The organism is Aliivibrio fischeri (assembly GCF_009727955.1).
Lineage (GTDB): Bacteria > Pseudomonadota > Gammaproteobacteria > Enterobacterales > Vibrionaceae > Aliivibrio > Aliivibrio fischeri_A.
In genome coordinates, this window is sequence record NZ_WOBR01000004.1 from 381,258 (window position 1) to 435,701 (window position 54,444).

Below are 54,444 nucleotides of genomic sequence, written 5' to 3' on the forward strand. Positions count from 1 at the left end.
TTTGGATAATAATCAAAAGAATTTCTATAAAGAAGCAGATAGACAGTCAGCACTGCTTTCAATGTTAATAGAGAAAGATATTGATTTTATAGGTGCAGGGGCAAACTTCTATCAAGTGGGAAGTAAAAAGGATTGGTCCCAATTCCCTTTATTTGCAGATTCATTACTCCATCGTTCTAATAGTCTTATTTCACTTCAATGGATGGAGAAAGTGAAAGAAAAAGATATTAATGAGCATTTTAAACAAATACATAAAAATTATCCCTTAGCTCAATTATATACAGTCCCAAAAGATCAACCTAAAACCTATGGCTATGTGATGAAAAATCATGAGCCCATTTATATCGCAACCGATATTTATCCAAGAGATGAGAAAAACACACCTTTAATTGGATTTTATTCATCAAGAGAGCGCTTTAATCTCGTCGTTGAAGAGTTTTTAACAACGGGTCGTCCGAGTGTTTCAGATAAAATTCGCTTACTGCAAGATAGTCTTGATCAGAGCGCTCAAAAAACAGGCATGTTAGTTTATCACCCAGTATTTACTTCAGATAAAACATCGTTAAAAGGGGTAATGGTTGGAGTGGTTAGGATCACAAGCTACTTTGATCGCTTAGTTAATTCTACTTCTTTAGGTGAGGAACTGGTTGTTCGTATTATTGATACGGGATTTGATGCAGGTGATGACCCTATTATGTACGAAAGTAGTACATGGAATAATTTCGAAGGGGTTGATTATACAACTAGCGTAAAAATCGAAAATCGACTCTGGAAAATTGAATATAAAGCGGACAATAAATTAACTGAATATCAAAGACTCACGTTGATCTGGTTGTTTTTTGGTATTTTAACGATTTCAATGTTGATTGCGGCACTAACTTCTGTTGTTACTCGAGATAAACAACGAATTGAAAATTTACTTGAAATTAGAACCAAAGAATTACGCTATATGGCAATGCATGATGATCTTACTGGCTTATTAAATCGTCGTGCTATACGTGATGTGATTAGTCGTTATATTGAAACAAAAAAATCATTTGCTTTGTTGTGTTTTGATATCGATAAATTTAAACAAATCAATGATACATATGGTCATCCTGAAGGGGATGCAGTTTTGCGACATATTGGTCACTTAATGTCTGAAGCATTAGGGGATAATGCCTATGTCTCACGCCTTGGAGGTGATGAGTTTTCTATTGTGATGAAGCTGAGTAATATCGATGAATTAACGTTAATTTCAGAACAAATTCATGATCTTGTTGCCACATCTCCAACCGTGTTTAATGATTTCGAGATTGCTCAAACTATCAGTCTTGGTGCCGTACTTTGGAAAGGTGAGACTCTTGAAGGGTTATTGAAGGCTGCTGACCAAGCGTTATATCAAAGTAAAGCGATGGGGCGTAACCAAGTTACCATTCGAGGCTGAATTTTCAGCAATCAACTTTCATAGTGTCGCGCTTAGCGCGGAGTTTAGGTAGAATAGCGCTTCGCTTTTTATTGTGTACCAAGGATCTTCATGAACTTTAATCGTATCGTCTGTTTTGATTTAGAAATGTGCTGTTGGAATGAAAATGGCAAAGGTAGAACAGGGGAGATCATTGAGGTTGGCTTAGCTGAAATTGATCTAACAAAAGGTGAAGTGGTTAAGCGTGCGCAGTATTATGTAAAACCAGAGAAAGATGAAATCTCTCTATTTTGTGTTGATCTCACAGGTATTTCTCCGCGTAAAATTGAAAAACAGGGTCGTCCATTAGCTGATGTATTGAAGTCCATGGTTAAAAACTTTGGCGGAACAAATAAAATTTATGCTGCGTGGGGACATGACGAGCAAATCCTTGAAGCGGAATGTAAAGCAAAAGGCATTGAAGTCCCATTTAATGAGTTTTTGAACCTTGCTACTATTTATCGAATTCGTTCTCGTAAGAAAAATGAACGAATGGGGCAACGTAGAGCAATGGAAGAATTGAATATCGAATGGGAAGGTCGTCAACATTCAGGATATGTTGATGCGTATAATTTGGCCCAGTTAGCATTGAAAATATTGTAAAACCTGAAAAATAAAAAAGGAGCCGATGAGCTCCTTTTTTGTATCTGTTAATACTAAATTCGTATTATTTATTATCGCGTTTGTATAACTCAGTGAATGAACGCTGATAAGCATTTGCGATTTTAGTCATGATATTTTTAGCCATAGCGCCACCTTTTAATCTGATAAATAAACGAGATATTTCGTCTTTGTATGGCGCGCATTATAGATATTAATTTAATAATTTCTAGCTAGTAAAATTGTATTTTCAGATTAGTTTTTATAATGTGAAAATTCGTTATTTGAAGAGTGAATGTAAGTGGGGAACTTATAAAAATCAGGAATAAAAAAGGAAGCCAATTTAGCTTCCTTTTCGGTTTAATATATTTGGTTAAGCTTGTGCGCTTTCTACTTGTTCATCGGTACTTTTCTGTCCTAATACTCGACTTGTGATTGTACCTGCTGTCATTGCTCCACTTACATTTAGTGCGGTACGAGCCATATCAATCAAAGGTTCGATAGAAATAAGTAGTGCAGCAATAGTAACGGGTAATCCCATAGCAGGTAACACGATTAAAGCTGCGAATGTTGCTCCACCGCCAACACCTGCAATACCAAATGAACTTACCGTGATAATCGCAACTAGAGATAAAATGAAATGTCCATCAATCGGGATCCCCACAGTAGGTGCAACCATTACCGCCAACATTGCAGGGTAGATACCAGCACAGCCATTTTGGCCAATTGTCGCCCCAAAGGTCGCTGATAAATTGGCAATTGCTGGTGGTACACGTAGTTTTGTTATTTGTGCTTCAACATTTAGTGGAATCGTTGCTGCTGAGCTACGAGAGCTAAATGCGAATGTCAGTACAGGCCAAATCTTTTTAAAGTAATCAATAGGACTAACACCCACCAGTGATACCAATAAGCCGTGTACAACGAACATTAATAAAATGGCGATATATGAAGCTACGATGAAACCAAGTAGATTTAAGATGTCGGCCGCATTTGATGTGGCAACCACTTTTGTTAATAACGCTAGGATACCATAAGGCGTTAGTGCCATTATCATTTTAACTAATCGCATCACAATTGACTGTGCAACATCAACGAAAGTATTGATAGGAGCCGCTAGCTCTTCTTTTTCTTGGCTCACTTTACGCGCGGCAATACCTGATAGAATGGCAAAAATAACAACAGCAATGATAGATGTTGAGCGAGTACCCGTTAAATCAGCAAATGGATTGGTCGGAATAAAGCTAACTAGCATTTGAGGAATGCTTAAATCACTTACGCTACCAATGCGAGATTCAAGTACAGCAACACGAGCTGTTTCACGAGCACCTTCTGTTAACCCCTCAGCGGTTAAGCCGAAAGTATGAGTCACGGTGATACCAATAAGAGCGGCTATCATAGTAGTAACAAGTAAAACACTAATAGTTACACCACTGATTTTTCCTAGGGAACCTGATTTATCCAGTTTAACCACAGCGGCAAACATAGAAACAAGCACTAGAGGCATTATTACCATTTTAAGTAGACCAACATAACCACTGCCTACAATATTGACCCAATTAAGTGTTGTGTTAATTACGTCGCTGCCTCCACCGTATACTAGGTGAAGCCCTAAGCCATATAAGCTACCAGCAACAAGACCAATCAAAACTAATCTCGATAATGTATATTCTTTACGTTGCTGTGTATTGAGAAAAAAGATGAGGCCGATAAATACGGCTAAATTGATGATAACGGCTAATGACATACTGCATTCCTGTTCATAAATGCGCCCATTTTTAAGGGGTAAGACGCAAAGCACTTTGATTTAGTAAGGATAATAACGATTCGTAGGTTAGTAGGGTAATTGATAAAAGTTATTCTATATAACTAAATGGAATAACTGATTTGTATTAAGTTATAGATACCGTCGTTATCGTTTAACAGCTAGAACAAAAGTATGTGATGCGGTACCATTTCAGCATAAAAATAAGCTAAATAAAGGAAAGTAAATGGAACATGAATTTTGGCAAAAAAAATGGGCAAGTAATGTCATTGGTTTCCACCTGCCTGATACTAATCCAATCTTAACTCAATATTGGTCAGCTCTAGAGCCAAAAAGAAATGAAACTGTTTTTGTTCCATTGTGTGGTAAATCAATGGATCTTGATTGGTTAGCTGAACGTCATAATTCAGTAACAGGGGTAGAGCTGAGTCAGATAGCCGTTCGTGCTTTCTTTGCTGAGCGCTTGTATACACCGACAGTGACGCAATTAAGTAGCACCCTAGAACTTTATGAATTTGATGAGTTCACTATCTATTCAGGTGATTATTTTGTTGCTCCTATTGAAGCCGCTGATTTAATTTATGATCGCGCCGCATTAGTTGCTCTACCAAAAGAGATGCGTGAAGAATACGTCCAAGTGTTACATAGCCGATTAAAAGAAAGTGGGCGCATATTATTAGTAACACTAGATTATGATCAAAATGAAATGGCAGGACCTCCTTTCTCTGTACCTGAAGAAGAAGTACGAGCGCTATTTTCGGGAATGAAAATTACACGGTTACAGCGAGATGAAGCTGATGCGGAGCACCCTAAAATTAAAAAAGGGTTATCTCGTTTTGCTGAAGAAGTGTGGTTAATTGAAAATTAATCAATAAAAATGAAGTGAGTTTATATGAAGGCTATCAAGTTTGTTTGATAGCCTTTTTTGTTGTTAATGAGTTACGCATCATAAATTTGTAATTTGCTTTTCTTGTTACATTTCAAATGTGATCGATATTTATTTATGAGGAAGGACAACGATTTATGATCGAGTTCCCCTACATAAAAAATAAAGATAATAATGAAAAAACATATATTAACTTCAGCAATTTTACTTTCGTTAAGTGGTTATGCAGTAGCAGCAGATGGCGATCTTGTTGATGTGACGATTCTTGGGACATCAGATATTCATGGTCATTTTATGCCTTGGGATTATGCGAGTGATAAGCTCAATATGAAAGGCAGTTTGAGTCAGATAGCGACAAAAGTAAAAACCATTCGAGAGCAACAAGAAAATGTAATATTGGTAGATGCCGGTGATACGATTCAAGGCAATTTTGTTGAAACTTTTAAGGATGAGCCTACAGATCCCATGATGCTCGGCTTTAATGAAATGAAATATGATATTTGGGTGTTAGGTAATCATGAGTTTGATTTTGGCTTGAATGTACTTAATCGTTCACTGACTCAATTTAAAGGTACATCACTAGGTGGGAATATAAAGCGAAAAGATGGCAACCCATTCTTACCTGCTTATAAAATTATTGAGAAAAATGGAATTAAAATTGGTGTGATTGGTATGGATACACCAATGACACAAGTATTTGCTGAAGGCACAAATCGCCTTGAAGGTATGACTTTTACTAATCCATCCCTTGAAGTGAAAAAAGTCATTAAAGAAATAGATAATAAAGTGGATGCGATTGTATTAGTTGCTCATATGGGACTAGATAATGAGAACAATATAGAAGCGACTGGGGTTACTGATATCGCGAATGCCAACCCAGAAATAGATGCTATCGTTGCAGGTCACATGCATACTCGTATTGATAAAGCGACGGTAAATGGTGTGATTATTACGGAACCAGATAAATATGGGCGAGCGCTTTCTCGGGTCGATTTACAGTTTGAAGAGAAGAATGGGCAGTTCACTCTAGTTAATAAAGACAGCTTTACATACAAGATAAAAGGCGTTGAATCAGACGAAAAGATGGAAGAATTGTATGCTCCATATCATAAACGTCTGCGTGAAAATGCAAACCGTGTCGTCGCAGAATTACTAGGTGTTGATCTTGTTCCTGAAAATGAAATTAAAGGTATACCACAAGTTCATATTCAGGATACAGGGATTAGTGCCTTGTTCCAAGAAGCCAGCATGCACTATGCACCTTTAGCAAATGTGATTGCCTTACAAATTGATAATGATATGGCTGAATTAGATGTTGGAGAAATTAAAGCCAAAGATATTGCTTATAATTATCAGTATGCCGGCGGTGAAATTACTGTTTATGAAATGACAGGTAAAGAGCTGAAAAAATATATGGAGTGGTCAGCGGGTTATTTCAATAGCGTAAAAGAAGGGGATGTTACATACAGTTTTAATCTTGATCGTCGCTCATCAAAATATTCAACCAATGATTTCTTTGCTGGTGTGACTTATGCAATAGATTTAACAAAGCCTGCTGGTGAACGTATTACTGATCTTAAATTTGCCGATGGTAGAGATATTACGAATAATACACCAATTCGTATTGGAATGAACAGCTACCGAATGGGGCATTTAACCAAAGATGGTGGTGTGCTTGAAGGTAGACATTTCCCAGTTTTGTTTGATACCGAAGAAGAGTTTGGAGAAGAAGATGGAACAATTCGGAACTTAACCATTCGCTACCTAGACGAGGTAAAAAAAGGTAAATACGAAGGTAAGCCAATGAGTCGCTGGACATTGATCGGTCTTGAAGGTTATGAGAAAGAACGAGAAACGGTAAAGGCGTTAATTAACAGTGGCAAAATAGACGTACCAAAAAGCAAAGATGGCCGATATACCAATGTTGAATCTATTAATGTAAAAGATAAGATATTTTCAACGGAAGCTGAATTAACGACTTATTTAAGTAAACTTGAACAATCTTTAGATAAGGCGACAACTGAGGCTGAAAAAGCACGAATCCACCGCGATATGGTAATTGCAAAAGCTCTGAATTAAACAACAAAAAAGGTGATCATAATTGGTCACCTTTATTTTTTATACTATGTATTTCTTCTAAAAATTGTTGTACAGCAGGACGACTATTAGATTTCGAATGATAGCAAACAACATCTAACTGAATAGTCCAATCAGGGTATTCTGTAAAGGCTGTCACTAATGTCCCCTTAATTAATTCTTTTTCAACCGCATGCATTGGAACCCACGCAACCCCGATACCATTAATCGCCATTTCAATGAGAGATTCGCTTAACGTTGTTTCAAACACTTGACTGAAAGGTACTGAAATAGATTTTGTAAGTTGATTTACTACTTTGTAGAGAAATGTATGTTCTGAATAAGAGAGTAACGGCCATGGAGTATCATCTTTGTGATTTTTTAATAAATCCGGAGAGATAACAGGAATAATTTTTTCCTGAAATAAAATGTGCTTTTCAAGTTTATCTTCTAAGGAAATAGATGGTCTCATTCCGATCATATTATAAGCAAATAAAAGGTCACTAGAGTCATCTAATAGAGTTTGAAAATGATTGTCGATCCCTTGTACGGAAGGGTTAATAGATATATTTAGATGATTTAGGTGGTTATTAAATTGAGCTAAAAGATTTGGTAACAGATTAATTGCAAAGGAATGCAAACAAACAATTCGTACCGTATTGTCTGTTTTTAATGAAGCTAATGAAAAGTCCTCTTTTGTTATTTTGATTTGGTTAAGTAGGTTTTCAGCATAAGGAACAAATTTATTTCCGTGATCGGTTAAACCTATGGGGTAAGAACTACGATCGAATAATGGAACACCAACCCAAAGCTCCAAGGCTTGGATTCGACGGCTAAATGCAGATTGTGTTACGTACCTTGATTTAGCAGCAGCAGAGAAATTCCCTAGTTCAATTAGACTCATAAAGTCTTCTAACCATTTAAATTCAAACACTTAATAACTCATCTTTATCATTATGATTTATAAGAATACTATCATTCAAAATTAGCAATAGAAATCGAGATACTCACATTTTTTATATGGTTATTATTGTTTTTGATAGTTTTAGCTCTCAAATATTCATCGAGATAAATATCAGGATATTAAGGGAGGTGGAATGTATAAATAATATATGAAGTAGAGGGAATGATGTTTATTTTATTAAAGAATGCAAATGTATACGCTCCTCAGCACTTAGGGAAGGTTAATGTGTTGATTGGTTGTGGAAAGGTAATTTCTATTGGGGCTGATTTGAATGTTCAAGGCATTGGTGATATTTCGATCATTGACTGCCAAGGGAAAACAGTAACTCCAGGTTTAATAGATCAACATGTGCATCTGATTGGAGGTGGAGGTGAAGGTGGCTTTTCTAGTCGAACGCCACAAGTTACATTCTCTAAGTTAATTCAAGCAGGAACAACAAGTGTCGTTGGGGTATTGGGAACGGATGGTATTTCTCGTTCACCACGTGATTTATATGCAAAAGCTGCTGCGCTTACAGAAGAAGGAATGACAGCTTATATGCATACAGGTTCGTATGAGGTGCCAACGAAAACGATAACTACATCTATTCGGGATGATATCTCTTTTTTACCTTCAGTTCTCGGCGTAAAGATAGCGCTAGCAGATCATAGATGTTCATTTCCAACGTTACAAGAATTGAGTCGTATTGTTTCTGATATACGCATTGCTAGCTTATTAGCTAAAAAACGAGGGGTATTGCATATGCATATGGGGGCTTTATCTGATCCTTTTGCTTCTGTTTTTGAGTTATTAGATATGGGGATACCCGTTAGTCATTTTTCACCAACCCACGTTGCTCGAACTGAATCTCTATTTAGTGAAGCTATGCAATTTGCTCGTCGAGGTGGTTATATTGATATTACATCAGGAGGTAGTCAATTTATTGCTCCAGAGCTTGCGATTAAACAAGCAATAGAGTCTGGTATAGATCCGAAACATATAACAGTGAGCTCCGATGGGAATGGTAGTCTGCCAAAGTTTGATGTGGATGGAAACATGGTAGCGTTAACCGCTGCAAATGTTGATGGAAACTTATTGTTATTACCTAAATTGATAGAGTCTGGTATTACACCAGAGGTCGCTATTGCCATGTTAACATCAAATGTTGCAGATTCTCTGGGGATTAATAAAGGTCGATTACAGCTTGGTCAAGATGCCGATTTATGTATATTTAATGATGATTTTACACTTTATGGAGTAGTAGCAAAAGGCAAAACAGTGCTGCTTGATAATGAATTACTTGTAACTGGAAACTTTGAATAAGGGGTTAGATATGAGTTTATTTATTGCATTATGTGGATTGATTTTTGCGGGGCGATTAATTTTAAAAAACTATAACCCTCAAGGTGTACTCTTCTTTGTTGGTATCGTTATGATGACCATCTCTATTTTTACTAATAATGCAACTTTTGTTGACAAATCAACAGGTTGGATTGGGTTTGATATTTTTGAATATATAAGCATGGTATTTGGTAAACAATCCGGTGGTTTAGGTTTAAAAATAATGCTTATAGGAGGGTTTGCTCTATTAATGTCCGCGATAGGTGCAAGTCAAGTAATGGTAAAGTTAACCGCTAAACCATTAATGAAGCTAAATTCACCTTACTTGATGTTAGCACTTGCCTTTGTTCTTGGTCAGATGTTATCACTCTTTATCTCAAGTGCAACGGGACTTGGTTTATTGTTGATGGCAACACTTTATCCTGTATTGATTAGACTTGGCTGTAGTAAGGCGGGAGTTGCTTCTGTATTGGCTAGTACTTGTGCAATTGAGTTTGGGCCTGGTTCAGGGAACTCAATTTTAGCTGCTCAAACTGCGGGTCTAGATATTACGGAATACTTCGTTGGAGAACAGTTACCAATTATTAGTGTATTAATCATAATTGTGGCAATTATACATGCCATTACACAACGTTTTTTTGATCGTAGTGATGAAAGAAATCAGATATTAGAGCCTGTAATTAATGATGGTATTGAATCTGAACAAAGTGCTCCATTCTATTATGTAATACTTCCGATGTTGCCATTATTTTTTATGCTTACATTTAGTAATCTTGGTGTGAAAACAATTAATGTCGGTATGGCTACTGCGATCATTTTGAGTGTTTTTGTTAGTCTTGTATTTGAATTTATTCGAGAAAGAAAAGCAAAACCAGTATTTGAAAAACTGCAAGGAGTGTTTAATGATATGGGAAAAGTTTTTGCTTCCGTTGTAACTTTAATTATTGCAGGACAGACTTTTTCGATGGGATTAAAATCAATAGGAGCAATTGATTCAATGTTACATATGGCAAGTAGCGTTGGGCTTTCTGCCGCGGTTATTATTTTGTTTATGGCGCTATTAACTTTTATTATTTCTGCATTAATGGGATCAGGAAATGCGGCCTTTTTCTCTTTTGCTCCAATGGTACCTCAAATAGCTCATAAAATAGGTGCGAATACTGTAGACATGATCTTACCAATTCAATTATCTGCAGGTTTTGGTAGGACAATATCCCCGATTGCTGGTGTTATCATTGCTGTTGCCGGTATTTCAGGTTTATCCCCATTTGATATCGTTCGTCGAACGTTGATACCAATGATCAGTGGTTGGCTATTAATGCTAATATTAACTTTTTATCAGGGAGGACAATTAATGCAATTAATACCATTTTTGATTGTTATATTGGTTCTTTCTATTGGTATTGGATGGGTTGTAAAGAAAAAGAATAATAGTTCACAAGTTACCCCAGTAACTTAATAAACACAAAAAACAAAAAAGGTGGCCATAATTGAGCCACCTTTGTCTTTTTTTATCACAAAGATAAAATAAATCTTATAAGTAAAGCTTAGCTAAATCGCTTGCTTCTACTTCTTGACCTTCTAGTTGTTGGTTCCAGTTTGTACCAACTAAAACACCATCTTCAGAAAGAGTGATTAACCAATCTTCAACAAAAATATCTAGTGGGATTTCTGTTACTTCAAAGTCAGCCCATTCTTCAACGTTGTGAAAAGCAGCATCTTCTTTATTAGACCAGAATGGCATTACTTCAGAGTTTTCAAATTCTGTTGACTCTACTGAAATCCAACCGTCTTCATTATAAAGACTCCACACTAATTGTGTTTCTTTTGTCTCTGAAATGAAAAGCTCTAGGTTTGCTTGAGTATCTGACGTTAATTTGCTCATGACAATGTCTCTTTTAGGATAAACATAACGAATAATAAAGGAATATGAGAATATTGATACTTAAATTTATATGATTTTATGTTATAAAACTATCAGTTAATATTTTTATAACAATAAATTAACCGTTGGTTTTTGGGGGGATAATCAATTTTGTCCTATGATTAAAAAGACTAAATAAGAATTAATTTGTTGATGCAGTTAAATGGATTTTAGGTGGTTACATGAAAGAGACTCTAATACCTTCAAAAGTAGAAGTTAAGACAATAGAAGGTGATGCGTACACTTTGAATAAATCTGGTGAACCAACAAAGATAAATGTTGGGCAATCCATTAGTGCGGATGAGGTTTTATTTACTGGCTATGATGCGAAGGTTGTTGTTCAGATTAATGGAAAGTTAGTAACTATCGATAAAAACTGCATAAGTTGTCTTGATGAAACAAAGCCAGAAGATCCATTACAAGTAAAAAATGTTGAAGGGGATATTGAACTAGACCCTACTCAATCAACAGATGATGTTGATATTGCAGCAATCCAAGACGCTATTTTAGATGGAGAAGATCCCACCGAAATTCTTGAGGCAACAGCTGCTGGTGAAAGCGGTACTTCTGCAAACAATGGTTTTATCACAATTGACTACCGCTATTACTCAAAAATAGCCGAGACTGACTTCAGTACTTCTAATGCTTTCTCTAATGACAAAGATAAGTTTATTGACATGCTTATCTCAGAAAGAAACGCTGAAGATATTCCGAATTTACCTACCGATCCTGATGTAGCCCCTCATACTCCAGGTTTTACTGTTGAAGATGTGAATACTGAGGCTAGCGGTCAGCTTATCGTATCAAACTCTACAAATAATGAAGTATATACGTGGACTATTACTGGAAATACAGTCAGTGAATTTGGTTCTTTGTCTATAAATTCTGTGACAGGTGAGTGGGAGTACATTTTAGACAATGACGCTTTATCTGTTCAGTCTTTATCTAATGGTCAAATAAAAACCGATGTTTTTGAGGTTACTGTAACTTCTAGCAGTGGTTTAAGTTCCGTTCAAGAAGTTACCGTTATTATTGTTGGTACTAATGATGAGCCAATTATTTCAGGTATATCTACAGCAGAATTAACTGAAGGAGATGTAGGAGACCCTGATCCAACAGTAAGTGAAGTTTTAACAGTAGAAGATATTGATGTAAATGATACGCATACTTGGACCATTTTAGAAGGTGGGAGTGGCGTTTATGGTGTTCTTACTATTAATAATGGGGTCTGGGAATATACGTTAGATAATTCTCGTGATGCAACACAAGCTCTTGGTCAAGGTGATGTTGTAACTGAAACATTTACTATTGAAGTTGATGATGGAAATGGTGGAACGGATCAACAAGAAATTGTTATCACGATCAATGGTACTAATGATGAACCTGTGATTAGTGGTACTAATTCTGGGCGTGTCGTCGAGGATTTAATTGACTCTGCTGAAGGTCAATTGATTGCTGTTGATGCTGATGCGGGTGATTCAATTACATGGTCTGTAACGGATCCAAGCCTAGGTATGTTTGGTTCATTAACTATTGATGCATCAGGTAAGTGGGTTTATAGCATTGATAATAACTTGTCTGCGACTCAAGCATTATCTAATGGAGAAGTTCAAACTGAAACGTTTGAAGTTGTTGCTGATGATGGTAATGGTGGCACCGTCACACACACGGTTACTGTTGAGGTTACCGGTACCAATGATCTTCCAGAAATTACGGACACATCGGTGACGACTGGTGCAGTTGAGCACCGTACAACAGAAAGTGCAACAGGCGATTTAATTCTTGAAGATGTTGATGCTCTTGATACTCACACATGGACAGTTGAAGCCAATAGTAATGATGATTTAGGTACTTTCAGCGTTGATGCGAATGGTAAATGGACATTTAACTTAAACACTAATTCAGCGAGCGTTATTGCTCTTGGCGTGGGTGAAACCTTAGATATTACCTATGTAGTTCAAGTTGAAGATAACCACGGTGGCATTGATTCTCAAGAAGTGACTATTACTGTTACTGGCTCAAATGATGGCCCAGTTATCAGCGGTACCGATACCGGTACCGTTGTTGAAGATACCGTGGCAGAAGCCAGTGGGCAGTTAGAAGCAACAGATGCAGATGTTAATGATACCGCAACGTGGTCAGTAACCGATGGTGCCGGTGTTTATGGCTCATTAACGGTAGATGCAACAGGCAAATGGACCTACGTTTTAGATAATACACTTACAGATACTCAAGCGATTTCAAATGGTGAAGTGAAGACGGAAACCTTTGAGATTGTGGTTGATGATGGTAATGGTGGCACCGTGACACACGCGGTGACTGTTGAAGTTACTGGTACTAATGATCTTCCAGAAATCACGGACACATCGGTGACGACTGGTGCAGTTGAGCACCGTACAACAGAAAGTGCAACGGGCGATTTAATTCTTGAAGATGTTGATGCTCTTGATACTCACACATGGACAGTTGAAGCCAATAGTAATGATGATTTAGGTACTTTCAGCGTTGATGCGAATGGTAAATGGACATTTAACTTAAACACTAATTCAGCGAGCGTTATTGCTCTTGGCGTGGGTGAAACCTTAGATATCACCTATGTAGTTCAAGTTGAAGATAACCATGGTGGCATTGATTCTCAAGAAGTGACTATTACTGTTACTGGCTCAAATGATGGCCCAGTTATCAGCGGTACCGATACCGGGGCCGTTGTTGAAGATACCGTGGCAGAAGCTTCAGGGCAGCTAGAAGCAACAGATGCTGATGTTAATGATACCGCAACGTGGTCAGTAACCGATGGTGCTGGTGTTTATGGTTCATTAACGGTAGATGCAACGGGTAAATGGACGTATGTTTTAGATAATACTCTTACAGATACTCAAGCGATTTCAAACGGTGAAGTGAAAACGGAAACCTTTGAGATTGTGGTTGATGATGGTAATGGCGGCACAGTGACACACACGGTAACTGTTGAAGTCACAGGTACTAATGATCTTCCAGAAATCACGGACACATCGGTGACGACTGGTGCAGTTGAACACCGAACAACAGAAAGCGCAACGGGCGATTTAATTCTGGAAGATGTCGATGCGCTTGATACTCACACATGGACAGTTGAAGCCAATAGTAATGATGATTTAGGTACTTTCAGCGTTGACGCGAATGGTAAATGGACATTTAACCTAAACACTAATTCAGCGAGCGTTATTGCTCTTGGCGTGGGTGAAACCTTAGAAATCACTTATGTGGTTCAGGTTGAAGATAACCACGGTGGCATTGATTCTCAAGAAGTCACTATTACTGTTACTGGATCAAATGATGGTCCAATAATCAGTGGTACCGATACCGGTGCCGTTGTTGAAGATACCGTGGTAGAAGCTTCAGGGCAGCTAGAAGCAACAGATGCTGATGTTAATGATACCGCAACGTGGTCAGTAACTGATGGTGCTGGTGTTTATGGTTCATTAACGGTAGATGCAACGGGTAAATGGACGTACGTTTTAGATAATACTCTTACAGATACTCAAGCGATTTCAAACGGTGAAGTGAAGACGGAAACCTTTGAGATAGTGGTTGATGATGGTAATGGCGGCACAGTAACACACATGGTAACTGTTGAAGTCACAGGTACTAATGATCTTCCAGAAATCACTGATACTTCCGTTATTGCTGGTGCTGTGACAGAAGAAACAACGCTAACAACAAGTGGTGATCTGTTTGTTGATGATGTGGATACTTTAGATTCTCATTCGTGGACGCTTCTCTCTTCAAATAACGATCCATATGGTTCTATTACTGTGAGCACAAACCCTGATGGTTCTGGTAAATGGGAATATACGTTAAACAATACTGCAGCCCAAGTACAAGCATTAGCTAATGGCGAAACTCATACCGTTGAATATCAGGTTCAAGTTGATGATGGACAAGGCGGTTTTACAACAGAAACAATTTCGATAGAAATTACTGGTACTAATGATGATCCTATTGTTTCTGGTCAATCAACAGGGTTAGTGAAAGAAGACACGGTAACGCAATCTGAAGCGGAAGGGCAACTGACTGTTGATGATGTGGATTTAATCGATGTTCATTCTTGGAGTGTCGATAATAACGCAGGAACTTATGGCTCCATTGTCATCGACCCTGCAACGGGGCTTTGGACCTATAGTATTGATAATTCGTTACCTGCAACACAGGCACTAACAGAAGGTGAAAGTGTTGAAGATACGTTCACTGTGACCGTTGATGATGGTCAGGGTGGTACTGATACGATTGAAATTATTATTACAGTTGTTGGTACAAATGGTGTGCCAATTATTGGCGGTGATACGGTTGGAGAAGTGACAGAGGATGTCACACTTACAACAACAGGTACGTTAACTGCAACAGATGAAGATGCTACAAGTTCATTTAACTGGAATATTGTTGGCTCAGATACGGGCACCTACGGAAAATTTACTCTTGATGCCTCAACAGGTGTGTGGTTATACACATTAGATAATGATGCAGCTCAATCACTTGGTGCAGGTGATGATCCGATCAAAGAATACTATACCGTAGAGTTAAGTGATGGTGCTGGTGGGATTATTACAGAAACGATTGAAATCACCATCAATGGTACTAATGATAAACCAGAATTATCTGGTCAAGCACTAGGTTCAGTAAAAGAAGACTCTATTGAAACAACTGAAGGGCAGCTGATTGTCGACGATGTTGATTTAACAGATACTCATACTTGGAGTGTTGAACCTGCGACGGGTAAGTATGGTTCTATTGTGGTTGATTCGAATGGAAAATGGACATACACCATTGATAATTCGTTGGATGTAACACAGCAACTGGCAGAAGGTGAATCTGGGGAAGACCGATTTATCGTTACTGTTGATGATGGTCAAGGTGGAACAGAGCAAAAAGAAATCGTTATTTCTCTGGAAGGGACCAATGATCTACCAAGTGTTGTAGATAGTAATGATACCGGTACTGTAACCGAAGATGGCGTACAAACTATATCAGACACATTGAGTGTAGAAGATGTTGATTTAACAGATACTCATAATTGGTTTGTCATCGGTGCAGATGAGTCTAAGTTAGGTAACTTCTCTATTGATGCCACTACGGGCGAATGGACTTATGTTCTGAAAAATGATGAAGCCCAATTACTCGCAAAAGATGAAACAGTAGTTGAAAGTTTTGTTGTTGTTGTCGGCGATGGAAATAATGGTTATGCACAACATACCATCGAAGTGACAATTGTTGGTACAAATGACAGACCTGAAATTACAGGTCGAACAACTGGTACTGCTGTAGAAGATATTATTCCGACAGCAACCGGTGCACTGACGGCTGTCGATGTCGATTTTACGGATACACATACTTGGCTTGTTGATGGTGGAGGTGTAGGGAAATACGGTACGATGACCGTTGACGCTAATGGAAATTGGGTTTATGCCTTAGATCCATCAAATCCTGATACGCAGGCTTTAGCTGAAAACCAGCAAGAATTTGAAACATTCACCATTGCAGTAGACGATGGAAATGGTGGGCAAAATGCAATTGTTATTACGGTTGAAATTTTAGGTACTAATGATGTTCCAATCATTGGTGGTAAAACATCTCAAACCATCATTGAAGATGATAAAGCATCGGTTTCAGGTCAACTAACTGATGGCGATGTAGATATTACTGATACACATACTTGGACTTTATTAACTGATCCTCAGGGATTATACGGTTCAATATCCCTTGATGAACATGGGAAGTGGACATATACCATCGATAATTCTTCGCCATTGACTCAAGGATTACTAGAAGGTCAAACGGAAAAAGAAAAATTTATTATTCAAGTTGAAGACCAATATGGTGCAATCGATACTGTAGAAGTTACCGTAAAAGTCAAAGGTACTAACGATGTCCCTGAATTATCAGGAGATCTAAGTGGCGTTGTAGAAGAAGATTCCGCAATCACTATGGTTAATGGTCTGCTTGAACCTGATGATAAAGATATTGGTGATACCTACACATGGACGCTTGATTCTAAAACAGGTTCATACGGAACCTTAACTTTAACAGCGGATGGCCGTTGGGTTTACAACTTAGATAACAATAAAGCATCGGTTCAGAGTTTATCTGAAGGCGAACGTGTTCAGGATGTTTTTACCGTAACGGTAACGGATAGTTTTGGTGCATCAACCTCAAAAGAAATTGTAATTGATATCGTTGGTGATAATGACCAACCATCAATTAGCGGTGCAACAACGGGAAGTACAATTGAAGGTACACCTGGAAAAGATGTCGCAACAGGTGAATTAACAGCTGTTGATATTGATACATTAGATACACATACATGGTCTGTTGTTACGCCTGATGGTGTATACGGTAGCTTAGTGGTTGATCCTAATACAGGTATGTGGACCTATCAACTGGATAATTCTCGTCCTGCGACTATCGGGATCTCTTCAGGACAAATTGTTCAAGATAAATTTGTTGTTCAAGTGGATGATGGTCAAGGTGGAACCAGTCAGATTGAAGTTGTTATTGATATTGCTGGTACAAATAGTGCTCCAGGCATTATTGGTGATACAACGGGAGAGATAAAAGAAGATGCAGTTGTTAATGTTATTGATGGAGATTTAAATTCAGGTGATTTAGATACTCAAGATACGTTAACGTGGGAAATTGTCGGCTCTACTGGTCAATATGGTCAATTTACCTTAGATCAAAATGGTCATTGGACATACACCCTAGATAATAGCAATAACACTGTTAATGGCCTAAAAGAAGGTGCAGAACTTGTTGATACGATAACGGTTAAAGTGACGGATTCATTTGGTGAAGTATCTGAAAAAGAAGTAGAAATCACTATTGAAGGTACAAATGATGCACCAACCATGTCGGGAGCGTTAACTGGTACGGTAGTTGAAGATACAACCACGACGATAGAGGGTCAGTTAAATAGCGGTGATCCGGATGTTGGTGATATTCATGCGTGGAATTTAGTTGATGGTGTCGGCCAATACGGTGCCTTAACTATGAATGCAAATGGTCGCTGGACTTATACCTTAATGAATTCTTTAGCTGCGGTTCAAGCTCTTGGTCCATCTGATACTTTAACAGAAATCTTTACTGTTATCGTGACAGATTCTCAAGGTGAATCAGTACAAAAAGACATCACTATTACTATTGAAGGTACTAATGATCTTCCGGAAGTAACAGGCGGAACGACAGGGGAATATATTGAAGATGTCTCTCCTGATGTAGTTACAGGTCAATTAATAGCAACGGATGTTGATGCCGGAGATACGACAACATTTGAAGTGAGAACCTATGTTGGTAACTATGGCACATTTTACTTAGAAGCTGATGGCTCATGGCGTTATGAAATCAATAAAGATTCAGCGGCAATACAATCGTTAAATGAAGGTGAAATGATCTCAGAGACCTTTACCGCGGTTGTTCATGATTCTAATGGTGGTTTTACTAACGAACAAATAGATTTCACCATTACAGGAACAAACGATAGACCTGTCGTCTCTGGAGATAATGCTGCGACGGTTATTGAAGATGCACAAGATTTCTTACCACCAGGTGAGACATTTAATGGTCAATTTACAAAAGTAACAGGCAATGTTGTTGCTGATGATATTGATCTAGGTGATGAAGTCGTTAGTTGGCAAGTTATTAACGGAAGTGGTGTTTATGGTATTTTCACTATTGATGAAAATGGTCAGTGGACATACTTGTTAGACAATACTGACCCGGACACAAATGCACTTAACTTTGGTGATGTACGTACAGAAGTTTTCCAAATCACAGCAACAGATAAGCACGGTGGTATTTCAGAACCATTTGAGGTGACAATCACTGTTGAAGGTAATACCGATCCTGATGGCGGTGGCGGCGGTTCATATGATGAAGTGATTGATATCGATTCAGTCGAAGAAGGTGTTGATGGCGATGGAAATGCAATTGGTGGCGGTAGTTCAGGTACGATAGATCTTCCAAGTGGCTGCGAAATTACCAGTGTTGATGGAACCTCCTCGGTTGATGGTGGATTATTTGGTTCATTAACCGTTGATAACGATGGTAACTGGGTTTATGACGTTGCTGATGATAAATCGTATGTAGACTCATTATGTGAAGGCCAAGAAGTTACAGAAAAGTGGGTTGTTACTGTTCAAGTTAGTTGTGTTGAACCTGATGGAACGATTGTAACTAAAACAGAAAAGGTTTTAGTTAATGTCACAATTACAGGTTCTAATGATGTTCCTGTGATTGTTGCCGATACACCTACGGGGGAATTAGGAGAAGTAGTTGAAGATGATATTCTTGAGGTATCGGGTCAACTAGAAGTCGTGGATCCCGATTCATGTGATACTCATACATGGTACTTAGTTGACGTAGATGGAAATAAAATCGGTACATTAGATCCGAGTGGTGAAAACATCATCATTCAAGGTGTGTATGGTGAATTAACTTTAAATCAATCGACAGGTGAATGGACGTATAAGCTGGATAACGATAGTGAGATTGTACAGGCGCTAACACCAGATCAAATCGAAAAAGAATACGTACGAGTTGTTGTTGAAGACGATAAAGGTGCTGTGAGTTCAGATTCGACGATTAATATCAATATTATTGGTGTGGCCGATGATGCACCAGCTGTTGCGGTTATTGAAGAAATTGAATTCAAAGAAGACGGTTCCCCATTAACACAAACAGGCGTCTTGGATGATGTTGCAGGTTTAACACCAGAACTAACATGGAACTTAGTGACAGGAGATGGAACTTACGGTCACTTAACGTTAGATAATAATGGTAATTGGACTTATGTTCTTGATAATGATTCATTAGCCGTTCAACAGCTGAATGAAGGTGAATTAGTTACCGATACCTTCAGTGTTACCGTTGTTGATAAATTTGGTAAAACCGTCGTTGATGAAAATGGTGATCCTCTTGAAATGATTTTCAAAGTTGATGTCACTGGTACTAACGATGCACCAGAAATATCAGGACAATTGACGGGGACGATATCGAATATAGATTCTGATGGACGTATTTCAGGAAACTTAAATGATGGTGATGTAGATACTGGTGATACACACACTTGGTCAGTTGCTGATAATCAAGGTGATTACGGTCGTTTAATGTTAGTTAATGGAAAATGGACATATACATTAGACACAAGTTTAGATGCAGTTAAATTACTTGGTGTTGGAGAAACGCTATCTGATACGTTCGAAGTAACAGTAACAGATTCATATGGTGAAACATCAACAGAAACAATCACCGTAACTATTGATGGTTCAAATTTACCACCAGAAATAGCTCAAGATGATCAGATCGTCATGGAGTTAAAAGAAGACGAAAAAATAACGGATTCTAATACATTAGTTGTAACCGATCCTAACGGTGATGATGTCACTTTTGATGCCAAAACATTAACGGGTACTTACGGTGTATTTACGGTCGATGAGAACGGTGTTTGGACATATGAACTTGATAACGATGCAGCACATATTCAAGGTTTACGTGAAGGTGAAGTAGTATCAGAAACTTTTACAGTGTTTGCTGTCGATGAACATGGTGCGAAAACAGCTCAAGAAGTAACGATCAATATTACTGGTACTAATGATATACCTAAGATATCAGGAATGGATACAGCTTCTGTAGAAGAAGCAGATGGCAGTACAGCGTCAGGAAACTTTGTTACTTCCGATGTAGATGTTGGTGATAATGTAGTTGTCTCTCCTGGTGCACAAGGGAGTTATGGTTCAGTCAGCGTAGATAACAATACTGGCCGTTGGACTTATACGGTAGATGGAAATGATCCAGCGGTTAACAGTTTATCAAAAGGTGAAACGTTAACCGATACGATCACTATTATTGCAACGGATGATGCAGGTGACACGGCAGAGATGACCATCACGATTACTATTAATGGTGAAAATGATGCTCCAGACCTTGTTGTGACTGTTCCTTCTGAGGTGACAGAAGATACCGCTCTTAATGCTGATGGTAATCTTGAGGTAACAGGTAATTGGGATGATGGTGATCCTGATACAGCGGATACCCATATTTGGGAAGTACTAAGTGGCGATAGCTTGGGAACCTTAACTTTTGATCCTAACGGTGATTATAAATTAGTAATCGATAACTCAGCGTTAGAAATACAGCAGCTAGGCGTTGGTGAATCACTGGATTTAACCTATACCGTTAAAGTGACAGATGAACATGGTTTAAGTAGTACACAAGACATTACCTTTACAGTAAATGGTACTAACGATGACCCTGAAGTTGTGGATACCAGTATTCTTTCTGTTGATGTAGAAGAAGATGGCATTGGAACTCAGACTCAGTCAGGGCAGCTAGATATTACAGATATAGATTTAAATGATACAACGTTTGATTTCAGTGTCACTACATCACCTACAGATGCTTATGGTTCTGTAACCGTGGATGCTAACGGGAAGTGGACTTACGTATTAAATAACGATAAAGCTCAAGAGATTGGTGATGAAACGATTACAGAAACGTTTACGATTCAAATTGATGATGGAAATGGTGGTGTAATTACACAAGACGTTATCGTGAATATCACAGGTACCGATGATGACCCTATTATCGATACGACCATTCCACAAGTAACCGAAGGTACGGTAGTCGAAGACGGAACACTAACAGCAACAGGTCAAGTTGCTTATGTGGATCCAGAAGGGGATGCGATTAATTATAATGTGATTAATTCTCCCTCTTCACCTTATGGTACGTTTACAGTTGATGCAAATGGCGTATGGACTTATGAGCTATTGAATGGTTTAGCCCAAGAAATTGGCGTTACTGGTGCTCAAGAAACCTATACCATTGAAGTAACGGATCAAACTGGCGGAACAATACAACAAGTAATTACTATCAATATTACAGGTGAGAATGATAATCCTACGGTTGATGCATCAAGTATCATTATTGGAAGTGTTGAAGAAGATGGTACCGCTACCGCCAGTGGTCAATTAGATGTATCGGATGTGGATTTAACTGATACCAGTTTCACTTACACTGTTGTTTCAGGTCCAAATACCGCAGCAACACCTGGAGATGTTACTGGATTATATGGCGAGCTAACTGTTGATGCTAATGGTGAGTGGAGTTATCTTCTGGATAACGATAAAGCTCAAGCTTTAGGTGATATTGTTGCAACTGAAATTTTTACAATTGAAGTTTCAGATGGTAATGGTGGAACAGTAACCCAAGATATTACGGTAAGCGTGACTGGGCATGATGACCAGCCAATTATTGATGCAGGGGCAACTCAGGAAACGACAGGAACGGTTGTTGAAGATGGAGAGCTACATGCAGAAGGAACGATTACATATCTGGATCCAGAAGGTACATTAATTGGCTATACTGTTTCAACAACATCAACACCTTTATATGGCACATTCATTGTTGATCCTGCAACAGGTAAATGGGAATACGATTTAATTGATAGCTTAGCACAAGCAATTGGTGCTGATGGGGCACAAGAGTCTTTAGTTATTGATGTTACTGATGCGACAGGACAGGTAACACAGCAAGTCATTACTATTGATATTACAGGTGAGAATGATGCTCCAGTTATTACTGGAACCACTACCGCTGATGTCAAAGAGGGCGTTGTTGAGACGGTTTCTGGTCAATTAAATGCAACCGATGCAGAGAGTGATCCGATAGGATGGCAAATCTCCTCATCATCTTCAGCTACAGGTGTTTATGGTACGTTAAGCATCAATGCTGCAGGGTTATGGACATATGTTCTTACTGAAAACAGTACCTTGGCATTAGCAACTGATACGACAGATGTTTTCACTGTTGAAGCATCAGATGGAAAAGGTGGCATTACTCAACAAGTCATCACTGTTGCCGTAGCTGCTCCTAATGTGGTTCAAGGAGTTTCTGGCTCAGATATTTTAACTGGAACGACAAATGATGAATTGTTGTTTGGTAATCCACTAGATTTATCTGATGCGGGAACGGCTGATACATTCACATGGACAAATGCATCGATTGGTGGAGATTTAGCTCGCGATATCATTAAAGATTTTGACGTAAATAGCGACAGAATTGATTTAACTGACATCGCTAATATCACCACTGTCTGGGATTCGGCAACGCTTGCTTCTCAAATACAAATTTCAGAAGTTGATGGTAGTACTGAAATTTATATCAATGAAGCAGGGAGCACGGTTCAAACCATTGTTGTCGATGATGTTACTCTAGATGAGTTAACTGGAGAATCAACAGCATCAATGACTGATGAAGAGAAATTAACGTCACTTACGAATTCAGGACATTTAGTTGTGTCTGAAAGTTTTGGTAATGAAGCGAATAATACATTATATGCTTCAGGCCAAAACGACATTCTAACCGGTGGTGGCGGTAATGATATCTTCTATTTTGCAGATGAAATTGCAGGCAGTTCAGCTTCACCAGCTCAAACATCCATTGCTGACTTTGCTGTTGATGGGGTTGCAGCTAATAATGAAGCAGATATTCTTGATTTAGCTGAGTTATTGCCTGATTCAATTCAAGCTAACTCAACCATGGATGATATGTTGCAACACATTAATGTGAATATTGATGATAGCAACTCGCAAACTGTATTATCTGTTACCGATGAATTAGGAAATCAAACAGACATCACTCTAAAAGGTGTTGATAGTACAACACTAGGTATCAGTGATTTAGGCTCTATGAGTGATCAAGATATTTTAAGTACACTTTATAATGATTTTAATATGTTTAAAGTAGATTAATCACTTCTGAAGTAGTGAAAAAAGGCGAGAAGGATCATCCTTCTCGCCTTTTTTATTAATTTTTCATTTGATTATTGAGTAGCTTGCTGGCTAATGTGAGTGTTATACAACTCGACAAGCAAAACCTTTAAGGTAGAAACCCTCAGGGTAAGCAGAATCTAAAGGGTGATCCGCTGCTTGTTCAAAGCGCTCAATAAACTGAACAGTACGATGAGCATCTAGTGCTGCATCAGCAACGATTTTTTGGAATAAACCCGCATCCATTAAACCAGAACATGAATAAGTTAATAACGTGCCGCCTGGATTTAGGATTTGCATTGCTAACATGTTAATGTCTTTATAACCACGACATGCACCCGTTAGCTGATTTTTAGATTCAGCAAATTTAGGTGGATCCATAATAACAACATCAAATTTAGTGCCATTATCACGGTATTCACGCAATAACTTAAATACGTCAGCATTTAAGAATTCAGCTTTAGATAAATCAAACTTGTTGATCTCAGCATTGTACTTCGCTGTGTCCAAAGCAAGTTGAGATACGTCAGCATTGATAACGTGTTTAGCGCCACCTTTTAGAGCGTATAAACCAAAACCACCAGTGTAAGAGAAACAGTTTAGAACGGATTTATCTTTTACATATTTACAAGCGCGTTCACGGCTATCACGTTGATCAAGATAGAAACCTGTTTTATGGCCATTGACGATATCAACGCTAATTTTTACGCCATTTTCTTCAATAACCACTGATTCTGGTGGCTCTTCACCATGTAGAACGCCAGTACGTTGTTTTAGACCTTCTTTTTTACGAACTGACACATCTGAGCGCTCGTAAATATTGCAGTCTGGATAGCATTCAACTAATGCTTCAACTAATAGATCTTTTGTTGCTTCTGCGCCAGCACTGAGTAATTGGCACACAAAGTAATCTTGGTAACGATCAATTGTGATGCCCGGTAAGCCATCTGATTCAGCAGCAATTAAACGATAACCAGTTAAACCATCACGCTCAGCTAATACATCACGTAATGCTTGAGCTTGATTTAATTTACGAACAAAGAAGCCTTTATCAATCGCTTCGTTTTTATCAAAAGTCCAAACGCGAGCACGGATCTGAGACTGTGGAGAAAACGCACCACGAGCAAGCCATTCGCCGTTGTTTGCATAAATCTCAACTGTTTCACCTAGTTCTGCTTTACCATCGATACGGTCAATACCGCGAGAGAAGATCCAAGGGTGACGACGACGCAATGCTTTATCACGTCCTTTTGCTAAATAAATTGAAACAGTCATATTGATGCTCTGTTGATAAAAAGTGAGCCGATATTCTCTGTGATGCGTGTCATAAAAGCAATGAATAAAACGATTTATATAGCTAGGAAAGGGAAATAGAAGAGAAAATTAAATAAGCCATGGAAAGCTTCAAACTTTCCATGGCTCGATTGGGGAATGATTTTATTTAATTTTAAACAGCTCAAGTTGTGAGCGTTGTTGCTCTGCTAACTCAGATAAGAAGTTTGACGCTTTGCTTGATTCTTCAATACCAGTTACGTTTTGATTAATGATCTCTTTAATGCCAATAACCGTTCCTGTGATTTCTTCAACCGCATTTGATTGTTGTAGTGCCGCTGAAGCCATTTCAGTTGAGCTACCGTAAATTGATTGAATTGCAGTATTGATATTCGCTAAGTGATCGTAAGATTGAATTGATGTTTCACGAGTTAAGGTAATGGTATCTAAACAACCATCTACTTTTTCTGTCGCATCTAATGAATAAGATTGCAGTTCAGAAATGATCTTCTTAATGTGAACCGTTGATTGTTGTGTTTTCCCTGCAAGGTTACGAACTTCATCGGCAACAACTGCAAAACCTCGTCCCATTTCACCAGCACGGGCAGCTTCAATTGCCGCATTAAGCGCCAGTAAGTTAGTTTGTTCTGAGATGTTATTAATAACTGTTGCGACTTCTTCAATGCTTATACAGTGAGTACGTAGGTTCTCAACAACCGCTGCAGTTTCACTTAATTGAGTGGTTAAGTCGTCTGCACGCGTTTTATTTTGCTCCGCAATTTCTTGACCTAATTCACACAGAGTTGCCGCTTCTGTTGCTTGTAACTCCGTATTTTTCGCCGAATCAGCCACTAAATTTGAAGAGGCTGACAGTTCAGTTACCGCTGCAGCAATTTGTTCAATTTGTGCACTTTGTTCTTCTGCGTTACTTGAGCTTTGTGTCATTACACACGCGAGTTCAGTCGAAGAAGAAGCAACATCATTACTTTGTTCCCTGACAGAGCCAACCATATTAGCCATGTTCTTAATTGAAGCATCTAGATTTGTAGCAAGCACCGCAAGCTCGTTTGTGCCAGATAAATTAGTTAATGTCGTTAAATTTTGTTTAGCCATTGCTGCAATTGTTTTTGAAATAGCGGCTAAGACATTATTAATATTACGAGCAAGTAGTAGGGCGATAAAAGTAGAAAGCACTGCTGCACCAAGCCATGACCAAATTTGAGTATTTTCTACATTTTGGCTAGCATTTAGAGAGCGCTGATTTAGTGTTTGAGTGAATTCAACTTGGCGTGTATTTACAGTTGAAATCACATTCGTAATATCTTCAACCATCTTTACACGTAATTTAGATTGTTCAGTATTTGCTTGTAAAGATCGAATACTTTCGTGATAAAGAGATAAATATGAAGCGAACACATTATCAGTAAAGTATTTAACCTCAGGATATTTATTGTATTTATTTAAGAAAGATGTAATTGAAGCTAGGTATTTTTCTGCAGTTTTTTGTTCACTTAAATCTCTTCCACTTACCATTCGGTTTAAACTGTCATAAAAACGTTCAACGTTAGTGGTGAAAGTAATACGCTCTTTTTCCCATTCAGACTCTGAACCGTTATATATCGAATCAATAAAAGTTAGCATTTCCACCATAGGTTGCCAAAAAATCGGAGTGGCAATTTGAGCATCATATAACTCAGTTAATATTTTTACTGAAGTATTAATACTTTTTTCGTAATCTATTAAGATCTTTTGTAGATTATCTATATCGTTTTTTCCAGCATCACTTAAGACTTTTGAAGTAAGAATATTCTCCTTCATATGAGTGTTTGTCAAAGCAAATGCTTTTTGTAATTCTTTCTCTTGTTCTAGCATTGCCTGTCCGCTTTCAGACATGGTATCTCGATTTTTTACTCGAAGTTCTTGCCAGTTAAAGCGTAATTGCATAATTTCAGAACCAAATTGAGCTCGTTCTGCTGTCTGAATAATATTGTTTTCTACTTCATTATTACGACCATCTATTAAAAAAGCGACGACGGCGAATAAAAAAAGTGAAGTAAAAACTGGGGCAAGCAATAGTGCAAGTAAAGGTTTATTTAACGAAAGTTTAAATATAAAGGAGTGATTCATGTTTGCTCTCCTGAATATATATTCCACTTATTATATATAAGTGATATATATCCAAAAATAATGTTATTTTGTTATTTAAATAAGTGCTTTTATGTCAAAGCACTTGAGAGCGGAATTTATAGTAAAATAAAAATAGGAAGTGTGATGTATTTATCATTAAGCAAACGTTTACAATTTGCATAATGATAAAAATGTTACTTATTGTAAATAAGCGTCAAACGAATGTTGACACATATATTTAAATGGAAGGAATAAAAGCCATCTATAAATAAAAAATATAAATGGCTTAAATTTATTAACTATGCTTTTAGGCCATTTAATAGTAATTCTAAATCTTGGCCTTTTACTCTTAATTGTTCTATATTCAATTCAGAATCTTTGATCATCTGATGAACTTGATTTGACTGAGTACGAACATCTTCAACGGTTGAAGCGATACTTGCTGCTACTTCACCTTGTTGAGTGGCTGCAGTGGCAATTTCGTTATTACTTTGAGCGATCGTATTGTTGCGCTCAGCAATGTTTGAAATATCACTGTGCACCTTATGCATTAATTCTTGACCAGTTTCAGCATTAGTCACCGTGTTCGACGTTAATGTTAATAACGACTTACTGTTATTTTGCAATGCTTCAATCATGGTCTGAATCTCAACCGTTGCTTGCTGAGTTCGGCTTGCTAATGTGCGAACTTCGTCGGCAACCACTGCGAATCCACGACCTTGCTCACCAGCTCGTGCTGCTTCAATTGCAGCATTTAGTGCTAATAAATTCGTTTGTTCCGAAATGGCATTGATAGTAGTGACCACTTCATCAATTTTTGCAGCATCTGAATCTAACTCTTGTACCGCATTTGCCGCTTGGTTAATTTCTTGAGCTAAAGCTTGAATAGAGCTAACAGCAGAATCAACTTGTGATTGTCCTAGGCGTGCAGACTCCATCGCATCCGTTGATTGAGAAGAGGCTTCATGTGTATAGCTTGCTACCTCTTGAATAGATGTCGCCATCTCTTCTGCTGCGCTAGATAAAAGATCAAGTTGAGCTAATTGCTTGTCAGAAGCATCTGAGCTTTTATAACTGTTCTGGCTTAATTCAGAACTCATTTGTTGGATTAGTGCTACCGATTCTTGCATTGCTAATACTAGCTGTTGCTCACGCTCTGCCAGTTTATCAATGGTCATAGCAATGGTGCTAAATTCGTCTCTTACTGGGAAGAAGTTTAGACGTTGCGTAAGATCACCAGACTCAAGTGTTTCTAACGCTTTATTCATCGTGAACATCGCACCACCGATGAATGTCATAATGTAATAAACACCAATCGCCATTACCAATAAAATGCCTATGATTAATGATAATTGTAGGCTTGATAATGTAGACCATAGGGTTACATCAGAATTTGCATTTATGCTGTAGTTTCCAGAAGCAACATAAGCGGTATGCTCACCAGTACCAACAGTAAATTCCGCTGATTGAGAAAGTAGGGTAATTGCATCTTGGCGAGATACATTTTGTTGATCTAACATAGAAGCAACAAACTGGACTTCATGCTCCAATGTTTCAGACATCATATTGTCAGCAGCTGAGTCCATGATAAACATCAGGCTGAAAAGTGCCAAAGCAGGAAGCAAGAAGAGTAAATAAAATTTTTCTTGGATCTTGAAGTGAATAAGATATTTGTCAATCCAACGAAATGCCGTTTCTTTCATAATAAATCCGTATATATGATGAGGAGCGAAGGATAATATCTCATGATTAAGAAATCCTTATTATAATCGACACTTATAGGTGAAGCATGTCACAAAAATCGTATCTATTTAATGTAAAGGGAAAAGTACAGCGTGTAGGTTTTCGCTTTCATACGGCACATACCGCATTAAAGCTTGGCTTAACTGGCTATGCACGTAATCAAGAAGATGGTTCTGTCGAAGTGTTAGTATGTGGCAGTGAAGATAAAATTAATCAATTTCTTGAATGGTTACAGGTTGGGCCGCAATTAGCGAGAGTGGATTCAATTGAGAAAGAAGAGACACAATGGCAAGAATTAACCGATTTTAAAATGTATTAATTCTTACCAAAGTTAAGCAATAGAAAGCGATGTTATAGGCATTTTGCCGGTTTAGGTAAACCCGCTAATTTTGTCGCTTGTTTTGCTGGTCCTAACTTAAATAATTGAAATAGGTATTTGCTGTTACCTTTTTCAGGGCCATGCTCTTTTTCCATTGCTTTTACCAGCATGCGAACTGCCGGAGATGTTTTAAACTCATCGTAAAAGTTACGAACGAAACGTACTACTTCCCAGTGTGCTTCGGTCAGTTCAATATTCTCTTCTTTTGCTAGAAGTGGAACTAACTCTTCACACCAATCTGTGTGGTTTTTTAAATACCCTTGAGCGTCACGCTCGATTTGCTTACCGTTAAATTCCATACAACTGTCTTAATGGTTGGGATTAATCTATTCAGTTTAGCAAATAGGTATCAGTTCGAGCAATCGAGAATTATTACATTTAAGTAAAACAGATTTTTGTCCACTAAGGCTCGATAGAGACAAGAATGTGATAGAATTGCTTTAGTTATTAGAATAAATAAAAGATTCAGTAGGAAATATTTTGAGTCAATCAAATCAAAATTCAGCATCAACACTTAGAAAAGCATTAAGTGAATGTATGATGCGTGATCGTTTTCGCCTAAGTAAACGCATTCAAGGCGCATCGCGAATCAAAAAAGAAGAGTCAAGACACGCCGTGTTTGATGAAATTGCATTAGATATCGCACAATCAATGCAAACGGCGAATAATCGTGAGGCCGATCGCCCGACGATTTCTTACCCAGAACAACTACCGGTTAGCCAAAAGAAAGACGAAATTGCAGAGGCCATCAAACATAATCAAGTGGTTATCGTTGCTGGTGAAACCGGTTCAGGTAAAACCACGCAGTTACCTAAAATCTGTTTAGAACTAGGTCGTGGTAAGTTTGGTAATATTGGTCATACACAACCTCGTCGTTTAGCGGCGCGTTCAGTCGCAGACCGTATTGCTGAGGAGATGGAGACAGAACTCGGTAGCCATGTTGGTTATAAAGTTCGTTTTAATGATCAAGTCTCTGATCGCACACAAATCAAATTAATGACGGATGGTATCTTACTGGCTGAGATCCAAAACGACCGTTACTTAAATCAATACGACACATTAATTATCGATGAAGCGCACGAACGCAGCTTAAACATCGATTTTATTATGGGTTATTTACGTGAACTATTGCCTAAACGTCCTGATTTAAAAGTCATTATCACGTCAGCAACCATCGATCCTGAGCGTTTCTCAAAACATTTCAATAATGCCCCAATGATTGAAGTATCAGGCCGTACTTATCCGGTTGAAACTCGTTATCGTCCAATCGTTGAAGATGGTGATGATACCGATCGTGACCAATTAGAAGGTATCTTTGATGCAGTAGATGAGCTGTGTGAAGAAGGGCTGGGTGACATTCTGATCTTTATGACGGGTGAGCGAGAAATTCGTGATACCGCAGAAGCATTAGAAAAACGTAATCTACGTGATACGGAAATTGTACCGTTATACGCGCGTTTATCTGCACAAGAGCAGAATCGTGTCTTCCAACCACACGCTGGTCGTCGAATAGTATTAGCCACTAACGTAGCAGAAACATCGCTTACGGTTCCGGGGATTAAATACGTTATCGACCCAGGTACGGCACGTATCAGTCGCTATAGTTATCGCACCAAAGTACAACGTTTACCTATTGAAGCGATTTCACAAGCCAGTGCAAATCAGCGTAAAGGTCGTTGTGGTCGTGTATCTGAAGGTATCTGTATTCGTCTTTACTCTGAAGAAGATTTTATTTCTCGTCCAGAGTTTACCGACCCTGAGATCTTGCGTACTAACCTAGCGTCTGTAATTTTGCAGATGACAGCGTTAGGGTTGGGTGATATTCAAGCTTTCCCATTTGTGGAAGCGCCTGATAATCGTAATATTCAAGATGGTATTAAGCTACTTGAAGAGTTAGGTGCGATTAATGCAAATGCGAAAGATCCGAAGAAAAGCTTAACTAAAGTTGGTCGTGAATTAGCCCGTCTTCCGATTGATCCTCGCTTAGCGAGAATGGTACTTGAAGCACCGAAATACAATGCCTTACAAGAAGTGATGATCATTGCGGCGGCATTATCAATTCAAGACCCTCGTGAGCGTCCAAGCGATAAGAAACAGCAATCGGATGATAAACATAAACGCTTTAATCATGAAGATTCAGATTTCTTAACGTTTGTGAACGTGTGGGAACATGTAAAAGCAAAACAAAAAGAGCTCTCAAGCAACCAATTCAGAAAGCAATGTCGTAAAGACTTTTTGAACTATTTACGTGTCCGTGAATGGCAAGATGTTCACTATCAAATTAGCCAAGTCATGAAAGAGCTTAATTACAAAGTGAATCAAGAAGCGGCTGGTTATCAAGGGGTTCATACTGCAATTTTAGCGGGTATGCTTTCTCATATTGGTCAAAAAGATCAAGAAAAGAATGAATACCAAGGCGCTCGCAATGCACGATTCCACCTATTCCCAGCGTCTGGTTTGTTTAAGAAACAACCAAAATGGGTCATGGTTGCTGAATTGGTTGAAACCTCAAAACTTTGGGGTCGAATTGTTGCGAAAATCCAACCTGAATGGATTGAACCATTAGCAGGACATTTGATTAAGCGCAGCTACAGCGAGCCGCATTGGTCGAAGAAATCAGCGGCAGTAATGGCTTATGAAAAAGTGACCATTTACGGTATTCCAATCGTACCTAAACGCCAAATTAACTACGGTGCGATTGACGCGCCTGTGTGTCGTGAAATTTTTATTCGTTCAGCGTTAGTTGAAGGTGATTGGCATACGAAACATCAGTTCTTTAAACAAAACCGTAAGTTATTACAAGAAGTTGAAGAGCTTGAGCATAAGTCTCGTCGTCGCGATATTCTTGTTGATGATGATCAGTTAGCTGAATTCTACGATCAACGCGTTGGTGTCGATGTGGTTTCTGGTCGTCACTTTGATACGTGGTGGAAGAAAGCGCAAAAAGAGACGCCAGAGTTATTAAACTTTGAAAAAGAAATGCTGTTCCGTGGCGATGCAAGTCATGTAACGGATTTGGATTATCCAAACTTTTGGCATCAAGGAAACTTAAAACTTAAATTAAGTTACCAATTTGAGCCGGGACAAGACAGCGATGGGGTAACGGTACATGTACCACTGCCAATTCTAAACCAAGTTGAACCTCATGGCTTTGATTGGCAGATCCCGGGTTTACGTCACGAATTAGTTATGGCATTGATTAAGTCGTTACCTAAAACCGTACGTAAGAATTTCGTACCAGCACCTAATTATGCCGATGCATTTTTATCTCGTGCTGTACCATTTGAAGCGCCGTTGTTAGACAGTTTAGAAAAAGAACTTCGTCGAATGACAGGGTTTGAAGTGTTACGTGAAGATTGGAAACTTGAACAGATCCCAGATCACTTAAAAGTAACATACCGTGTTGTTGACCATCGTAATCGCAAGCTAAAAGAAAGTCGTGATTTGTATGAGTTAAAAGAAGGCTTAAAAGATAAAGTTCAAGAAACATTATCACAAGTTGCTGATGATGATATTGAGCAAAAAGGCCTTAAAACATGGAGCTTTGGTGAGTTACCAACGCTGTATAAACAAAAGCGTGGTGGATTTGAAGTTAAAGCTTATCCAGCGATTGTTGATGGTAAAGACAGTGTAGAAATTAAACTGTTTGAAACAGAAGAAGAGCAGCACAATGCAATGAAGGCAGGCCAACGCCGTCTAATTCTTCTTAATGTGCCATCGCCAATTAAGTATTTACATGACAATCTTCCTAATAAATCGAAATTAGGTTTGTACTTTAATCAGTATGGTCGTGTGATGGACTTGATTGATGATTGTATTGCTTGTGGTATCGACAAGTTAATTGACGAGCAGGGCGGTCTTGTTTGGCAACCTGAAGCCTTTGAAAAAATGAAAGAGCATATCCGAGCAGAGCTTGGGGATACGGTTGTTGAGATTGCAAAACAAGTTGAAACGATTTTAACTACCGCTTTCCAAATCCAGAAAAAGTTAAAAGGGCGTGTTGATTTAAGCATGGCGTTTGCGCTTTCGGATATTAAAGCTCAGATAGAGAATCTTATTTTTAAAGGATTTGCGACAGAGTGTGGTTGGAAACGTCTTCAAGATATCCATCGCTACATGAAAGCGATTGAACGTCGAATGGAGAAATTACCAATTGATCCAAACCGTGACCGTATGCACTTACTTAAAGTTGAAGGGATCACCAGTGATTATAAAGAATTGCTGAATAAAATACCGAAAGGGCAGCCAATTCCTGACAAAGTAAAAGAGATCCGCTGGATGATTGAAGAGCTAAGAGTGAGTTATTTTGCACAACAATTAGGCACGCCATATCCAGTTTCTGATAAACGAGTCAAAAATGCCATTGCCGATTGCTAATGTATCACCTACACTAGAATTAATTTCGGCATGTTAATTGCTTCAATAACAATAATATTAAAAAGAGCGTCAAAGGTTGCCGCTCCCTTTTGTAAAAATAGGATTTAAGATGAAAAAGACACTTTTAGCGTTAGCTCTAGCAAGCGTATCAGCAACAGCAGCGGCAGATTCACTAGTTTACGGCGGCGTACAAGTTGGTTCTGCTGATTACAGAAGCGAGAGCTCAACGGTATACGGTGCTCACATTGGTACAGGTCTGTTACCTTTCATTGGTTTAGAAATGGGTGCTTGGAACCTAGGTTCTTACGATTACGGTAGCCAAACAACAGACGTAACTTCTGTAAACTTTGCTGTTAAACCAAGCATCGACTTTGGTCCTCTACACGTTTACGGCAAAGCTGGCATGCACAGCTGGGAAGCGAAAGGTTTCCGTAAAGATGATGGCGTTGATCCATTCTTCGGTTTAGGTGTTGAATACAACATCATCCCAATGTTCACAGTAGGTGCTGGCTACAACAACTTCACTGTTGGCGATGAAAACATCGATTTCGCATCTCTTAACCTAACGGTTCACTTCCTATAATTACGAATTTTTTCGTTTTTATTATATGAAGAGATAAAAAATGGCGACCAATGAGGTCGCCATTTTTATTTGGTAATTAGTTACATTGGTATTAATCGACTAATTGATATTCTTCTTTTAATACCTTGATGATTTCTGCTTTTGGATTATCACTTAGCGTAATTGGTGCGCCAGTAATTTTTGCTGCAATATCTAAATACGTTTTAGATAAATCCATCATCGCTTCTAAAGGAAGTGCATTTTCTTTAGCTAAAGCAAAGCGTTCTTCCATGCGGTTTTTATTTAATAAAATATCTGGTTCAGGGAAGTGGTTTAATAAGAACTGACGGAAGCCTTCTTTGGAGTTTTCAATGATATGGCCTGAACGATATGCCTTGGTATCCCAAATACGAGATGAATCAGGCGTACCGACTTCATCCATATAAATCAGTTTTTCATTCCCTTGCGCATCTTCGACATAACCAAATTCAAATTTAGTATCAACAAAGATTTGATCAATTTTGGTTAAGGCTTTTGCGATTACAGCAAAACCTTCTTTTAATAATTTCTCGTAAGTTGCGATATCTTCGATACAAGAAAAGTTAAATTTATCGTAATTATCTTCGATATTCTTGCGAGTGATATTTACATCATCAACTTCAGGAACCCCATCAATACCTTTTAAAATGCCTTTCGTTGATGGCGTTAAAAGTAATTCAGCCAATTGCTCATCTTTTTCAAGACGTTCAGGCAGGGTAATACCACAGAATTCACGTTCACCTTGAGTGTATGCACGCCACATAGAGCCTGTAATATATTGACGACAAATAGCTTCAATCATTACTGGTTTTGCTTTTTGAACAATCCACACAAACGGATGTGGAATATCAAGAATATGGCTATCCGCTAATCCATTATCTTTAAATAATTGGAACCAGTGGTTAGAAATAGCATTTAGTGCAGCACCTTTACCAGGAATACCTTTCAAATCGCCTTCACCGTGCCAGATACAGTCGAATGCAGAAATACGGTCACTGATCACCATGATAGCTAGGGGAGCATCAGGTGCGACATTGTATCCCTTTTCTTTAATAAGACGGCGACTGTCTTCTTCAGTTAACCAATACACTGAACGTACTTTACCGCTATGTACTGGTTTATCAGTACGAATAGGTAAATCGTCATTAACTGCAAGCACTTGATCGGAAAGACTCATTGTAGAATTCCTATATAAAGAAAGTTTAAAAACTGAGAGCATCATACCAGAACTATTTGGGACTACCACAAGAAAAGCAAACGATTGCTATTTTTTCTGTTAATTTTCTGAGTTGAGCTAGATAGGTGCAATCAGTTAAACTGAGCGACTAATTAAAATAAAGAGAAGAAAGACGTATGTCAGCTAAAAAAATGATCGCTACTGCCCTGTTAATTATATCTGGTAATGCGTGGGCGAGTATGTGCCCTGTGAATGTCGAAAATGATGTTCTTTTAACGCAAAACGGCGAAGTAAAAGTTGAGAAGTCACAGGATAAGTTACGAATTGATCAAGATGGTCGAGTTTTTGTGAACGGTAAAGAGTTACAGTTAACTCAAAAACAAAAAGAGGCGATAGAGCGCTATCAGCAACAAGTCTCTACCTATATTCCTGAAATTGTTGATTTTACTGATAAAGGCATTGCAGCTGCTAATGATTTTGTTAGTGAAATTGAAACTTCATTTGATGCAAAAGGATCATTTGAGGGAGTCAAAAGTAAAATTGATGAATATGGTACAACAGCTAAGCAAAAATTTTATCAAGGAAAGGACATGGTACTAGAACATGACTTTTTCAAGGATGTAGACACAACATGGAAACAAGATTTTGAAGTCATGATGCAAAGCATGGATAAAGAACTTTTTGCGAGTGTATTTAACTCTCTGTCTTTAAAGATGCAAGAAGGGGAGTTGAACTTTACTGAGTTACAGCAACAGTTTGCTGATGTGCAAGTGAAGATAAAAGAAAAGATGAAACAACACAGCACTGAAATGAAAGATGAAGCACAAAACTTATGTGATTCAGCAAAAGATATTGCACAAGATGAACAACAGTTGCATCAGTTAATCCCTGAACTGCAACCATACCCAGTTTTCAGCATTTAGTTACCGAATTCGAATTATTGAACTTAAAGAGAGCAAAAAATGTTAAATACTCATCAAACGATTATTTTTTCAAAAACAGTATGTCCTTTTTGTGTTAAAGCAAAAGCAATTTTGGACGATAAAGGCATTGAATATAAAGTATTAACCTTAGATGAAGATCTAACAAAAGAAGAAATGGTTGCTTTAATTCAAGAAAAAGAAAGTATTGCAGTAAATACTGTCCCTCAAATTTACCTTGACCGTAAATATATTGGTGGACATGACGATTTAGTGGCGTTTTTTGAGCGTCAAGACACCGACATGGATTTAGGTGATTTTGAACTGTAGAATACAGTAAATTAACATAATCAATTGAAATGGTTTTCGATTGAAAAATAAATAAGAGTGATAAATATGTGGAAATCTCTTCTAACGTTAGTGGAAGATGACTCAGTTGTAGTATTGCGTTTTCCTGATAAGTTTCAGCCGGATGAAGAACCGACATTAAAAAGCTTTAAAGATTGTTTAGAAGAGATTAATGCGTGTAATTTTTATTTTGATGAAAAAATCATTACAACGATTATACAAGATGTGAAAAACGGTATGATGACTCATCATCAGAACCGTACGGTTGCAGCTCGACGTGATGCAGAAGTTATCATTGCGATAGAAGAGCGTGATATGAAAGCGACAATGGCTGTCATTGGCGCTTATGGTGGTCGTGATCTTGTAAGCAGTGATGTGATTTCTGGCTTAACTAGCATGGAGATCACTCGTGGTATCAGTAAAAATGCACTCAAGAAAATCATGTTTCTGAGTCGTAATTTACCTGCTGGTGAGAAAGTGTCGCTTGTTATCGCCAAAGGTAAAGAACCTATTGATGGTACCAACGCAAGTTTTGTTCCCCTAGTTGAAGATTTTCGTGAGCAAGCACTAAAGCCTCAGGAAAAAGAAGGGGAAGAAGATAAAGTAGACATGCGTGATCTGGGTGAAACCATCACTGTTGTGGAAGGCGATGAACTCATTCGACGAATCCCACCAACAAAAGGTGTCGATGGTTTTACCGTTCGTGGTGAAGTGATTCCAGCAACAGCGGGAAAAAATACCAAACTGCGAGCAGGTAAAGGAGCCATGATATCTCCAGATGACCCTGATCTGGTTATTGCTGCAACATCAGGTATGCCTTGGATAAACAAAGATGGTGCAGATGTAGATAACGCACTTTGTTTGAACGCCGTTGATATCTCAACAGGACACATCAAATTTAAAGGTAGCGTTATTGTAAGTGGCGATATTGCACCAGATATGATTGTAAGAGCAACTGGCAGCGTAACTGTTGGTGGCTTTATTGAATCTGCTGATGTTCAAGCACATGGTGATGTTATTGCCATGAAAGGCATTATAGGTCACCAAGTAGAAGCGGGTGAGGATTACACGTGTTTTGTAAAAGCAGGTGGAAAAATTACGGCTAAGTTTGTTCAATCAGCTGATTTGCAAGCATCGGGTGATATTGAGCTTGGTATTCATGCTATTCAGAGCTACATCAAGAGTAAGAATTCTGTCACGGTAATGGATAAAACTGGTCGTAACGGTTCTATTGTTGGCGGTGAAGTCTATGCTGGCTCTAATATTACAACCGTAAATTTAGGTGCTACGGCAGGTACAGAAACATTAGTAAAAGCATTTACCCGTTTCGATAAGTACAAAGAGAATATTGTTGCCTTAAATGCCAAATACAAAGAAGCACAAGAAAACACCATGAAAGTGGTTCGTGCAGAAATGGATTTAGCCAAAATTCCAAAAGCAGAGCGAACACCAGAGCAAATCGAACGTGTGCAAAACATGAAAGAAGAATCGAATCGTGAAATTGCCGCTTCAATGCACCGTTTCCAATCAGCCGAAGAAGAGTTAAGAAAGCTGCTAACAGAAAATGTTGTTAAGGTTACGGAACGAGTTTATCCAAAAGTGACCATTCAGTATTCAGATGAGCAAGTAACAACCAAACGGGAACACAGTCCATGTAAGATTTACTTTAATGAGTACGAAATAAAGATTGATCCAATTGTCTCTAAAAATACGAGCTTGACGGATAATTAAGCCACAATTTAATTAGAATCAAATGATATAAAAACCGCTCATTGTAGCGGTTTTTTGTTGCCAAAATGTGCGAGTGTAAAATATGTGTTAGAGCAATGATAAGGTAAAGAGCTAAGAATTATTAAGTGTGATCAATGTCCAATTTTATACTTGCGATAAGAACAATATTCGGGATACTAATAATTAGAAACAAAAAATAATGCTTTTCAATAGGATGTTGAAAGTAGATGTTGGAATATATCGAGGCACTTCATGAGCAATAAAATAGAGTTTGATTACAGCTCGTTTCTTGTAAATTCAAGTAAGCAAAAGTGGACGTTTTCACAAGCGTTAAAGAGTATCATTCCGACATTTGGAACGGTATGGAATGCTTCTGTTCATGATGCAAGACCATTATCTGAAAGACTTCAAGCAGAAGCGCTTCAAGTGCTTTCTTCTCATATTAATGATGAATCAAATATTATTCGTTTAATTCGCCTAGCGCGTATTGAAGGGATCACCGATCTGGAAATTAAACTGCCTTATACTTTGGATGAAGAGCAGATTAATTATATTCTCGAAAATACCTTCACAGACATTTCTCAGTCGACAGATGATTTTGACTTACTTCATGTCCATCTAAATGAGAAAACACAGTAGTTGTTAATTTACAGCTACTTTCATCTAGATTTAATGCAGTACGGTTAATTTTCTGTTCAAGGTTAACCATTGTGAATCGGAAAAATAAAAACAATTAGCATTAGAAATAATAGCGCTGGCTGTACCTAATTGTTTTGCTTTTTCGATAGTTTCACTTTCTGTTAAGCGATGAGATTCTTTTAAACGTACAAATTTACTTAATTCAATACCATGCTTTAGAAGCGACTCGCTACTTGGCATTGTTGTATTTGCTGTAATAAAAATCCATTTATTCTGTTTAGACAAACTTTTTAAAATTTGAATAAACTGGCTCTCACACTGTGCATTTACTTGGCTTGCAGCGCTAGAGATGCGTTGAGAGATAGAATAATTAAATGAGTTTGAGTAGGTTGTAAAAGCCATTGCTGTGTTCATAATAAAATACCTGTTCATCCATACAGTGTGTATTTATACAGTACTTTTAAATCGGTTAATGATCAAGCTATTTTTGCTTGTTTATTGAGATCTCAAGCGCAATTAAAACCACTGTAATTTTAAGTTATTGAAAAAAAAGGCTTGTTGAATTTCACCTTACGTAATGAATTTATACAGTCAGGTTTGGTATACTGGCGTTAAGAACTTTTGATGGTTAAAAACTATGTACGACAAATCTTTATTAGACCCAATTTATTCTTTTTTGCAGTGTGAAACGCCTGATGAATGGATAGAAGAAGCAAGAAAGCCTGAAAACTTATCTGTTATTTTGCGTGACCACTTAATGTGTGAATTAAAAGCGGCGCAGAGTGCCATGTACTTGATTCGTAAATATGCGGTTGATGCAGAGGGAGCAAAGGCACTATTAGATTGGTTCAAACCATATGAAGAATTTGCCTATAAACACGTAGGGTCATTAGAGACACTAAAGGGCAAAAGTAACATCTCTAAAAAGATCACTGCACGTGCTGATTCACCTTATAGCCAAGATCTGATTGATAAAATGGTGTTATTGATAAAAGAAGAGCTTCATCATTTTTATCAAGTATTAGAAATTATGGATCAGCGCGGTGTGCCTTATCAAAATATTAGAGCAGGGCGCTATGCAAAAGGGTTATTTACGAGAGTGATTACTCATGAGCCATGTACCTTAATTGATAAGTTGATCATTGGTGCTTTTATTGAGGCTCGTTCTTGTGAGCGCTTTGCTAAGTTAGCTCCGTTTTTAGATGATGATTTGGCTAAGTTCTACATTTCATTACTTCGATCTGAATCTCGTCATTATCAAGATTACTTAGCACTAGCACAGCAGGTTGCTGGGGGAAATGTGGATGAGCGTGTGGCATTCTTTGCTCAGGTTGAAGCGGACTTGATATTAACACCAGACAGTGATTTTAAATTCCACAGCGGTGTTCCAGCTTAAGTTTTATTAAAATAGACATAAAAAAAGATCGCACTATGCGATCTTTTTTTTGGTTGGTATTGATTACCACTTTTTCTTTGGTTGGAAAAGAACATCGATATCGTCGTCTTTATTCTTATCCAATTGATCTTGTAATTCTTGGTCTTGTTTCTTCTTAGTCTTATTATTTAATTCATCAAGCATTTCTTGTAAACGAGTGCGAGCTTTGTTTGAGTAGCCATCGTTTTTGCTTGAAAGGGCATCAATACCCTTCTTAAGTAATTGACGAGCGGTACCAGCTTGGCCGCGCTGTGTTGCCTCTTTAGCACGTTTAACCACGTTTTCGATATTAATACGAACTTGAATAGATTCAAGGCGAGCGTTTTCAGCAACAAATACTTGTGTATTAACACGTCCTTTACGGTGTTCAGCACGAAGCGTATCACGAAGGCGTTTAACAAGTTTTAACATCACAATCGCTTGTTTATCGTTACTTGGCACTTTGAAGTTAGTGCTATCGCCACCTGTGTATTCTGTTTTTAATTGCTGAAGCTGTTGCTCCATATTTTCAATACGACCTGGGTATGAGCGATCATGTGGTTCAAGCTCTGAAATGGCTCTTAAAGCATCAAGAATTCGTTGGTTTAAGCAAACAAGTAACTCTTTACTGTATGGCAGATGATGTGCATTACTGATTAATTCTTCGGTAGAATCAATGATAACCATATGCTTTGCAGATTCTTGTTTTTTGGCAGATTCAATCTTTGTTCTATATTGAACAATGATGTTGTAGCCAATAATCAATGTAAGCAGAATCCCAAAAAGACCAATAATAAGAGCAATATTCATATTTTTATCATACATCCAGTAGTAATATTTTCCAGTGTAACACCTTGTAAACTAAATGAATAGCAGGTGATTAACTCCAATAGCTATTTTAGCGTATAGGGGAGTTATATACGGGTTGTCATTAAGATATATCGACACCTGTTCACATTTCTTTAATGTTTTTGCCTGTAATATGTTCGAAATATAATTAATAAACATAACACTTTGAAAATAGGTAGGAATAGGTATATAACTGTATCGTATAAGTAGAATTTAATGTAAAGGATTACAGGAAATCATAAAATGAAATTACAGCAATTAAAATACATTGTTGAAGTTGTGAACCACAGTTTAAATGTATCATCGACTGCTGAGTCGCTATATACGTCACAACCAGGTATTAGTAAACAAGTCCGATTATTAGAAGATGAACTTGGTGTTCAAATCTTTGAGCGAAGTGGTAAACATTTAACAAGAGTTACCCCATCAGGTGAAGAGATCGTTAAAATATCACGTGAAATTTTATCTCGAGTTGAGAGCATTAAATCGGTTGCTGGTGAACATACGCACCCAGAAAAAGGAACTTTAAATATAACTACTACGCATACTCAAGCTCGTTATGCGTTACCGGACGTAATTAAAGGCTTTAAGAATCGATACCCTGCGGTGTCGTTGCATATGCATCAAGGCACACCAAGCCAGATGTCCGATGCAATAGCCAAAGGTACGGCTGATTTTGCTATAGCAACCGAAGCGCTTCATTTATACCAAGATGCGATCATGCTTCCTTGTTATCATTGGAATCGTTCTATTGTTGTCACAAAAGACCACCCATTAGCACAATTACAGCAAGTGACGATTGAAGATCTTGCAGCCTTTGAATTAGTTACTTATGTATTTGGCTTTACGGGACGTTCAGCATTGGATAGTGCCTTTAATAAAGCGGGTCTAAAACCTAAAATCGTCTTTACGGCAACCGATGCCGATGTCATTAAAACTTACGTTCGTTTAGGTATTGGTGTTGGTGTGATTGCGAGTATGGCAATGGATGAAGAGCGAGACTCTGATCTTGTTGCTATTGATGCAAGCCATATTTTTGATGCGAGTACCACAACCATTGGCTTTAAGCGTGGCTCATTCTTAAAAAGCTACATGTTTGATTTTATGGAACGCTTTGCACCGCATTTAACTCGTCCAATTGTTGAACAAGCAACGATGCTGAAAAATAATCACGAAATTGAAGAGATGTTTAAAGACATAAACCTTCCTGTCCGTTAAGATCGCCCTGATATTATTTTCAGGGGCATATAATGCATTCTCAGCAGTTTTTAAATATAGACCGTTTGTTATCGCAGACGGTCTTTTTTTGGCAATTTTCTGCTTTTCATAGTTCAGATTACCCATGGCGCACCACGCATGAAAATTTAAGCCATTGGCTTGATGGATTAACTCTGGCTGAAGTGCAGGAATTAAAGCGAGTCCCTGAAAAACTAACGCAAGCATTGTCAGTTTTTATTCCAGAAGTTAATGATCTTTATGCATTAAGTCAGCTTGAGCAACTACAAGCGGCTCCATTAGTGATGCCAAAGGGATTGGATTCAGGAATTAACGGTCGTAAGTGGCAACAAATTACCAATCTAAGTGCTTTGGGTATTCAATATTCACAACCTAAAGATCAGTGGCTAGAGTGGTGTGGTGGTAAAGGATATTTAGGTCGGGTACTTAATGTGGCATCAGGAAAACCTGTAACCACATTAGAGTGGCAAGATACGTTGTGTCATAGTGGTCAAGAATATGCGGACAAGCACCATTTAGACATGACGTTTATTCAAGGTGATGCATTAGCAAAAAGCGCATTGGAACTGATCAAAGCTAACCAACATGCAATCGCCTTGCATGCGTGTGGTGATCTTCACGTAAGTTTAATTCAAAAAGGCATCGATAAGTCGATAGATGCCGTTACTTTATCTCCTTGTTGCTTTCATTTAACTCAGTCATCGGTTTATGAAGGACTGTCTGCATTATCAAAACAAGCGCAGATCCGTTTATCTAAAGAAGATTTGCGATTGCCACTGCAAGAGACAGTAACCGCAGGCAAACGCACACAACATCATCGAGAGCAGGAAATGCAATATCGATTAGGGTTTAATGCCTTGCAGCAGTTTGTTACTGGCAATGATAATTATGTCCCTGTACCAAGTATTAAAAAATCATTATTAAGTGATGGTTTTGACGCTTTTTGCCGATGGGCGAGTGAGCATAAAAAACTGCAATTACGAGATGATGTTGATTTCTCTCACTGGTTAAACAAAGGGAAAGATGCGTTTGTGGTGATGGAAAAGTGCGATTTAGTGCAACAAGTATTTAAACGTCCATTGGAAGTATGGTTATGTTTGGATCGTGTCTTATTATTAGAAGAGGCTGGCTATAACGTTCGTATCGGGGAGTTTTGTTTAAAAGAAGATACCCCAAGAAACATTGTTATTCAGGCTAAGAAAGTGTAAAACTGCCATAAAAAAAGGCGCTAACTAAAGCGCCTTTTCTATGTCTTACGATTACTTTTTATTCTTAAAGAACCGCAGCAATACCTTTACATAGAGGAAGCATGTTGTCTTTTGTCATACCAGCAACACTGATACGGCCAGAGCCAACAATGTAAATTGCGAATTCATCTTTCAAGCGATTTACTTGCTCTTTAGAAAGGCCAGAGAAAGAGAACATACCGTTTTGACGTTCAATAAAGCTAAAGTCTGCATCCACACCTTGTTCTTTTAATGTCGTTACAAACAGAGTACGCATCTCTTGAATACGGTCACGCATCTCAGCGACTTCTTGTTCCCATTCTGCACGTAGCGCATCGTCATTAAGAATATGCGTAACAACAGCAGCACCGTGAGCTGGTGGGTTAGAGTAAATAGAACGGATGATAGCTTTAACTTGAGAGAAAGCATCGGCAGCAACCGTTGCGTCTTTAGCAACAAGAGTAAATGCACCAACACGCTCGTTATATAAACCGAAGTTCTTAGAGAATGAACTTGCTACAAGTAGCTCTGGGCAGTATTGAGCAAAAGTACGTAAACCAGCCGCATCTTCTTCAACACCTTTTGCAAAACCTTGGTATGCAAAGTCAAATAATGGCAGTAGACCTTTATTTGCACATAACTTAGCTAGTTCTTCCCACTCATCAGCAGTTGGATCGATACCAGTAGGGTTATGACAACAACCGTGTAGAAGAACTACATCACCAGCTTCCGCTTGTTGTAAATCCGTTAGCATTGCAGCGAAGTCTTTAGATTTCGTTTCTGCGTTGTAGTAAGTGTATTGCGCTGTTTCAATACCAGCAGCAGTAAACACACCAATGTGGTTTGCCCATGTAGGGTTACTGATCCAAATTTTCACATCGCCAAGTTGACGCTTAATGAATTCACCAGCAACACGTAGAGCACCAGTGCCACCTGGAGCTTGGGCTGTTTGTGCGCGTTTTTCAGCAATAACTTGTGCATCAGAGCCGAACAGTAATTTTTGTACTGCAAGGCCATATTCTGCTGTACCTTGAATGGTTAGGTATGACTTTGTTTTTTCTGTATCAAGCAATACTGCTTCTGCTTTTTTAACCGTAGTTAAAACTGGAGTTTGGCCTGCTTCGTTTTTGTAAATACCAACACCAAGGTTGATTTTTTCAGCACGAGGGTCATTTTTAAATTCATCTGTTAAGCCAAGAATAGGGTCAGCAGGAGCGGCAGCGATTTTTTCAAACATAGTCATCATCCATGGTGTAAGTAAAATAAAAGAGTTAGCTTATTTATACCTGTTAATCCTGTAAGTTTGCAACGGTTAGGTAACGAAAAAAGCAAATTAAATGGATTTAGCAGTAAAAAAAGAATAAGAAGGTTAAAAAAGTACAACAGAACGGTATTTGAAACCATTCTGTTATACATATTTGTAACTTAATAGATTACTTGAACTTTATTTGAAGCCGTTACTGCATCCTCAATAGCGGTTTCTAAATTATCACGACGTGTAATCGCAACTCCTAAACGTCGACGTCCATCAATCTCTGGTTTACCAAATAATTTGATCTGAGTTTGAGGTTGCGAAAGCGCTTCTGTTAAGCCATCAAAACGAATATTAGTTGAAGTGCCTTGGCCTAAAATTACTGACGATGCCGAAGGACCGTATTGCGTAATTTGATTAATTGGCATTCCAGTAAATGCACGAACATGAAGGGCAAATTCAGACATTTCTTGAGAAATAAGTGTCACAAGACCCGTATCGTGTGGGCGAGGGGAAACTTCATTAAAGTAAATGTTATCGCCTTTAATGAAAAGTTCTACACCAAATAAACCATAGCCACCAAGCGCGTTTACCACTTTCTCTGCTGCATTTTGTGCTTGTTTTAATGCAGCCTCAGTCATCACTTGCGGTTGCCATGATTCACGGTAATCACCATCTTCTTGTCGATGACCAATTGGCGCACAGAAATGAACACCATCAACAGCACGAACCGTTAATAATGAAATCTCATAATCAAAATCAACAAAGCCTTCAACAATGACACGTCCTGCACCAGAACGGCCACCATCTTGTGCATAATCCCAAGAAGTACGAATGTCCGCTTCTGTTTTGATAACGCTTTGACCTTTACCAGAAGAGCTCATTACCGGTTTAATAACGCAAGGCATACCGACAAATTTCACGGCTTCAACAAGTTCTTCATAGCTATCAACAAAGCGATAAGGGGAGGTCGGCAGTTGTAATTCTTCTGCTGCTAAACGGCGAATACCTTCACGGTTCATGGTTAATTTTGTTGCGTTAGCCGTTGGAACAACATTAAGGCCTTGTTTCTCTAGTTCAACTAACTTATCCGTTGCAATCGCTTCAATCTCAGGAACCACAAAATCAGGTTGTTCTTTATTAATGACTTCTTCTAAGGCGTTGGCATCAAGCATATCAATTGCGTAGCTGCGATGAGCAACTTGCATTGCCGGAGCATTAAGGTAGCGATCAACAGCAATCACTTCAAAACCTAGACGCTGACATTCAATAGCCACTTCTTTACCTAGTTCACCAGAGCCAAGCAGTAATACTTTTGTTGCAGAAGAAGACAGAGCGGTACCAAACATATGAAATTCTCATGTAATAAAGAAAGATGGCGCTATCATACTAAAATTAATTAAATACGCAAACGTTTGCTATTTATTCTTCATAAACTAAATGGAATTTAAAATGTAAACTAGATCACGTAACTGATAGTTTTCTTGATAATGAGAATAAGTAAAATTGTATTCATTTATGTGACTGGTATGCTGCATTTTTTAAATTAAGCAGTACGTTGAATTATGGATAATCAAACCATGTATGTCACTCATCAAGTTGAGTCGCAACAATGGGCGTTTTATGGCCTTTTAGAAAATAAAAAATTTGTCGTAAGTGATTGCATTGATATAAAAAATACGCCAAATGGCCAAGGTAATCCAACGTGGCTATTAGAGCAAAAAAAAGCGAGAGAGAACGCTCCAGCTGTTGATCTTATATTAAAAAAAGGCGCTATATTCGTCGGTAAAACTCAAATGGATGAATTTGGGTTTGGGCTACATGGACACAATCCACACTACGCACCAATACCAAATAAAAACAGCGAAGGGCGCTTTATTGGCGGTTCATCGAGTGGTGCAGTTGCAGCAGTGGTTAATGGCGACGCAGACATTGGTCTAGGCATTGATTTTGGTGGTGGTATTCGTGTTCCTGCTTTATATGCTGGTTTATATGGTTTTAAAGCATCAGCCAGTGCAGTAAACATGCAAGGTATCGATTGTATTGCAAAAGAAGATACTTCATTGGGGTGGGTGGCAAAAAATTTATCGGATATACGAAAAGTGGCAACCGTGCTTACGCCTATGTCTCCATTAGTGACGGTGGAACGTATTGTTGTGCTTGATAGTCTATTTATTGATATTCCAGAAGAAGCCAAAACAAAGTTAGAGACATTAATTAAATCTTCTCCTTATGAAGTGGTACGCAGCAAATCGATCAGTAAAATTATCACCACTAAGGCGGCAGAGAGCTTCAAAGTACTTTCAGCAACACGAGGTTTGCGTAATTTAGAACTGTGGTATGAAAAGAACAAAGCGGCAGTAGGTAATGAAATAAAGATGCAGATGAAGTGGCTTGCGTCTTTAAAATATAAAGATGAAAGGATCGCTTTAGAGCAAAGAGAGCTAGTGATCTCTGTTTTAGAATCCATCTTAGATGAAAAAACACTGCTACTTATGCCAACAACCGCCAATATTGCACCGCCTACAACGGCAACGGATGAGCAATTATATAAATTGAATGCTCAAATCTTAAAATACACCTCGTTGGCAAGCTTGGCGGATTTACCTCAGCTGCATTTACCTTGGTTTACTGTAAATGATTCTCCTTGGGGCATTTCATTAGTTGGGCAAAAAGGAATGGATAGACAATTGATTGATGTGGCTATTCGTTGGCAGGGTAATCAATAGACATTAAAGATGTTAATCAAATAAAAAGGAGGCCAACAAAGCCTCCTTTTAAGTCATCTATTTATAGAATAATTTCTACTTCTTATAAAGAAGCGTACTCTAAAGTTACATCCGGATTTAGTGCTTCTAATGTACTTTGTGTAATCGCAAGATGGCTAATTGCGCCTTTGTGATCTTCAACTAGCGCAGCTGATTTAACCGTTAAGATGTCTTCACGAGACATATTTGCATGAACCAGCGCCACTTGCAGTGGTGGTAAGCTTGGGTTAAATGCCGCATTTTCAGCATACATGCCGTAATACACTTCACCACTTTCCATCTCAAGCGCAATACCACTTAAGTTATGTGAGTAAGGCGCATGACTGCGGTTTGCCGCTTCTAATGCTTTACGTAATAGTGGAGACTCAGTTTCTAACGCTAAGTTGTGCGAAAGAGGAGCAAGTAATCCGCCTTCAATGCCTAAATCTTTAGGACCAAAAGACTCAGGTAAATATTCTTGCAGAGATTTTTCATTACGCTCAGGAAGTTGAACCATTAAAGAATCAGCGGTTGTTAGCTCATTCATAAATTGACGACAGTGACCACAAGGGCTGAAGTTAATCGTAATATCAGAAATACCCGTTTCACCTTGGATCCACGCATGGCTAATTGCCGACTGTTCAGCGTGAATAGTTTGGCCAAGTTGAACATCGTTGTATTCCATGTTTGCGCCAAAATAAAGGTTACCAGTCAAACCACGAGCAATCGCACCGACATAAAAATTGGAAATAGGAGCAACAGAGAAAGCAGCAGCAAGAGGTAATAATGCTAAGCGTAATTCTTTATCGCTTAACTGGCTGTCAGCTTGCAGTGATTGAAATTGTTCCTTGCTAATTACACCTTTAAATTCAGTATTAATAATCGGTGTTAATGAAGTACGCAGGGCTTCAGGTAAGTTCGCTAGGGCTTCTTCTAAGCGTTGTTGTAGTCTTGTCATGAGTAGGGTGATCCTTTTAAGTTCTTATAGGATCATTTTAGTGACAATTGAGCTGGAAACATAGATCAAAATCACACTCATTGATGTAAAGTTACATAAATTACATCAATGAGAGAGAAGTCACACCATATTGGTGCTGTTTTGAGCGCGATTATTTCATCATTACCATGAAGGAGTAGATAATCGGCGCAACGAGAGAGGTGATGATCCCACAAATAACTAGGGCTAATGAACTGAATGCTGCATCTTGTGGATTCTCTTCAGCTGCTTGAGCTGTCCCCAATGCGTGAGAAACATTACCCATTGTTAGACCACGAGCAAGTGAGCTCTTAATACCCAACATGTTATAAATTGGGTAAGCAAAAATTGCCCCCATCAAACCAGCCAGAAGTACTAAGATTGCTGCGATTGCCGCTTCACCTTCAAGCTGACTTGAAATAGCCATAGCAATAGGCGTCGTCACTGATTTTGGTAAAATACTCGCAACCAGTTGCATATCGGCTCCCATCCAAACCGCAAGGAACGCACCAGAGATCATTGAGAACAACGAACCCACGCTACATGCAAGCAAGATGATTTTCCAGTTCGCTCGAATATGAGGTAATTGCTCATACAAAGGATAAGCAAGTGCAACCACGGCAGGTTGTAACAAGTAACTTAGGAAAGCATTATCAGCATAATAGGTTTCGTAAGGTACATGCAGAACCATCAAGATAGGAATAACAATACACACACTCAGCAATAACGGGTTATTCACTGGGTGAGGGAAACGTTTTGCAAACCAACGAGCAGAGTAAAAAACGATAAGTGTAAGAATGACCCACATTAGCTGTTACCTCTATCAATTTTGTCGATAAAGAGTGCTAAGCAAACCAATACTAATAATGAACCACCAGCCGTACTCACAATAATTGGAACTGCATTGTTAAGTAGTAAATCAAAATGGGTCATTAAACCTACCGAAATAGGAATAAACAAGATCAGCATATTGCGCATAAAAAATTGGCAACCTGTTGCTGTCCAATCTGGTTTGCAAATACCGATAACCATAGCGGTGAATAAAATAAGCATTCCAATAATGCTTCCCGGAACAGATATGTTCAACCAAGATTGAATGCCGTTACCAGCAAACAACGAGGCGAAGATCCAAGCGAAAGAATAAAGATATTTAATCATGATATTAATTGTTGTACGTAGTTATACACGGCTTTTAAAATAGCCACTTTTTTGTCATTACCTTCGGACTCAAGGTATAGATTTTCAAAACTCGCTTCATAATCTGGCAAGTGAGTTTGAAAATAGTCTTGAAGGTGAGCGTGCCATCTTAATTGCTCAGCTTCGTTTAATGTGTGCGGGAAGTTACGTGCACGGTATCGGAATAACAGTGGTTTGATACGTGGATCTGTCACGTTTGGTTCAAAGTCAATTAACTGTTCAGGCGTTGATTGACGAATAATATCAATGGTTGCTTTATCAGCATGTGAGAAGAAACCATCGTAAAGAAGCGTATCCACATTGGTTGATTTCTCGTAGTTTGGCTCAATGCTGTACAGCTCAATCAGTTTTTGTCTGATCTCAGGGTTTTCACGTATTACTTTAAGATTACGTAAACACGCTTCGCGATCCACATTCAAATTAGCGGCATTTTCAGCAGTTAATGTTTTTGCAGGGGCAAGAACAGGGCACTTATTCAAATGCACTAATTTAACAGGAACTGGAAGCTCATCAGGACCAAGCTCAGAACGTTTGGTGTACATACGCTGATGCAGTTCTTCAACATTCAACTCAAGAAAAACACTTGGGTCTAAAGCCAAATCAATAGTAATAACGGCATTATTATTGGTTGGATGCCAAGCCACAGGCACTATCCAACTGATGTTACCTCTATCTACACCAAACATGCCTGAAACATGCATAAGTGGTGTCATTTCAACTATGTCGATTAATGTCGCTGCTTTCTTCTTGTTACGCATAGAAAGCAAATAGTTAAACATTTTTGGCTGTGCTTGTTTTACTTTTTTAGCTAACTCGATGGTCGCGATAACATCGGCCATGGCATCGTGGGCATTGGCGTGTTCAATGCCATTTTCAACAGAGAGCTTTTCAAGTTTAAAACTTGGTCTTCCTTCTTCATCTTTAGGCCAATTAATGCCTTCAGGGCGAAGTGCATAAACCGCACGCATTACATCTAATAGATCCCAACGAGAGTTGCCGTTTTGCCAGCTCCAACCATAAGGTTCAAAGAAGTTACGATAGAGCGTGTAGCGAGAAACCTCATCATCAAAACGAATGTTGTTATAACCTAAAGAACAAGTATTAGGCTGTGATAATTCATGATGAATTTTGGCAATAAATTCTGGCTCAGAAAGTCCTTTATTAACGGCGGTTTGTGGCGTAATACCCGTAATCAAACACGCTTCAGGTGAGGGAAGGTAATCAACTGGAGGACGGCAGTAAATAACTAAAGGCTCACCGATAATATTGAAATCTTCATCAGTGCGGACACCAGCAAATTGGCACGGTCGATCAAGAGAAGGGCTAGTTCCCCATGTTTCATAATCAAAAAAGAAGAAACTAGGTGCATTGTTTTGTGGCATAAGTGATGTCCAATGATAAGCAATACATTGATTATCAGAGATCTATCACACAATCGCAAGGCATTAGAGAATTATCAGAGGTGAAAGTTAGCAGAGCTCTTGGTTTGGAAGAACAACAAATGAATATTGAACGTGTAGTCGTAAAGTTTGATTTAAAAGGGATAAGCAACTTCAAAGTTCACCAAAAGATAGTTTGGAAGAATTAAGGTCTAACAGTGTTCGATTGCTCATGGTTATGGAGAGTGGGGTATTTGTGAGTTCACAAGTTGTTCCGAATGATTGTTGTGTGTTTGGATTAACCGAGATCCCTAAGTTGCTCAAAGAACCGAGGTTATTCTCAGTAAAAACTTTGTTAGAAGTCGGAAAAGTAGCAACAGAAAGAGCATATGAGTTATCTCAGTACTAACATTCACTTTAATGACTACTCTAAAAATAAGGTTATTTATAGGGTGGGTAATGTTGTAAATCACATTTTTATGAAACAAAAGCATTCCTAAATCTATAACAAATGTATCAACACGATTTTCTACACTCGGCGTTGTAGGTTTGTCTTTCATTTCAGTGTTTAAGGCGTTAAGATTCAGGTTGTTTTGCATAGTTGTAAACGTGTTATGCAGGCGTTATTTTACAAAATATCTTTATGATTTATTACACTGGGCATTAATCTTTGATGCAGCAGGAGTAGTGCAATGCACACATATTGGTGAGCGTTAGCAAGGAAAAATTATTTCACACTTGGGGTTCTCAGTTCATCAAGTGCTACGTTTAGAATTAAAGAACTGCTTTGTTCGTCATGGTTGTAGCGTGTTATGACGGCATTATATGAAAATTGGAGTATATTTGTTCATGATAAAAGCTATTGAGATAAAGAATTTCAAATCAGCAGAAAAATTAAACCTGAAATTTGGAAGAATAAATACTTTTATTGGAGAAAATGGCTCAGGTAAAAGTACAGTATTGGAAGCCCTTGCATTTGCTGTTGCTGCAGAAAATGATCGTTTAGAAAGTGAATTTTTGGAAAATCGAGGTATTCGAATTACATCTCCTGAATTTATGAGATCTTGCTTCAATGATGAGTCAGTTGATAACCCTATTGAGATTAAACTATTTTTAAATGATGAAGGTTCTACTGCGAGGAATTATATTTTTGAAAATAAAAATGAATTTTTTTCAGAGTGGAAAATAGTTAAAGACACGATAGTAAATAGTTCTCCAGATGAGTCAGTAAGTTCTAAGGATTATTATTCTATAAAAGCAAGGATTAAAGCTTTTAATAAACTATTATCTAGAGATGAGTTCTCAAAAATTCTTAATTCTGATAATTCGGAATTAAAAGCAAGTGTAGAACATTTAAAAAATGAAGAATTTCTTAAAGAAATAGATGATGCAGAAGAGTTAATTAAAGAATTAGAATCGACAGTAACTGAAGGGATGGAACCATTAAATAATTTTGCAATTTACTCACCAGAAAACAAGCAGTTAAGAAACTTAAAAGAAGAAGGGGCTTTGCGCCCAATAGGTATACAAGGACAAGGATTATTTAAGCTATTAAGACAAATTCATAAAGAACAACCAGATGCTATGCGTGATATTGAGAAAGGTTTAAAATTAATCGGTTGGTACGAGTCTATGGATTTAGATAATGAACCAGAGTTGATTGAAGATGAATTGTTTATTAAAGACCGATACCTACCAATGTCATTTACTCAACGAAGTGCAAATGAAGGTTTTCTATATATGTTATTTTATATGGCATTATTGGTCTCTAAAGTAACACCTAGAATATTTGCAATTGATAATATAGATGCAGCGCTAAATCCTAAACTTTGTACCAAACTAATGACCTATATTGTGGAATTAGCTGAGAAGTATGATAAACAAGTATTCTTAACTACGCATAACCCAGCAATTTTGGATGGTATAAACTTATTTGATGAGCAACAAAAATTATTTGTTGTCTCTAGAAAGAAAAGAGGACAAACCTCTGTTCGTGAGTTTAAGTCTAGTCAAATGCCAACTACGCATAATATAGCTAAAAAATTCGATACAAAAAATGAAGAATACTTAATGCTTTCAGAGGCCATGATTCGCGGTTATATTGGTGGGATACCTAAAGGTTTTTAGATGAGTTTTGGATTAGTATGTGAAGGACCAACCGATCAAATCACGATTGAGAATATATTATGTGGTTTTTTTGATGATGATATCTCTGATGTTATCAATAAACTTCAACCTGGAGGAGCCTCCGAATCTAATGGTGAAGGTGGATGGGAGCGAGTTTTAACTTATTTATCAAGTTATAAATTTCGAGATTCATTTTTAATGAATCAGTATGTAGTTATTCAGATTGATACTGATGTTTGTCATATGAAGGGGTTCGATATCCCTTTAGTTGATGAAGGTGGCATCACTTTAAATGACGTTTCTGAAATTGTACTTAAAGTTAAAGATAAGCTAATTTCTCAAATTGATTCAGGAGAAGATGATTTTTTTGAAAACAATAAAGATAAAATCATCTTTGCGATATCTGTACACTGTTTAGAAACATGGATATTTAAGCATTATAATAATGACCCTAAATTGAATAAAATGATTAATAATGGCGAATCAAGGCTGGTTGAGATTATACAGCGGATTCATCATGGAGATAGAGAAAAATTAGGGCTATACCTTGAAAGGGAAGGGAAAACTTTTAAAATGCATAAGATATATGAGGCTTATGATGAACTTACAATGCCATTTTTTAAGAAAGGTGGTGATACTAGAATTGAAGAGTTATCTAGAAAAGATGAAAGTTTTAAATTTTTCATTGATGAATTGACTGAAAAAGCATCTGACTTCCTTGACTAAATCTTATTATAAAGCATAATTACCACATTGAAGAACCTCGCCCATCCGGCGGGGTTTTTTTATACCTGCAATTTATGACGTTTACTGGCACCTTTCGGGGTGTTTTTTTATGGGGGAAATATGCAAGAAAAGATAAGTTCTTTATCCGCGTATGTTTCTGGTCGGGCTTTTGCTTTGTTTGGTGCGTTCTCATTGCAAGATTGGATGAGCATCGTTGGTGGGGGG

At 38.1% G+C, this 54,444-nt stretch carries 38 protein-coding genes (1 of these 38 cut by a window edge); 22 read left to right on the forward strand and 16 right to left on the reverse strand.

All coding sequences use genetic code 11. The features are described from left to right. Positions 1-1,426, forward strand: partial view of a sensor domain-containing diguanylate cyclase gene (locus tag GNP81_RS05170; protein ID WP_336495412.1) — the 3' portion only. The gene continues 92 nt to the left of window position 1, outside the view; the window shows 1,426 of its 1,518 coding nt (coding positions 93-1,518); its start codon lies beyond the left edge, outside the window; its stop codon occupies positions 1,424-1,426. 90 nt (positions 1,427-1,516) lie between these two features. After that, a complete protein-coding gene (locus tag GNP81_RS05175) occupies positions 1,517-2,047 on the forward strand; it encodes a 3'-5' exonuclease (protein WP_005419687.1) in 531 nt (176 codons plus the stop codon). Positions 2,048-2,417: 370 nt separating this feature from the next. On the opposite strand, the gene GNP81_RS05180 is transcribed toward GNP81_RS05175, so the two are convergent. Continuing rightward, entirely contained in the window at positions 2,418-3,788 is a 1,371-nt protein-coding gene (locus GNP81_RS05180) for an L-cystine transporter (RefSeq protein WP_155674538.1), read from the reverse strand. A 244-nt stretch (positions 3,789-4,032) separates the two neighbouring features. Here GNP81_RS05180 and GNP81_RS05185 point away from each other — a divergent pair, with 244 nt between their 5' ends. Beyond that, entirely contained in the window at positions 4,033-4,674 is a 642-nt protein-coding gene (locus GNP81_RS05185) for a thiopurine S-methyltransferase (RefSeq protein ID WP_155674537.1), read from the forward strand. A 192-nt stretch (positions 4,675-4,866) separates the two neighbouring features. After that, positions 4,867-6,771 carry a bifunctional metallophosphatase/5'-nucleotidase gene (locus GNP81_RS05190; protein ID WP_155674536.1) on the forward strand — a complete coding sequence of 635 codons (1,905 nt, stop codon included), beginning with the start codon at positions 4,867-4,869 and terminating at the stop codon, positions 6,769-6,771. Positions 6,772-6,787: 16 nt separating this feature from the next. On the opposite strand, the gene GNP81_RS05195 is transcribed toward GNP81_RS05190, so the two are convergent. Beyond that, complete coding sequence (locus GNP81_RS05195) at positions 6,788-7,702, reverse strand: LysR family transcriptional regulator (protein WP_336495413.1); 915 nt, start codon at positions 7,700-7,702, stop codon at positions 6,788-6,790. 192 nt (positions 7,703-7,894) lie between these two features. On the opposite strand from GNP81_RS05195, the gene iadA reads away from it, so the two are divergent. Further along, positions 7,895-9,034 (forward strand): beta-aspartyl-peptidase, encoded by a 1,140-nt coding sequence (gene iadA, locus GNP81_RS05200; protein WP_236798283.1) that lies wholly within the window; start codon positions 7,895-7,897, stop codon positions 9,032-9,034. Between the two features lie 10 nt (positions 9,035-9,044). Then, entirely contained in the window at positions 9,045-10,511 is a 1,467-nt protein-coding gene (dcuC, locus tag GNP81_RS05205) for a C4-dicarboxylate transporter DcuC (protein ID WP_155674534.1), read from the forward strand. A gap of 75 nt (positions 10,512-10,586) precedes the next feature. Here the strand turns inward: dcuC and GNP81_RS05210 are convergent, their stop codons facing one another. Continuing rightward, the gene (locus GNP81_RS05210) at positions 10,587-10,937 is read right to left on the reverse strand and encodes a DUF2750 domain-containing protein (protein WP_005419670.1); all 351 of its coding nucleotides are present in this window, start codon (positions 10,935-10,937) and stop codon (positions 10,587-10,589) included. Between the two features lie 221 nt (positions 10,938-11,158). On the opposite strand from GNP81_RS05210, the gene GNP81_RS05215 reads away from it, so the two are divergent. Continuing rightward, positions 11,159-23,758: a retention module-containing protein gene (locus tag GNP81_RS05215; RefSeq protein ID WP_155674533.1), complete on the forward strand. Its 12,600-nt coding sequence runs from the start codon at positions 11,159-11,161 to the stop codon at positions 23,756-23,758. 102 nt (positions 23,759-23,860) lie between these two features. Here GNP81_RS05215 and GNP81_RS05220 read toward each other — a convergent pair whose 3' ends face one another. From GNP81_RS05220 to GNP81_RS05230, 3 genes are all read right to left on the reverse strand, one after another. Beyond that, the gene (locus GNP81_RS05220) at positions 23,861-25,051 is read right to left on the reverse strand and encodes a class I SAM-dependent methyltransferase (protein WP_155674532.1); all 1,191 of its coding nucleotides are present in this window, start codon (positions 25,049-25,051) and stop codon (positions 23,861-23,863) included. Positions 25,052-25,213: 162 nt separating this feature from the next. Next, positions 25,214-27,175 carry a methyl-accepting chemotaxis protein gene (locus tag GNP81_RS05225; RefSeq protein ID WP_146865031.1) on the reverse strand — a complete coding sequence of 654 codons (1,962 nt, stop codon included), beginning with the start codon at positions 27,173-27,175 and terminating at the stop codon, positions 25,214-25,216. Positions 27,176-27,474: 299 nt separating this feature from the next. After that, positions 27,475-28,878: a methyl-accepting chemotaxis protein gene (locus GNP81_RS05230; protein WP_072054640.1), complete on the reverse strand. Its 1,404-nt coding sequence runs from the start codon at positions 28,876-28,878 to the stop codon at positions 27,475-27,477. 86 nt (positions 28,879-28,964) lie between these two features. On the opposite strand from GNP81_RS05230, the gene yccX reads away from it, so the two are divergent. Then, positions 28,965-29,237 carry an acylphosphatase gene (yccX, locus tag GNP81_RS05235; RefSeq protein WP_005419651.1) on the forward strand — a complete coding sequence of 91 codons (273 nt, stop codon included), beginning with the start codon at positions 28,965-28,967 and terminating at the stop codon, positions 29,235-29,237. 32 nt (positions 29,238-29,269) lie between these two features. Here the strand turns inward: yccX and GNP81_RS05240 are convergent, their stop codons facing one another. Further along, on the reverse strand, positions 29,270-29,596 hold the full coding sequence (locus GNP81_RS05240) for a TusE/DsrC/DsvC family sulfur relay protein (protein WP_005419649.1): 327 nt from the start codon (positions 29,594-29,596) through the stop codon (positions 29,270-29,272). 181 nt (positions 29,597-29,777) lie between these two features. Between GNP81_RS05240 and hrpA the strand changes: the two genes are divergently transcribed. Beyond that, positions 29,778-33,674, forward strand: coding sequence for an ATP-dependent RNA helicase HrpA (gene hrpA / locus GNP81_RS05245; protein WP_155674531.1), 3,897 nt, complete (start codon positions 29,778-29,780; stop codon positions 33,672-33,674). Between the two features lie 109 nt (positions 33,675-33,783). Then, complete coding sequence (locus GNP81_RS05250) at positions 33,784-34,257, forward strand: outer membrane beta-barrel protein (RefSeq protein WP_012533344.1); 474 nt, start codon at positions 33,784-33,786, stop codon at positions 34,255-34,257. A gap of 91 nt (positions 34,258-34,348) precedes the next feature. Here the strand turns inward: GNP81_RS05250 and GNP81_RS05255 are convergent, their stop codons facing one another. Beyond that, positions 34,349-35,452, reverse strand: a complete 1,104-nt coding sequence (locus GNP81_RS05255; protein WP_155674530.1) for a phosphoribosylaminoimidazolesuccinocarboxamide synthase — start codon at positions 35,450-35,452, stop codon at positions 34,349-34,351. A 176-nt stretch (positions 35,453-35,628) separates the two neighbouring features. Between GNP81_RS05255 and GNP81_RS05260 the strand changes: the two genes are divergently transcribed. From GNP81_RS05260 to GNP81_RS05275, 4 genes are all read left to right on the forward strand, one after another. After that, complete coding sequence (locus GNP81_RS05260; protein WP_155674529.1) at positions 35,629-36,375, forward strand: YggN family protein; 747 nt, start codon at positions 35,629-35,631, stop codon at positions 36,373-36,375. Between the two features lie 39 nt (positions 36,376-36,414). Further along, positions 36,415-36,702, forward strand: a complete 288-nt coding sequence (locus GNP81_RS05265) for a glutaredoxin (RefSeq protein ID WP_155674528.1) — start codon at positions 36,415-36,417, stop codon at positions 36,700-36,702. 66 nt (positions 36,703-36,768) lie between these two features. Further along, positions 36,769-38,451 (forward strand): DUF342 domain-containing protein, encoded by a 1,683-nt coding sequence (locus tag GNP81_RS05270; protein ID WP_155674527.1) that lies wholly within the window; start codon positions 36,769-36,771, stop codon positions 38,449-38,451. 252 nt (positions 38,452-38,703) lie between these two features. After that, entirely contained in the window at positions 38,704-39,090 is a 387-nt protein-coding gene (locus tag GNP81_RS05275; RefSeq protein WP_005419636.1) for a transporter, read from the forward strand. A 30-nt stretch (positions 39,091-39,120) separates the two neighbouring features. Here the strand turns inward: GNP81_RS05275 and GNP81_RS05280 are convergent, their stop codons facing one another. Continuing rightward, on the reverse strand, positions 39,121-39,504 hold the full coding sequence (locus GNP81_RS05280; protein WP_063648834.1) for a SulA-like leucine-rich domain-containing protein: 384 nt from the start codon (positions 39,502-39,504) through the stop codon (positions 39,121-39,123). Between the two features lie 223 nt (positions 39,505-39,727). Between GNP81_RS05280 and miaE the strand changes: the two genes are divergently transcribed. Continuing rightward, positions 39,728-40,486: a tRNA isopentenyl-2-thiomethyl-A-37 hydroxylase MiaE gene (miaE, locus tag GNP81_RS05285; protein WP_063648833.1), complete on the forward strand. Its 759-nt coding sequence runs from the start codon at positions 39,728-39,730 to the stop codon at positions 40,484-40,486. 63 nt (positions 40,487-40,549) lie between these two features. Here the strand turns inward: miaE and GNP81_RS05290 are convergent, their stop codons facing one another. Beyond that, positions 40,550-41,314 (reverse strand): hypothetical protein, encoded by a 765-nt coding sequence (locus tag GNP81_RS05290; protein WP_026029322.1) that lies wholly within the window; start codon positions 41,312-41,314, stop codon positions 40,550-40,552. A 282-nt stretch (positions 41,315-41,596) separates the two neighbouring features. Between GNP81_RS05290 and cysB the strand changes: the two genes are divergently transcribed. After that, a complete protein-coding gene (gene cysB / locus GNP81_RS05295; RefSeq protein WP_005419628.1) occupies positions 41,597-42,571 on the forward strand; it encodes an HTH-type transcriptional regulator CysB in 975 nt (324 codons plus the stop codon). A 32-nt stretch (positions 42,572-42,603) separates the two neighbouring features. Beyond that, positions 42,604-43,797 carry a methyltransferase gene (locus GNP81_RS05300; RefSeq protein ID WP_155674526.1) on the forward strand — a complete coding sequence of 398 codons (1,194 nt, stop codon included), beginning with the start codon at positions 42,604-42,606 and terminating at the stop codon, positions 43,795-43,797. Between the two features lie 64 nt (positions 43,798-43,861). Here the strand turns inward: GNP81_RS05300 and GNP81_RS05305 are convergent, their stop codons facing one another. Together GNP81_RS05305 and purT are read right to left on the reverse strand one after the other, a co-directional pair. Then, positions 43,862-45,052: an amino acid aminotransferase gene (locus GNP81_RS05305; RefSeq protein ID WP_155674525.1), complete on the reverse strand. Its 1,191-nt coding sequence runs from the start codon at positions 45,050-45,052 to the stop codon at positions 43,862-43,864. Between the two features lie 188 nt (positions 45,053-45,240). After that, positions 45,241-46,416 (reverse strand): formate-dependent phosphoribosylglycinamide formyltransferase, encoded by a 1,176-nt coding sequence (gene purT, locus GNP81_RS05310; protein ID WP_155674524.1) that lies wholly within the window; start codon positions 46,414-46,416, stop codon positions 45,241-45,243. 216 nt (positions 46,417-46,632) lie between these two features. Here purT and GNP81_RS05315 point away from each other — a divergent pair, with 216 nt between their 5' ends. After that, the gene (locus tag GNP81_RS05315) at positions 46,633-47,796 is read left to right on the forward strand and encodes an amidase family protein (RefSeq protein ID WP_155674523.1); all 1,164 of its coding nucleotides are present in this window, start codon (positions 46,633-46,635) and stop codon (positions 47,794-47,796) included. A gap of 82 nt (positions 47,797-47,878) precedes the next feature. Here GNP81_RS05315 and cdd read toward each other — a convergent pair whose 3' ends face one another. From cdd to sbcB, 4 genes are all read right to left on the reverse strand, one after another. Then, complete coding sequence (gene cdd, locus GNP81_RS05320) at positions 47,879-48,772, reverse strand: cytidine deaminase (protein ID WP_063645356.1); 894 nt, start codon at positions 48,770-48,772, stop codon at positions 47,879-47,881. Between the two features lie 151 nt (positions 48,773-48,923). Continuing rightward, on the reverse strand, positions 48,924-49,598 hold the full coding sequence (locus tag GNP81_RS05325; RefSeq protein WP_011262069.1) for a CidB/LrgB family autolysis modulator: 675 nt from the start codon (positions 49,596-49,598) through the stop codon (positions 48,924-48,926). Continuing rightward, positions 49,598-49,948: a CidA/LrgA family protein gene (locus GNP81_RS05330; RefSeq protein WP_155674522.1), complete on the reverse strand. Its 351-nt coding sequence runs from the start codon at positions 49,946-49,948 to the stop codon at positions 49,598-49,600. Before GNP81_RS05330 ends, GNP81_RS05325 begins: the two co-directional genes overlap by 1 nt. Further along, on the reverse strand, positions 49,945-51,369 hold the full coding sequence (gene sbcB / locus GNP81_RS05335) for an exodeoxyribonuclease I (RefSeq protein ID WP_063654255.1): 1,425 nt from the start codon (positions 51,367-51,369) through the stop codon (positions 49,945-49,947). Before sbcB ends, GNP81_RS05330 begins: the two co-directional genes overlap by 4 nt. A gap of 5 nt (positions 51,370-51,374) precedes the next feature. Here sbcB and GNP81_RS05340 point away from each other — a divergent pair, with 5 nt between their 5' ends. The 4 genes from GNP81_RS05340 (at position 51,375) to GNP81_RS05355 (ending at position 54,219) form a co-directional block, all read left to right on the forward strand. Next, a complete protein-coding gene (locus GNP81_RS05340) occupies positions 51,375-51,575 on the forward strand; it encodes a hypothetical protein (protein WP_155674521.1) in 201 nt (66 codons plus the stop codon). 47 nt (positions 51,576-51,622) lie between these two features. Further along, complete coding sequence (locus tag GNP81_RS05345) at positions 51,623-51,775, forward strand: hypothetical protein (protein ID WP_155674520.1); 153 nt, start codon at positions 51,623-51,625, stop codon at positions 51,773-51,775. 440 nt (positions 51,776-52,215) lie between these two features. Next, positions 52,216-53,493: an AAA family ATPase gene (locus GNP81_RS05350; protein WP_196587424.1), complete on the forward strand. Its 1,278-nt coding sequence runs from the start codon at positions 52,216-52,218 to the stop codon at positions 53,491-53,493. Next, a complete protein-coding gene (locus GNP81_RS05355) occupies positions 53,494-54,219 on the forward strand; it encodes a hypothetical protein (RefSeq protein ID WP_155674518.1) in 726 nt (241 codons plus the stop codon). Positions 54,220-54,444: the final 225 nt, after the last annotated feature.

Excerpts from the sequence above, each read along its gene's own strand:
- yccX (WP_005419651.1), top strand. The coding sequence starts at position 28,965 with ATGTCACAAAAATCGTATCTATTTAATGTAAAGGGAAAAGTACAGCGT.
- GNP81_RS05225 (WP_146865031.1), bottom strand. The coding sequence starts at position 27,175 with ATGAATCACTCCTTTATATTTAAACTTTCGTTAAATAAACCTTTACTT.
- iadA (WP_236798283.1), top strand. The coding sequence starts at position 7,895 with ATGATGTTTATTTTATTAAAGAATGCAAATGTATACGCTCCTCAGCAC.
- GNP81_RS05260 (WP_155674529.1), top strand. The coding sequence starts at position 35,629 with ATGTCAGCTAAAAAAATGATCGCTACTGCCCTGTTAATTATATCTGGT.
- GNP81_RS05270 (WP_155674527.1), top strand. The coding sequence starts at position 36,769 with ATGTGGAAATCTCTTCTAACGTTAGTGGAAGATGACTCAGTTGTAGTA.
- GNP81_RS05265 (WP_155674528.1), top strand. The coding sequence starts at position 36,415 with ATGTTAAATACTCATCAAACGATTATTTTTTCAAAAACAGTATGTCCT.
- GNP81_RS05300 (WP_155674526.1), top strand. The coding sequence starts at position 42,604 with ATGCATTCTCAGCAGTTTTTAAATATAGACCGTTTGTTATCGCAGACG.
- GNP81_RS05185 (WP_155674537.1), top strand. The coding sequence starts at position 4,033 with ATGGAACATGAATTTTGGCAAAAAAAATGGGCAAGTAATGTCATTGGT.
- GNP81_RS05355 (WP_155674518.1), top strand. The coding sequence starts at position 53,494 with ATGAGTTTTGGATTAGTATGTGAAGGACCAACCGATCAAATCACGATT.
- GNP81_RS05340 (WP_155674521.1), top strand. The coding sequence starts at position 51,375 with ATGTCCAATGATAAGCAATACATTGATTATCAGAGATCTATCACACAA.
- GNP81_RS05325 (WP_011262069.1), bottom strand. The coding sequence starts at position 49,598 with ATGTGGGTCATTCTTACACTTATCGTTTTTTACTCTGCTCGTTGGTTT.
- GNP81_RS05280 (WP_063648834.1), bottom strand. The coding sequence starts at position 39,504 with ATGAACACAGCAATGGCTTTTACAACCTACTCAAACTCATTTAATTAT.
- sbcB (WP_063654255.1), bottom strand. The coding sequence starts at position 51,369 with ATGCCACAAAACAATGCACCTAGTTTCTTCTTTTTTGATTATGAAACA.
- GNP81_RS05315 (WP_155674523.1), top strand. The coding sequence starts at position 46,633 with ATGGATAATCAAACCATGTATGTCACTCATCAAGTTGAGTCGCAACAA.
- cysB (WP_005419628.1), top strand. The coding sequence starts at position 41,597 with ATGAAATTACAGCAATTAAAATACATTGTTGAAGTTGTGAACCACAGT.
- GNP81_RS05190 (WP_155674536.1), top strand. The coding sequence starts at position 4,867 with ATGAAAAAACATATATTAACTTCAGCAATTTTACTTTCGTTAAGTGGT.
- miaE (WP_063648833.1), top strand. The coding sequence starts at position 39,728 with ATGTACGACAAATCTTTATTAGACCCAATTTATTCTTTTTTGCAGTGT.
- GNP81_RS05275 (WP_005419636.1), top strand. The coding sequence starts at position 38,704 with ATGAGCAATAAAATAGAGTTTGATTACAGCTCGTTTCTTGTAAATTCA.
- GNP81_RS05220 (WP_155674532.1), bottom strand. The coding sequence starts at position 25,051 with ATGACTGTTTCAATTTATTTAGCAAAAGGACGTGATAAAGCATTGCGT.
- GNP81_RS05230 (WP_072054640.1), bottom strand. The coding sequence starts at position 28,878 with ATGAAAGAAACGGCATTTCGTTGGATTGACAAATATCTTATTCACTTC.
- GNP81_RS05175 (WP_005419687.1), top strand. The coding sequence starts at position 1,517 with ATGAACTTTAATCGTATCGTCTGTTTTGATTTAGAAATGTGCTGTTGG.
- GNP81_RS05240 (WP_005419649.1), bottom strand. The coding sequence starts at position 29,596 with ATGGAATTTAACGGTAAGCAAATCGAGCGTGACGCTCAAGGGTATTTA.
- GNP81_RS05255 (WP_155674530.1), bottom strand. The coding sequence starts at position 35,452 with ATGAGTCTTTCCGATCAAGTGCTTGCAGTTAATGACGATTTACCTATT.
- GNP81_RS05330 (WP_155674522.1), bottom strand. The coding sequence starts at position 49,948 with ATGATTAAATATCTTTATTCTTTCGCTTGGATCTTCGCCTCGTTGTTT.
- GNP81_RS05350 (WP_196587424.1), top strand. The coding sequence starts at position 52,216 with ATGATAAAAGCTATTGAGATAAAGAATTTCAAATCAGCAGAAAAATTA.
- GNP81_RS05305 (WP_155674525.1), bottom strand. The coding sequence starts at position 45,052 with ATGTTTGAAAAAATCGCTGCCGCTCCTGCTGACCCTATTCTTGGCTTA.
- dcuC (WP_155674534.1), top strand. The coding sequence starts at position 9,045 with ATGAGTTTATTTATTGCATTATGTGGATTGATTTTTGCGGGGCGATTA.
- GNP81_RS05290 (WP_026029322.1), bottom strand. The coding sequence starts at position 41,314 with ATGAATATTGCTCTTATTATTGGTCTTTTTGGGATTCTGCTTACATTG.
- GNP81_RS05180 (WP_155674538.1), bottom strand. The coding sequence starts at position 3,788 with ATGTCATTAGCCGTTATCATCAATTTAGCCGTATTTATCGGCCTCATC.
- GNP81_RS05210 (WP_005419670.1), bottom strand. The coding sequence starts at position 10,937 with ATGAGCAAATTAACGTCAGATACTCAAGCAAACCTAGAGCTTTTCATT.
- cdd (WP_063645356.1), bottom strand. The coding sequence starts at position 48,772 with ATGACAAGACTACAACAACGCTTAGAAGAAGCCCTAGCGAACTTACCT.
- GNP81_RS05215 (WP_155674533.1), top strand. The coding sequence starts at position 11,159 with ATGAAAGAGACTCTAATACCTTCAAAAGTAGAAGTTAAGACAATAGAA.
- GNP81_RS05250 (WP_012533344.1), top strand. The coding sequence starts at position 33,784 with ATGAAAAAGACACTTTTAGCGTTAGCTCTAGCAAGCGTATCAGCAACA.
- purT (WP_155674524.1), bottom strand. The coding sequence starts at position 46,416 with ATGTTTGGTACCGCTCTGTCTTCTTCTGCAACAAAAGTATTACTGCTT.